This is a genomic window from Collinsella sp. AM33-4BH, assembly GCF_003469205.1.
Lineage (GTDB): Bacteria > Actinomycetota > Coriobacteriia > Coriobacteriales > Coriobacteriaceae > Collinsella.
In genome coordinates this window covers 57672-115342 of sequence record NZ_QSIN01000005.1, presented here as the reverse complement: position 1 = coordinate 115342, position 57671 = coordinate 57672, and the positions used below count along the sequence as shown (strand labels likewise).

38 protein-coding genes and 1 tRNA gene (2 of these 39 cut by a window edge) are annotated in these 57671 nt (G+C 59.5%); 9 read left to right on the top strand and 30 right to left on the bottom strand.

The window, feature by feature from the left end:
* From DW821_RS05300 to DW821_RS05265, 8 genes are all read right to left on the bottom strand, one after another.
* Positions 1-520, bottom strand: partial view of a proton-conducting transporter membrane subunit gene (locus DW821_RS05300; protein WP_118065926.1) — the start only. Its footprint begins 2363 nt before the window's first position; the window shows 520 of its 2883 coding nt (coding positions 1-520); the start codon lies at positions 518-520; the stop codon falls past the left edge of the window.
* A 287-nt stretch (positions 521-807) separates the two neighbouring features.
* Entirely contained in the window at positions 808-1203 is a 396-nt protein-coding gene (locus DW821_RS05295) for a helix-turn-helix domain-containing protein (protein ID WP_089573462.1), read from the bottom strand.
* A 729-nt stretch (positions 1204-1932) separates the two neighbouring features.
* Positions 1933-12819, bottom strand: a complete 10887-nt coding sequence (locus DW821_RS05290; protein ID WP_118065924.1) for a hypothetical protein — start codon at positions 12817-12819, stop codon at positions 1933-1935.
* A 40-nt stretch (positions 12820-12859) separates the two neighbouring features.
* Complete coding sequence (locus DW821_RS05285; protein WP_117637160.1) at positions 12860-13804, bottom strand: hypothetical protein; 945 nt, start codon at positions 13802-13804, stop codon at positions 12860-12862.
* A 14-nt stretch (positions 13805-13818) separates the two neighbouring features.
* A complete protein-coding gene (locus tag DW821_RS05280) occupies positions 13819-14658 on the bottom strand; it encodes a hypothetical protein (RefSeq protein WP_117803498.1) in 840 nt (279 codons plus the stop codon).
* Complete coding sequence (locus DW821_RS05275; protein ID WP_117637158.1) at positions 14659-15708, bottom strand: hypothetical protein; 1050 nt, start codon at positions 15706-15708, stop codon at positions 14659-14661.
* A gap of 361 nt (positions 15709-16069) precedes the next feature.
* Positions 16070-18100, bottom strand: a complete 2031-nt coding sequence (gene bilR / locus DW821_RS05270) for a bilirubin reductase, long form (protein WP_233503129.1) — start codon at positions 18098-18100, stop codon at positions 16070-16072.
* A 689-nt stretch (positions 18101-18789) separates the two neighbouring features.
* Positions 18790-18866 (bottom strand) — tRNA-Met (locus DW821_RS05265).
* A gap of 196 nt (positions 18867-19062) precedes the next feature.
* Here DW821_RS05265 and DW821_RS05260 point away from each other — a divergent pair.
* Positions 19063-19836 (top strand): type III pantothenate kinase, encoded by a 774-nt coding sequence (locus tag DW821_RS05260; protein ID WP_117637156.1) that lies wholly within the window; start codon positions 19063-19065, stop codon positions 19834-19836.
* Between the two features lie 85 nt (positions 19837-19921).
* Here DW821_RS05260 and DW821_RS05255 read toward each other — a convergent pair whose 3' ends face one another.
* The 4 genes from DW821_RS05255 to DW821_RS05240 all read right to left on the bottom strand — a co-directional run bounded on the left by DW821_RS05255 (position 19922) and on the right by DW821_RS05240 (position 24650).
* A complete protein-coding gene (locus tag DW821_RS05255; RefSeq protein WP_118065920.1) occupies positions 19922-21118 on the bottom strand; it encodes an ATP-binding protein in 1197 nt (398 codons plus the stop codon).
* A gap of 251 nt (positions 21119-21369) precedes the next feature.
* On the bottom strand, positions 21370-22071 hold the full coding sequence (locus tag DW821_RS05250; protein WP_055251520.1) for a hypothetical protein: 702 nt from the start codon (positions 22069-22071) through the stop codon (positions 21370-21372).
* Positions 22072-23802 (bottom strand): dihydropteroate synthase, encoded by a 1731-nt coding sequence (folP, locus tag DW821_RS05245; protein WP_118065918.1) that lies wholly within the window; start codon positions 23800-23802, stop codon positions 22072-22074.
* A 95-nt stretch (positions 23803-23897) separates the two neighbouring features.
* Entirely contained in the window at positions 23898-24650 is a 753-nt protein-coding gene (locus tag DW821_RS05240; RefSeq protein ID WP_117806709.1) for an NAD-dependent protein deacylase, read from the bottom strand.
* 114 nt (positions 24651-24764) lie between these two features.
* Between DW821_RS05240 and DW821_RS05235 the strand changes: the two genes are divergently transcribed.
* Positions 24765-25583 (top strand): exodeoxyribonuclease III, encoded by an 819-nt coding sequence (locus DW821_RS05235; protein ID WP_118065916.1) that lies wholly within the window; start codon positions 24765-24767, stop codon positions 25581-25583.
* 535 nt (positions 25584-26118) lie between these two features.
* On the opposite strand, the gene DW821_RS05230 is transcribed toward DW821_RS05235, so the two are convergent.
* Genes DW821_RS05230 through DW821_RS05220 form a run of 3 tightly spaced genes read right to left on the bottom strand, consistent with a single transcriptional unit; the run spans position 26119 to position 29367 of the window.
* Positions 26119-26832 carry a DUF6580 family putative transport protein gene (locus DW821_RS05230; RefSeq protein WP_118065914.1) on the bottom strand — a complete coding sequence of 238 codons (714 nt, stop codon included), beginning with the start codon at positions 26830-26832 and terminating at the stop codon, positions 26119-26121.
* Positions 26833-26836: 4 nt separating this feature from the next.
* A complete protein-coding gene (locus tag DW821_RS05225) occupies positions 26837-28480 on the bottom strand; it encodes an ABC transporter ATP-binding protein (protein WP_118065912.1) in 1644 nt (547 codons plus the stop codon).
* Entirely contained in the window at positions 28480-29367 is an 888-nt protein-coding gene (locus DW821_RS05220) for an energy-coupling factor transporter transmembrane component T (RefSeq protein WP_233503128.1), read from the bottom strand. Before DW821_RS05220 ends, DW821_RS05225 begins: the two co-directional genes overlap by 1 nt.
* A gap of 199 nt (positions 29368-29566) precedes the next feature.
* Between DW821_RS05220 and glmU the strand changes: the two genes are divergently transcribed.
* From glmU to gltA, 6 genes are all read left to right on the top strand, one after another.
* Positions 29567-30979 (top strand): bifunctional UDP-N-acetylglucosamine diphosphorylase/glucosamine-1-phosphate N-acetyltransferase GlmU, encoded by a 1413-nt coding sequence (gene glmU, locus DW821_RS05215; protein ID WP_117637148.1) that lies wholly within the window; start codon positions 29567-29569, stop codon positions 30977-30979.
* Positions 30980-31171: 192 nt separating this feature from the next.
* On the top strand, positions 31172-32158 hold the full coding sequence (locus tag DW821_RS05210; RefSeq protein ID WP_089573682.1) for a ribose-phosphate pyrophosphokinase: 987 nt from the start codon (positions 31172-31174) through the stop codon (positions 32156-32158).
* A gap of 563 nt (positions 32159-32721) precedes the next feature.
* On the top strand, positions 32722-33738 hold the full coding sequence (locus DW821_RS05200) for an endonuclease domain-containing protein (RefSeq protein WP_233545878.1): 1017 nt from the start codon (positions 32722-32724) through the stop codon (positions 33736-33738).
* Positions 33739-34089: 351 nt separating this feature from the next.
* The gene (pth, locus tag DW821_RS05195) at positions 34090-34719 is read left to right on the top strand and encodes an aminoacyl-tRNA hydrolase (RefSeq protein ID WP_197032170.1); all 630 of its coding nucleotides are present in this window, start codon (positions 34090-34092) and stop codon (positions 34717-34719) included.
* A gap of 372 nt (positions 34720-35091) precedes the next feature.
* The gene (locus DW821_RS05190) at positions 35092-35931 is read left to right on the top strand and encodes a sulfide/dihydroorotate dehydrogenase-like FAD/NAD-binding protein (protein ID WP_118065910.1); all 840 of its coding nucleotides are present in this window, start codon (positions 35092-35094) and stop codon (positions 35929-35931) included.
* On the top strand, positions 35922-37331 hold the full coding sequence (gltA, locus tag DW821_RS05185) for an NADPH-dependent glutamate synthase (protein ID WP_089572633.1): 1410 nt from the start codon (positions 35922-35924) through the stop codon (positions 37329-37331). Before DW821_RS05190 ends, gltA begins: the two co-directional genes overlap by 10 nt.
* Positions 37332-37791: 460 nt before the next feature.
* Here the strand turns inward: gltA and DW821_RS05180 are convergent, their stop codons facing one another.
* From DW821_RS05180 to DW821_RS05130, 11 genes are all read right to left on the bottom strand, one after another.
* On the bottom strand, positions 37792-38415 hold the full coding sequence (locus tag DW821_RS05180) for an AAA family ATPase (protein ID WP_055285378.1): 624 nt from the start codon (positions 38413-38415) through the stop codon (positions 37792-37794).
* A 170-nt stretch (positions 38416-38585) separates the two neighbouring features.
* Complete coding sequence (locus DW821_RS05175; protein ID WP_055285379.1) at positions 38586-39224, bottom strand: amino acid ABC transporter permease; 639 nt, start codon at positions 39222-39224, stop codon at positions 38586-38588.
* Positions 39225-39227: 3 nt separating this feature from the next.
* A complete protein-coding gene (locus tag DW821_RS05170) occupies positions 39228-39974 on the bottom strand; it encodes an amino acid ABC transporter permease (RefSeq protein WP_035136546.1) in 747 nt (248 codons plus the stop codon).
* Between the two features lie 25 nt (positions 39975-39999).
* Complete coding sequence (locus tag DW821_RS05165; RefSeq protein WP_082435536.1) at positions 40000-40875, bottom strand: transporter substrate-binding domain-containing protein; 876 nt, start codon at positions 40873-40875, stop codon at positions 40000-40002.
* An 8-nt stretch (positions 40876-40883) separates the two neighbouring features.
* Entirely contained in the window at positions 40884-41615 is a 732-nt protein-coding gene (locus DW821_RS05160) for an amino acid ABC transporter ATP-binding protein (protein WP_022094215.1), read from the bottom strand.
* Between the two features lie 358 nt (positions 41616-41973).
* Positions 41974-42417 (bottom strand): GatB/YqeY domain-containing protein, encoded by a 444-nt coding sequence (locus DW821_RS05155; RefSeq protein WP_006235801.1) that lies wholly within the window; start codon positions 42415-42417, stop codon positions 41974-41976.
* 54 nt (positions 42418-42471) lie between these two features.
* Positions 42472-43692 carry a peptidylprolyl isomerase gene (locus DW821_RS05150; protein WP_117637145.1) on the bottom strand — a complete coding sequence of 407 codons (1221 nt, stop codon included), beginning with the start codon at positions 43690-43692 and terminating at the stop codon, positions 42472-42474.
* A gap of 135 nt (positions 43693-43827) precedes the next feature.
* Complete coding sequence (locus tag DW821_RS05145; protein WP_117564041.1) at positions 43828-44292, bottom strand: PTS sugar transporter subunit IIA; 465 nt, start codon at positions 44290-44292, stop codon at positions 43828-43830.
* A 125-nt stretch (positions 44293-44417) separates the two neighbouring features.
* Entirely contained in the window at positions 44418-45119 is a 702-nt protein-coding gene (purN, locus tag DW821_RS05140) for a phosphoribosylglycinamide formyltransferase (protein ID WP_118065908.1), read from the bottom strand.
* A complete protein-coding gene (gene purM / locus DW821_RS05135) occupies positions 45109-46212 on the bottom strand; it encodes a phosphoribosylformylglycinamidine cyclo-ligase (RefSeq protein WP_118065906.1) in 1104 nt (367 codons plus the stop codon). The genes purN and purM overlap by 11 nt, the downstream gene beginning before the upstream one ends.
* A 155-nt stretch (positions 46213-46367) precedes the next feature.
* The gene (locus DW821_RS05130) at positions 46368-48038 is read right to left on the bottom strand and encodes an amidophosphoribosyltransferase (protein WP_118065904.1); all 1671 of its coding nucleotides are present in this window, start codon (positions 48036-48038) and stop codon (positions 46368-46370) included.
* A gap of 285 nt (positions 48039-48323) precedes the next feature.
* Between DW821_RS05130 and DW821_RS05125 the strand changes: the two genes are divergently transcribed.
* Positions 48324-49553 carry a putative ABC transporter permease gene (locus tag DW821_RS05125; RefSeq protein WP_118065902.1) on the top strand — a complete coding sequence of 410 codons (1230 nt, stop codon included), beginning with the start codon at positions 48324-48326 and terminating at the stop codon, positions 49551-49553.
* 90 nt (positions 49554-49643) lie between these two features.
* Here DW821_RS05125 and DW821_RS05120 read toward each other — a convergent pair whose 3' ends face one another.
* The 4 genes from DW821_RS05120 to DW821_RS05105 all read right to left on the bottom strand — a co-directional run.
* Positions 49644-50060, bottom strand: a complete 417-nt coding sequence (locus tag DW821_RS05120; RefSeq protein ID WP_233508925.1) for a molybdenum cofactor biosynthesis protein MoaE — start codon at positions 50058-50060, stop codon at positions 49644-49646.
* A 55-nt stretch (positions 50061-50115) separates the two neighbouring features.
* Positions 50116-51114 (bottom strand): class B sortase, encoded by a 999-nt coding sequence (locus DW821_RS05115; RefSeq protein ID WP_117640749.1) that lies wholly within the window; start codon positions 51112-51114, stop codon positions 50116-50118.
* 35 nt (positions 51115-51149) lie between these two features.
* Positions 51150-51614, bottom strand: coding sequence for a 5-(carboxyamino)imidazole ribonucleotide mutase (purE, locus tag DW821_RS05110; RefSeq protein ID WP_006235810.1), 465 nt, complete (start codon positions 51612-51614; stop codon positions 51150-51152).
* A gap of 217 nt (positions 51615-51831) precedes the next feature.
* Positions 51832-57671: the 3' portion of a discoidin domain-containing protein gene (locus DW821_RS05105; protein ID WP_158551680.1), read on the bottom strand. Its footprint extends 541 nt past the window's final position; the window shows 5840 of its 6381 coding nt (coding positions 542-6381); its start codon lies off the right edge, out of view; it ends in the stop codon at positions 51832-51834.

Sequence of the window (57671 nt, the reverse complement as noted above, 5' to 3'; positions counted from 1 at the left end):
GACGGTCGGGCGCGGTCTGCCCGCGCAGCGCGGCCTCGTGCTCGTCATGGGCCTGGAAGTCCTTCATGTAGCCCAGGGCATACAAGCAGATTAGACTGCCAACGATGCCGACGGCGAGGACCATGATCACGCTCATGTAGTCCAGGTAGAGTGGCGTTGCCGTGACGGCTTCGGCCGCGGGCAGCGTCATGGCTGCAAAGGCGAGCGAGCCCACCAGCTGGACTATGCCGAGCACCGTGGTGAGCGCGTTCCTATATTTGTACGCGTTGTACAGGATGACAGCGCACAGGATGACGTCGATAACGGAACTGATGATCGAGAGCACATGCGAGGTGCCGGGGGCAACCTCAAAGCTCTGCGGACCCGTGCCAAAAAACATGACGGCGACTACAACTGTCACCGCCATAATAATGCCGGAGCCTATGAGCCCCGCCGCATCGCGGGCGCGGTCACCGCGCGCGAGCAGCATGCCCAGCGCCGGTACCAGCGGAAACAGGGTAAGGAAATACAGTAGCGTCATACCATCACTCCCCCATGCTAAAACGCTGCAATTGTTTAACGTTATAGCTCAATTGAGGAGTAGCGGCGGCGGGTTTTCGGTCAACTGGGGAGTTTTAGGCGTACGGGGTAACGAGCCTGTCCGCTTTGGAGCAGAGAGGCGACGCTCCCCCTATCGCGGCGGCGGGCGCACGGGCCACTGCGCGCGGTTTATTAACCACTTTGGAGGATGTTCCAGTAGGCTCACGACGGTCCAAAAAGTTGGCGCGGCAAGAAAAATGCGCCCCTGTGGGCGCACCATCCCGTTCGCTATTCCGCCTTTTTAACGCGCGGCTTGCGACCGCGCGGCTTATCAACCAGCGCGGACTCACCGCTCTCGCGATACTGGCGGCACCAAGCCTTGACCGAAGACTCGCTGGGAATCTTGTGCTTGATCATGGCCTCGCGAACCGTTAAGCCGTTTTCCAAGCGGTCCTTGACCACGGCGAGCTTAACTTCGTACGAATAGGTGTGATGATGCGAACCGGCGTTGAGAACGGCGTCGGCACCGCCTACGGCATACGCGCGGGCCCACTGACGAGCCGTGGCCTGGGGAATGCCAAGCTCCGCGGCGAGGGCGCGATGACCGACCCCCTCTTGGAGGATCTCGACGGCGCGCTGCCTAACCTCGGGCGCATGCGTGCGAGTCCTAGTTGCTTCCGACATACCTGCCACTTCTTAGCCTTAACCGTTAATCTGCTTTCTTACGTGCAAGTTAGATAGTAGCATTTTACTGTTTGCTCAAAGCAGTTAATTAAAATAGACGCGGCGTTATCTGGGCATTTGCCATTTATTTGCGACAGTTCTTTACATTTAATTTACGCAGCTAGTTAGCTCGCAGCTCATTGAGCGTGTTTTACCAACCAGATTGGTATCTTTTTGTTTCGCTTGGTATGGTCTTCATAATTATTAACCCCTCTAGCCTCTGGGCTAGCATGTCAGTCTTCCGCGTACTTTCCAGCTTTCCACTTAACATTCCAGCTTTCCACTTAACTTTCCAGCTTTCTACCCAGCTTTCCACCTTAAGTGTTAAGTTAAGTGGGAAGTTGGAAAGCCTGGTGGAGGGGTCGGGAGAGCTAAAACACCTTTCTCCAACGGCGGCTGGACAGTTAGTTCAGATACGTATTTTTCTATGCTGATAAAGCTGCGCTATGGTCCCCGGAGAGGGTTCTTTGGCGACTCATTGCACGCAAATCGAGCCCAGATAGCTACCGAATCCTAGTTTTGAGCCCCTTTCTTCCCCAAAACGAGCGCCGGATGCGCCTGCTGCGGTCTGGAATTATACGTATCTGAACTAACTGTCCAGCGGAGTCCAAGACTGGGATCGCGCAGACTAGAAAGGGGGCGGCAACCGGGTGGTTGCCGCCCCCTTTGCGAAGCCAGTTGGCTTCGGAACTAGTGGTCGATGCCGTTGAGGTTCACCCTCGTGAGCGTGTAGGTCACATAGTCGGGCGATTGAGGCTTTGCGCTCGCCACGTCACCCTTGACCAAGCTCGCTGTCATCACCAGACGATAGTTCGCGTAGAACTGCTCACGCTGTTCAACCTGCGTGTTGACCTTAACGGTAAAGGGCAGGCTAAACGTCGTATTACCGTTCTTCGTTTTGAACTTGCCGTTCTCCTTCGAGTCAGTGAAGGTGATCGTGCTACCGGAGGGAGCGACCGCGGCAAGCTTACTCTCCGTCACTGTTACGTAGTTGGAGATATCATCCGTTACGCTCTCATACGTGCCGTCGGTTCCGCGGCGCTGAAGCGCGAGCGTGTACACAACAGAGTCTGCGTTCGCAATTGCCTCGGCGGCGTTGCTGAGTCCACCCAGTTCATACGTGGCACCCAGACCAATCGTGCCATTCGCGATCGGACGCAGGTCGTCCACGTTAATACCAAGCTGCGACTTATCTGGCGCAGAAAGCGTAATGGTCGTATCACCCGTGTCCATGCGATAGTACCCGACGTTACCGCGCTTCGTCTGCGTCAGGCTCGAGGTATTAAGGCCTTCCTTACGCGTCGAAAGCTTGGCGGTATAGGACATCTTGGTACAGGCGTCCTCGCCAGACTGCTTGGACAGGGAGATGACCTTGTTGCAGCCGTCCGGCGTAAGGCGAATCTCTTCCACAGCCGTGCGCACGGTAAAGGATCCGCCCGTTGCACGCTTGCGGATTCTGGCGAGGTCACAATCGAGCTTGAGCTTCAGCGAGTCATCGCCCGTATCCGTCACGGTCTGCGTGAACGCAGGCGTCGAAGAATCACACTTCGCCCAATCTTCGCCATCCCACTTATAGTTCTGATTGTCGATGGCAACATAGAATTTAGCGATCGCCGAGGTTCCGCTCGGGAAACTACTCACCCCCGTCAGGGTATTGTTGGCGCCATACTTGCACAGTGACGTATCGAGCTGATAGAACAAAGAGTCCGAGTCAGCATAGCTCTGACTTGGGTTAAACGTAATCGTGTCGGTAACGTCAAGAGAAAGAACGTAGGCGGCGCCGTCCGTCGACTTCGAAACCGGAGTGCGCGCCTCCGGCTTCCCGTCGTTAACTTCCTGCCCGTAATTGGACAAGATGCTGTATGTCGATGCCGTACCGTTTTGATTATCGTCGCCACCGGTGCGCAAGACGTGATGCAGATTCCAAGATATGCGGCCACCCGAAGAATTCGAGTCAATAGACGAAGCCGTAAAACCGTTGATACTAGCTTGCGTCACGCCGTCGCCCGACTTGGGCACGTTGACAACTAGGTAGACGCTCTCCGATGCACGCTTCTCTCTGCCGGTATCCTTCTCCTTAGGTACCTTTAGCGTATAGCGGCTGTTGCTGGGAACGTCAGCACCCGCAACCTTAAACAGCGTCCACTTGCCATCGAGTTTCGCTTTAGCGGTCGCCTCTGCCTCGTTATCACACACGGTCCATGTGCCGGCGCCATCCTGTGTGGCCGACACATCCAAAATCTCGCTCAGCCATCGCTCCTGATATGGATTGCCCGCAGAATCCTTAAAGCCGTCGTTTCCGCTCAGGGAAACGCTCGTTGCTCCGCCTTCGCCCACCGTATAGTGATACTCTCTGCCACCGGCCCGGCCGTCAACGTTCGCATCGATGAGCGTAAGCTGGGTGCCCTGGGGCAACCTTCCGTCGGCACCATTGAAGAGGATGCTCTTACCGAGCCCCTTCATCGAGCCGCCAGCAGCCATATAGCTGTCCCAGCCAAAGTCGACTTCCTTCCCATTGGCAGAATTGTATGTCCAGGTAAGCAGACCCGTCATCGGCTCGCCAAAGCTCGTAAGCACGTGTGCATCTTTTCCAAGGTTAGCGTAGTCTTTTTCTTTAAATTTGATGCCGTAATCATACGTTGCAGCGAAATCAATCTCGAGCTTGCGCTTAACGACGATCGGCACCTGAACGTTGTAGCTCTGACCCGCCTCGGTAAAGGTAACGGTCAGGAGCGTAAAGCGGCCCTTGCCGTTGTCCCAATCGGAGCTTGGGCTAAACGACATATTGTTCTTGCCGTTGTTCACTACGCGAAGCGTGGGATTGTTCGACGCGTCATCGTCCTTAACGAACACACCATCCTTGAGTTGGAAAACATCTGCTTTGGCCGTCACGTGCGGATTGGTGCCATTCTCGTTATTCAATCTGCAAGCGTCAGAGAAGCCGCCGTTCGTGATGATGTTTAGATAGCTCTTGGCCGTCGTATTATCGGTACCCGAGATCACCAAAACGGGAAAATCCGTTGCAACCTTGCTGTCGCTTGCATCGTTATTCGCATTGAACATGCTCGCCACGGATTTGGCGTTATAGCTCGACGTATTTTGATAGGCGCCATCGTCATTGATGCCGCCGATGTTGGTGTAGGTATAACGGTTGGCAACGCCGGGGCTCGACGGATTCTGGATGGCCGTGGCAAGGCCAACGTTCATGCCGTCGCCGAACAGATAACGGCCGGCCGTGTCAGCATCGGAGGCGCGCACAACAAGGCCACTCGTCGGACTCGTCGTGACGTAGGGCGAAACGGCCACCGTCACATTGCCGTTCGCAGCATCGTTGCCATACAGTGTCGCGCCCTTGGCATCGGAAAGCTTGTCTTCATAGGCAGCAAATGCGATGTATGACTTTTTGTTCACTTTTTTAAGGTCGTCGGTGCCGGAAGAATTGCGCATCAGCTTGAGCGATTCACTCGCACTGTTTGGTCTAATGGCAATTCCTGCGACAAAAACGTTGACGAGATCAGCGGATGAACTATTTCCGAACAAATAGCCCTGGCTAGTTTGCGCCCCAAAGATATTGCGATCCATGAGCACATTTACGAGCCTAAATGAGCCACGGCCATCGCCAGACACGCCACCAGAACAACTTCCCAGCGATGAGTTCCATGCAGCGTTCTTGCTACCGGTAAAGTTATTCTCGCCAATGGTCGAGTTCAAAAGCGTGACAGAGTTCGCCGTGTTACCGATCGAGCCAACAACACCACCAGAATACGAACCATCGACGACCAGTCCAGTGATAGTTGAATTCTTGACCTCGAGGGCACACCCACCTTTCAGATCACCGATTAAACCGGCAGAGCACTCACGAGCACCAAGATAGATGTCTTTTATTACACAGCTATCGAACTTAAATGCACCGCCCGAAGCTGCTTCGCCGACTGCACCAGCAACGTACTTAAGATTATTCGATCCTCTAACACCAAATACCGTTTTATTCTGCACGTCGCCATGGATGCACAGATTGTAGACAGACACGATTCCATTTTCGGACCTTCCGATAAGGCCGCCGGTCCCCTCGGTCGCGCTCGATGCTGCCGGCTGAAGCGTGACATTGCTGATCTCCGCCTTTCCGGCACCCTGCGAAGGCGTTCCAGCGTCATCGGTGTTCACCAGGAAACCACCTCCGGCAAGACCCACGATACCGCCGGTCCTTGCGCTGGCAGCAGTTGACATAATTGTGGAACTCTCGGCAATAGGCATATTCGTTTTTGCCCAAACGCCACCAGCGGAATTTTGGTTCAGCTTGCCGACGAAGCCGCCGACGTTTTGCACGCCAGAAATGTCCATGTTGCTATAAGAGCAATCGTAAAGCTTGACCGGAGAATAGCGCGTGTTCGAATTTGAGGTGTCGTTACGATTCACCAGCAAAGTTGTATCTTTATCAGTCCTGCGGCTACCATAGCCGGATGCGCCGAGCAATCCGCCAACGTTATTGGGGCCATTCACCCTGCAGCTATTCGTGGTAATTCCTGCATATTTGCCGTAATCTGCCAGCGAGCTCGCGTTCGCCGTAGTACCCGCAAGCAGACCGACGCCAACCTGCTCATTACCCGCACCACTGGAGGCGCCGGCTGCATTGATATACGTAAGAGAAATATTGCAGTCATCGAACTTTAGGTTCTGGACGGTATAGCCGCCGTTGCCCGTAGCAGCAGCGCCGTCCGTTGCCGGAGTGCCGATGCTATCCAACACGTTGGTCGAGGTATACGTTACGGTACCAAAGAGAGCGCCCACTCCGGTGAGTTTGTAATTATCATCGGCGTACTCCGTGACCCCATATACCTTGCTGGCCTCTTTGCTACCGACCTTAATTGTTGCACCGTTACCGTTGATGCACGCAACAAGCGGCACGATGCGATCGCGGTCGGCGCCCTTACCGGATGCGCATGCGTTTGAGTAGTAGCGGCCCGAAAGACCCGTGTAACCCGTGCCATAAGTAGTCATGTCGTAGGTTTCACCCGCTTTGAACTGCAAATCCATTCCCGAGACCTGCGCGGCGCAGATGTTACCCGTCTGCCACGTTGCGTATTTCTTTACTAGGTAGGGGGAGTTAACGCCCGAGCCATCGCCTGCGTAGCCAAGCGCGTTACCCTCTAACTGGATACCGGGGCTTTTCATGTCATCGCTTATCGCATTAGCAAAGTCTTCAGCGGCACTCGCCGGCCTTCCAACATGTGTATAGCTCGCGTTGCGAACTTTGCCGTATTGCTTGTTGCCGAATTGGTACACTCCCTTTGCGTTGTTGCCGCCCATGTAGGCACGCGAGCCCGCATACGTTCCATACGCATCGTTCGTGGTATTCGTATTCGCCGAACCGCCGGCCGCACCGCTGCTGATGATGGCCGAGAGTACGAGCAGTCCCTGCGAGTCATTGACGGTTGTGGTTATCGCAGAGCTATTGGCGTCGTCTCCCCTATAGCGGCCCTGCGTCGCATCCGTCTTGATGCACCCCGTCTTCGAAGTATCCAGATTGTTCACCTTGTAGTTACGATCAGTGTTGTCGAGACTCTTATCATCGGTAAGCTCGCTGAACGCATAGCCGTCGATCACGCGGCCAACATATGGGTTGTCGTAGAGAGAAGCGCCAGCGCTATGCCAGTCGTTAAGGGCACCGTCGCCGCGGGAAGAGTTGCGGAAGATGACGCCGCCACCCGCAACAGCACCAACGTAGCCGCCAACGGGCACAAGGTGCGCGCCGCCATTATCGCCTGCTGCCCCAGCAACGCTAAAGCCGCCAGACGCTTTCACCGACACGCCATCGATGATATTGTCACCGCCCATGATGCAACCGATCACGCCGCCAAAAAACGCGCCCGGCACGCCAGAGGCGTCTTTATTCTTATGTGCAATAGAGGCCGCCTTGCCCGAGTATTCAATGTTCAGATTACTCACAACGCTACCGTAGCTATACGGGATCAACCCAGAAAGCGCACCTGTGTCCTTGGAGTTGTGGATCTTGATAGTCGCCTGCGTAGCTGCCTGCGACGAGCCCCTCAGATTACCAACGATAACGCCACGGAACGGGTAATCTTTATTACCCAAGCCCTGAAAAACGGCAGCGTCCAGCTCAAGCGTGTCAGTGCTTTCCCCCTTGTCGTTCTCCGGCTCGATGCTGTAGTAGGCACTCTGGAGATAGCTGTGCATCGTCGTATCGTCAAGCGTGTCATTGGGGTCGATGTCGTTCCCGATCATTCTCACCCATGTTTTGCTCGCCTGCTTGTAGACGTACGTCACTTCATTACTAGCATCCTTGCTGGACGAGCGGCGCTGGCATAGCGTTTCCTGATCGGCCGCAATCGTAACTTCCCAGCCGTCGCTTGGATTCTGAGTATTGATGTACTCAGCAACCGTGTTGAGCTCCGTTGCCTTGGTTATGGTATAGGGATCACCATAGGTGCCGCAGCCTGTCGTAAGCTTGGGCACGCGCTGGTTAACTTTGATTTCATGGTATTGGACTTTGTTTTCGTTGACATTGCCCTTTTTCACATACGGGAGATAACCACCGAATTGCGGAGTATCCGCATTTGCCTCTTTGTTGTCAACGGTGACGAGGCCAGCGCGGGTCCCATAGGTGCTCTCGTTGTAGTACCAGAGTTGCTTACCAGAGTATTCGCCCTTCGAGTCGATCTCGCTGCCGAATGTGACCTTATCGTTTGTCTGGTCATCCTTTATAAAGGTATACACCGCCGAGCCGGTCTTCCCCTCGCCGTAGCCAAAGCTCTCAAGCAAGCTTGCACGGGTAAAGATGGCGTTGTTCGTAGCACTCGGCACGTTGATGGTACCAAACGTCGCCGTAACCTGGTCGGCACTCGAACCCACGCCCAGTCTTCCAAAAAGTGAGGTTGCCACCTTGGTGTTGCGGCCGTATCCCGTAGCCGTGATGTTCTTCGCGCTCAGGTTCACGTACGTCTGCATCTCGTTTATAAGCAGAGGCATATAAGCATCAGCGCCCGTGGCCTCACTAGCGCCATCGACGGTCAAATTGTTGAGCGTAAGGCCATCAATCGAGATTTTTCTAATAGTGGTGGTCGTGCCATTGTTAGACCCATACACGTAGCGACACACCAGCGCGCCCGAAGAGCTTCCACCCGCGGCGGCAATATCATTCTTGCTTCTCCCGTCGTTGACAACGGGCCCAACAGTGCCACCCAAAGTGACGGCATTCACCGTAAGATCGCCATTTGCCACCGTTCGGAAAAGACCGCAGTGCATGTTCTCGTGCTGGGTAGCAGCAGAGTTCAGCTTGTTGCTTTTCTGCTCGGCCTTGATGTCGGAGTAATGGAAGGTGATGGTCGCATTACCAACCGTCACCTTTCCGTTCGGCTGGGTGGGATAGTAACTATAGCCCGTCAAATCAATTTCGACGCTTCTGCCGCTTTCGCCGCCGATGGCCACGGCGTCGTTGAACGCTTGCGGCACAATCATCGAGCGAATTGCGGCTGGAGCATAGCGATAAGCAGACCATAAGAGCAGCTTTTCCGCCGTATCGATTTTGCTAATTTTGGAGCTGCCTTGCCCAAGTGCCGCATAGGCTTTGTCGAGGTTGTAGTAATACCTCGTCCAGGCATTCGTGTTGTGGTTCTTGCCGAAATCGGAACGGTTGCGATAGCTGTTGTCGTTTCCCGGCTCTCCGCTCATGTCGAGCTTGCCGTCATTAACGCCGTCTTTGGTATGAAGCGAAACGACGACATTCCATTCGCCGTCCATGAGTTTGCTGGCGTCTTTATTTCCATAGGCAGGCCTCGTGCTGTTGCCGACCCATTCATCAAACGAAGTAGCATTGTCGTTGCTTTTGATTGCCGTGTTGTTGATTTTCACGCCATTGCCCGCAGCAACACCATTGACCTTATATGCAGTGTCCCAACCCGCCTTGTTCTCCAGATACAAGCCGCTATAAGTTTCCACTCCATATGTTGTGGAATTCTCCGTCCTACCGCCTCGACCGATGAGCAGACCAAGCGTTGTAGCGCTCTCGGCATTGATGGTTGCACCAGAAAGATCGATGGCATAGTTGTTGATAACCCAGTGACCGCTGGCTGCATATACGAGCCCGCCGAGTTCACCTGAGCTGTTTGCTGTTATGGAAGCGTTGTTCGTCTTGAGAGCATACGTGCTGTCGCTGGTGTTTGCGCCATCCCCGATGGTGACAACCGTATTGCCCCAGCTGTAGCCCAAAAGACCGCCAGCGCCGTTCTTCGCGTCACCGTTCTTGCCAACGGTCATGCTGAACGAATTGAACGTAAGTCCTGTGATGTTGACGTTGGTCGTATTCGCCGCGGTGCCCTGAGTGATGCAGCCGATAAGGCCGCCAATCTGGGATTTCTTATTGCTCGCGCTGTCGCCCGCGGTAATCGCATTTTCGCTCGCGGTCGCGTCACCGACCTCGAGACTCGTCACGTTGACGATAGCGACAACGTCCGCCACATAACCGATAGCGCCGCCAATGCGCGTGTTGCCGTTGAGGGTAGCGCCCGTTTTGACGGTCGCTTGCGCCTTCGTGCTGCCACTTATGTTGCTGCTGCCGAAAGTAACGGTTCCACCACCCCTCACGCTACCAGCAATGCCGCCAATGTTGACATCGTTGCCGAACGTATCATCGCAGGTGATTTTCGGCTTGCACGTAACGCCGCTGAGCGTTGTCTTGCCAGTGATAGTTGCCGCAAGCGAGCCAGCGTCGACGCCTAAGCCGTTATCGAACTTCATAACGCCATCGACGGTGAGGTTATTCACCGTCGCGCCACCGCCGATAGCGGCAAAGAGGCCCAGACGGCTGTGCCGGTAAATCTTGCCGTTGCCTTCAGTCGAATCGTTTGCGCCAAGCGCATTGCCGTTGCGCGTACCGTAAGGTTCGCCAATCGCCAAGGTAACGGTATGATGGTTGCCCTCGACAGCCCCTACGAAGGCATTAACTTGCCCGGACCCATCACATGCAAGACCTTCAAGGCCTGTACCTCGCAGGTCAATGTCGGAAGTAATTGAGATAGCATTCCCACTATTACCATACCAGCTCGTAATATTAGCCGTGCCGATGCCGAATACACCGCCAAAGTAGCCGTTCGTTTGGACCGTCATGGCAATGCATGCGAATGTATCCGCATCATTAATGAGGTATGTACCCGACTTCCCGTCACCATTTTGGGACCGTAGCTGATAACCCCAAGAGTAGCCAGCACTGCTGCCAGCATCTGGAGCACCACTCAGATTGCACAACGGCTGATAAAAGGTGCTTTCATCAAGTTTAATAAGATCCTTGCTGAGCTTGCCCTCCTCTCCGGTCAGGCGGATAACCTGGTTATAGGTCAGGTCATCGATCCTCGCCGCAGCAGGACGTTTGTAAAGCCAATAATTATCGTTCGTTGCCTCAGCATCCGAGCCTGAACCTAGAGCAAACACCAATGGGGCGCATCCATCCAAGGATCTAAGAATTTGGCTGGTATTACCGTTGGCCTCGAGCTTGCAATCGGATAAATCGGTAGTCCCACGCAAGCGCAAGACGCCGTTCCATGCCGAACCCACAATTCCGGCACCACATGCGATTGATTCGTTTTTATCAGTTTCAACGCGAACGTCCCCGCAGTCCAGAATTCCAAAACGCGAACGCCCGCCCACGCTATAGCCGCTATCCAAGGCGCCAACAACACCGCCAAACCCGCAGTTCTTTCCATTGGCTTTTGGAGAATGGCACGTGACGTCCGCGCCGTCAACGATTACAACGCCTCCAGTATTGTTGCTCTTTGCCACCCAGCCGACCAGGCCTCCTGCCAGTCGCGGCGCGACGCTGCATGTAGTATCAACCGAACAGCGGTTGCCCGCGGCACCCGTCTTTATATGAAGGGTGTTGTTCGACTTCTCTGTGTTGGTCACATCCTGAACTCTACCGACCAGACCGCCATAGATGGAGCTGGAGCCCGTCACCAGTTTGCTAGTATACGAGCCACCTGATATTGCGACATCGCCGTTCGTTGTGTCCAGGAGACCGAACACGCCGCCCGCGCCCGTGTCCCCACTTTGGCCAAGATTCACGCCCTCGCCCGTATCGATTTGGTCGTTGTTGGCAAACTCGACCGGGCCGGCAAAACTAACGTCGCCGATGAAGCCGCCGGAACTTTTGCTGTTCGCATCGCCGACGTTGGCGGGACAGGTGAACTTCTTGTTGTCCGCGCCCAGCGCGAGCCTGGTCGCCTTACCGATGAAGCCGCCACTGGCGGTGGTGCCCTTGACGGTGAGCATGTGCAGGTCGAGAGCCTCCGTGACGTTGACTGTGGCGCCTGTGTTCGAACCGACGAGACCTGCGACACCACCGGCGGAACCGCTTGCAGACTGAACGGTAGCAGCGGGAACATTAAGGGTGCCGACGTTCAAAGTCGCGCCATCCTCGACCGTGCCTACGAGCAGACCGGCATTACCGGAGCTCGTCTCGACGACACCGCCCGCGGCAAGGCTAGCGGGAAACTTAACAGACCCCACCGTAAAGGTTCCGCTCTTGACTGTATTCGCTAAAAGACCGATGTTTCCCGCTGCATTTACGTTGAGCTTCTCGAGAGAACCGGCAGGGCCATAGGTGACCTCTGTAGTAAGGTCACCCATCGCCTCACCCAAAAGGGGCGCCGTCAGAGCGGAAGTCGTATCCGTCCCGCCGGTACCTACGGGATCTGCGATGTTGACCACAGCGTTGAGCGTCTTGCCCCCACCGCTGACCTTCGTAGCGACCATCGGCGCGCTATAGGTAGTTGCGCCTATCCACTTTATCTTGACCGTATTGTTTTGGTCAGTCAGTTTGAAGTTATTGAAAACCGTCCGGTTAGACGTAAGCTCAACAGGGCTATCAACGCCATTCAACGACCTATAGATTTTGCCTTCAAACGGATGCTCATCACTGCCAAGGCCCTGGAAAGACATGCCGTTCTTAGCCGACTCGGTGAGCTTCGCATCGCCCGTGATGATAACCTTGATCTGCGCATCATAGTAAAGCGAAGCGTCGGCGTTAGACAGGACGGCGAACGCCTCCGACGACTTGACATCAAGGCTTCGGATTCCGCTCCTGTCGTCTTTGCGTACGATGTTTTCCGCGCCGTTCGCCTCGAGCAGCTCGACAAGCTCATCGAGATTTGTAATCGTCGCACCCGCCTGGTCCTCAGCGTCCTCCGAAGTCGCATCATCGGCATCTTGCTCGGCGTCGTCAGCGGCGGCATCGTCAGCGGCATCGTCGCCTTCCGTCTGGTCGCCCGTGGAATCGGAACCCGTAGCGTTATCGGTGGTATCGCCTGCTGCAGCGTCATCCTTCGCCGCGTCATCCCCAGCACTGTCGCTTTCGGCGCCGGTATCACTCGACCCAGACCCGGTCGTGACATCGCTCTTGGTCTCGCCGCTCTCGGCTGCGTCCGATGCCTCCGCAGCCGCGGTGGCAATCTCGCTCGAGATGTTCTGCCAGCCTGCCGCCACGGCGGCGACCGTGGGCGAACATGCCTGGAGCACCATGACCACCGTCATGAACTCTGCGAGTATGCGCTTTGCCGTTCTCATCGATTCCGTACCTCTTATCCTAAAAACTCTGCTTCCAGAGTTATTGAGTCTCCGTCGTGCCCGTCAGGGTAGTTCCGCTCACCCTAATGCCCAGGTCACCCCAGTCACCGGGCGTCTTGCCGTCCGCTCGGTAAAAGTTGACGATCATCGAGCCAGGCTCCATGGTGAACGTAACCGTGTGATTTGTTTTATCCGCCGTCACACCATGGTTGGTCTCGAAGAACGGATCGATCTCCACGTTCTCCCCCCACGTGAGCGTGACGTTTGCCGGTGCGCCCGTAACCGTCACACGGTAGTTGTACGCAGCGTAATCAGCAAACTTGCCAGCCTCATCAACCAGCGCGCCCTCAACCGCAGCGGTTTTGACCTCGGCCTTCTTTGACGGCACGACTTTCGCCGCCAGACAGGTGAGCTCGGTGCCGGGGCTCTCCTTCGAAACAACCATGGCCTTAATCACAAAGTAGGCATGTCCCAACTTGTCCTCAGGAAAGGTCACGGTGTAATCGTTCTTGGTAGGCTGATTCTCCGGAAGCTTGACGTTTCCGGCGGGTTGGGGCGCATAGCTCCACGTGGCACCATCGAGCCCATACCCCTCGACCGTCAAGGTATACGTCACGTTTTTATCGTTGCAGAAGTTGCTGTTGCTCAGCAAATAGTTATAGATGCTAAAGGTGAAGCTGCACTGCTTGTTGTTGGGATATACCGTAACGGAGCGCTGGGCGCGGTCGAGCTCGTCGTTGCCAGGCGCACTCATATAGCCCGTGAGCAGGTCGCTCGCAAACAGGCTCTGCGCGGTGCCCGTTGCGGCGACGGACTTTAGAAATCCGTTGGCGGTGTAGGCGGAATAGGTAAAGTAACCACCCGTCACGAGCGCCACGGCGCAAGCAAGTGCGATTGCTGCCACAACCAGCTTATTCTTGGCTAGGCTCTTGCTTTTTGCCAGCTGCTCGCGCTCGGCATCCTGCTGCTTCTCTCGCTTCTCCATGTGCGCCCCCTCTCCTACTTACCGCTCGTGTTGCGCGCGATCAGGTAGATCACATCGGTCTCTTTGGCGCTCTCGTCCCACGAAAGCTTGATGATAAAGTTGAGCGTGTCATTGTCAGTCGAGCCGTCGAGCGTCTTAGCGTTGAGTTCGCTCTTGCCGAATTTCTTGTATCGGTAGAGCGGGCGCGCGTTGCGCTGGACGTTTTGATAGTCCTTGAACGTAGGGTCGCTTGCGCCCTCGCCCGGCACGGCTGCCAGACCGTCGTTCTCCTTGTTGATATATTCGAAGCTCGTAAGCAGGTTCTCTCCGGTTGCTTTCCAGCTATAAGATTTGCCGTCTGCGGTACCGCTCACGTCGGGCGTCTGGAGCGCAGACGTGTTCTCGGCTCTGTACAGCTCAATAGTGAGACCTGTAATGTTGGTCGTATTCGCGAGTTGCAGCTCAAAACCGTCACCGCCCGTTTGCACGCAAAACGCGCGCTTGAGCGTCACCGTGTTGCCAGTCTTGGTATCGCCGTATTCGGGGTTGTAGCTCAGGTCGATCTGCTCTGTTGCCGTAGCGTTGGGGCCCAGCACTTTGAGCTCTGCCGGCTCCTTGATCTTGCCGACGGTGGAGCCGCGATTGGCATCGACGAACCATCCGAGCGTCAATCCCAGCAACACGAGAAGCACGGTAAGCAAGCCCATGATGGCAAGGGATTCGCGACGGTGGCCGCTCACCCAAGCCTTGATACGCTCGATGCGGCCAGCCGGACGCGCTTCGCCGTGCGAGCCGAACCCGTTGCCGCCGGGGTTTGCCGCTCCTTCGTTGTGTTTGATATCGCCCTGCTCGCGGGCATTAAGCTGCTCGTCCATTTATTTATCCGCCTCCTTGGCGGTAAAGCGCACGCGAATGTACTTGACGTTCTTGCCGATAATCTCGTCGGCGTTGTTGTAATAATTGGCGCAGGTTTCCACATCCGCAGAGGACATGCCGGCTCCGACAGGCGGAACCGCGCTAGGCGCCTGACCTGGCACGCTCGTGCTATCGGCGCGGAAATAGCACGCGTGGTTATTGTTGATGTCGCCGACGAGGGTCGTGTATCCCCCCTCGTCGCCTGTGTTAGCGAAAAGGTTGCCACCGTAGCCGGCGTTGCCCGTGCGAACATAGCTCTTGAACTGCTCCGGCCAAATCCAGTAGAGGGTTTTGGTGACGGTTTCGGTCGTATTGTTTGAGCCCTCAGCACGAAAGCTCTTCGCCGGAATGGTAAAGCTCTGTGTGATGACGGTGACGCTCGCTCCGTCCTGGGTCACCGTGGTTGTCGTGGGAACCAGCGGATTGGAGTAAAAGCCAGAGGTGTCTTTGCCCTGGAAAACCAAGATATGGCCGCGCACCAGATTTTTAAGCGAGTTGATGATCTCTTCATTTTTCGATGCGTCCGTAGCAGTGCCGTCCGTGCCCGCAACGCTCGTCTGGACAGAAATCTCCCAGGTCATCTCCACCGTAATATCGTGCAGGTCGTTGCAGAGCGGCTTGACGTTGAGCTGAAGCTGGCCCGCCGACCCCGGAGAAAGACTGCCATCGGCACTCATGTTATTGAGGTTGAAAAGATTGTTCACGGCAAGGCTTGTACTGTCCGACGCGTAGTTGTCCTGGGCGTCGTACTTACCTGCCGTGCCGCCCTGCGTTCCCGAGAGCACAAACCGTGGGCCCTTCGCCCCGATCGTACTCCCCGTGGCACTCACTCGGTTATTCGCGGCAAACCAGGCCAGGCATGCAAAGATGGCAACGATGGCGGCCAGCACAAACAGACCGCTCACCAGGAAATCCTTCCAGAAATCCTTGAGGGTCCGCACATGCTCGTCGGCAGCTTGGCGGTACTCGGCCGCCGTCTTGTGCTGCTGGAGCTCGCTATGTCGGTCCATGCCACTCATCGTTTGCGTTTGCCCTGCTAGCGGGCGTGCCATCCTTTCCGCTCGGTCGCGTTTATCCGTTGTTCGCAGGTAGAGAATTCAGGCAGAATACAACACCGTACGATAAGGTAAAAGAATAGCATTGACCTGCGGCTTGCTCCACAACGCAAGCCTTAATGATGTCTTAAAGATTACGAACAGCAGCCACGCCCATATGCCAAGGACTTGGTGCAAACTAATCTGCCCCCTGCACCAAAACCGGGGTGGGGCCCGCTGTTCTTGCAGGCCCCACCCCGGTTGATGGTCTATGTGCGCAGGGACGCAGTCGGGCGGGGCGGATCCGTGCTACCGCCCCGCCTGGCCGCGAAGTTAACTACAGCTCGTTGGCCGCGTGATACGCCGTGCGAATGGCGCTCGCGATGTCGGCGGTGCGCTCGCCCGAGCAGTCGCCCACGCAGGTCACGGGCACCGTTACGCCGTCCAGGTCAAACGCGTTGGCCTTGGAGCCCACGGCCATCACCACGTAATCGCAGGCGATCCTCACCGGCTCCTCAGTGCCGTCCTCGGTGGTGTGAATGGCCTCCACGCCCTCGTCGGTAATGGCGGTCAGGCGGGTCTTCACGTGCTGCTCCACGTTGTGCTCGGCAAAGTCGCTCATGATCAGCGGCAGAATGGTCTCGGACTCGCCCGCGGCAATCTTGTCGAGCATCTCGACAATCGCCACCTCGCAGCCGTGCTGCAGCAGGTACTCGGCAGTCTCTGTGCCCACCAGGCCGCCGCCGATGACGGCGACGCGGCCCGTAAGCTCCACCTTGCCGGCCAGCACGTCCCAGCTCGAGACGACCTTGTCCGAGTCGGCACCCGGAACGGGGATGACCACGTCGTGCGCACCCACGGCCACAATCGCGGCGTCGGCGGCGTTGAGGTCCGCGGGGCTAGCGGCGTGGTTGAGCTCAACCTTCACGCCCAGGCCGGGCAGAATCTTCTCGTAATACTCAACCGAGCGCATGATCTCGTCCTTGCGCGGAGGCGCGGCCGCCAGCACAATCTGGCCGCCCAAGTGATCGCTCGCCTCGTAGATGGTCACATCGTAGCCGCGCTTGGCCGCCACGCGCGCGGCCTCCAGGCCGGCGATACCGCCGCCCACCACGGCGATCTTCTTGTCGCCTTCGCCCGGCTTGATGGCGATGGTCGCCTCGTCGCCGTTCTCGGCATTGAGCACGCACGAGATGTACTTGCGGTTTTGAATCGCATCGACGCAGCCCTTGTTGCAGTTGAGGCACTCGCGGATGGGCTCACCCGTGGCAGCCTTCAGCGCAATGTCGGGGTCGCACATGAGCGAGCGGCCATAGGCGATGATGTCGGCCGCGCCGTCTTCCAGAATCTTCTCGCCGGCCTCGACCGAGACCACGCGGCCGACGGTTGCCACCGGCACGGAGACCAGGGCCTTGACGCGCTCGGCCACGGGCAGCGTCCAGTTGTAGGGCATGGCGCCCATGGGCGGAATGGTGTCGCCCATGTTGCCGGTGTGGTTGGCCTGCGCGACCTGGATCATATCGATGCCCGCGCCCTCGAGCAGCTTGGCGAACTCGCAGGCCTCGTCGGGCTGCAGGCCGCCCTTGCCGCGCGGCGTGCCGTCGGGGTTCTCCATAATCACGGGGAGCTTGTACTCCACCATCAGCTGCGGCGCGGCCTCCTTAATGGCAGCGACGACCTCGAGCGCGTAGCGGACGCGGTTCTCGAACGAGCCGCCGTACTCGTCGGTGCGCTGGTTGAGGATGGCCGAGCACAGCGAACCCACCAGGCGGTCGCCGTGGACCTCGATGGCATCGATCCCGGCCTGCTGCGCGCGAGCGGCCGAGGCAGCGATGGCTTCCTTGATCTGGGTGAGCTGCTCTACGCTCGCCTCGTTCACAAAGTGCTGCATGTCGTGGTGCAGCTTGGCGTAGGCCTGCTTGCGGATCTCGTTGGACTCGGCCATCTTGGCGGCAAAGGTCTCCTCGTCGCCGGCGGCCTTTGCCTCCTGCGCAGCTTTCGCAGCGGCCATGGAGCCCATGACCATGCGGCCGACGCCGGGGACGTCGTACTCGGGGTGGAACAGCTGCAGCGCGACCTTGGCGCCGTGCTTGTGGACGGCGTCGGCCAGGGCCTTAAACGTGGGGATCTGAGCGTCGGTCGCCAGCTTGGGCGTGGGGCTTGCGGTCATAACGGGAGCGACGTCGCCGATGACGATGTAGCTCACGCCGCCACGGGCCAGGCGCTCGTAAAAAGCCAGGCTGCGCTCGCCGATGGAACCGTCGCGCTCCTCGTAGCCGGTGGTCAGCGGCGGGAACATAATGCGGTTCTTGAGCTCAAGGGGGCCAACCGTAATGGGCTGGAGCAGCTTGGATGCAGGTGCGGTCATGGACATTCCTCTCTTGTAGGCGCGGCGGCGATGGTGCCGCGTAGTTGTCTAGAGGATATGGCATGGGAGCACAGTGGCGCAACGGAAATCGGCAGACAGCAGGTAGCGGCAGGTGGATGGGGCGGGGCCGGCTGCCGGTTTGTCTCGATCTGTAACAGTAAGACCCTATTTTGCCGAGCAACTGTTACAGATCGAGACAAACCGAAACCGTCCCGGCGGAAAATCTCAATCTGTAACATCTACAGGCCAAAAACGACCCTAGATGTTACAGATCGAGACATTCCTCTCGACCCATCCTCAACAATCTAGATCTGTAACATCTGGACCCACTTTTGCCCCTTTACTGTTACAGATCGAGACAAACCAATCTAGCCTGCCGAAAGATCTAGATCTGTAACGGTTACTCGGCAAAATGGGCCCCAGATGTTACAAATCAAGACAAACGGGACCCGCCTGCAAGAAAATCTCAATCTGTAACAACAACTCGGCAAAATCCGTCCCTCATGTTACAGATTTAGACAAACCGTCCAGGCGGGGACTCAACATCTCAATCTGTAACACCTAGCCGCCCAAATCGGGTCTAGATGTTACAGATCGAGATTTTGTTTGAGAGGCCGAGAATTGGACCGAAAATACGGTCCCGGAATAACAAAAAAGCTCGCCGGCTAGGCCGACGAGCTGCAATTTCTTGGTCGCGGGGGCAGGATTTGAACCTACGACCTCCGGGTTATGAGCCCGGCGAGCTACCAGACTGCTCCACCCCGCAATGTCTGGGCGCCTCATGTGCGCAAGAAAGAATCTTACGCGGGAGTTCGGTAAACGGCAAGGAAAATCTCGTAGAGCATAATTCCTTCATATTTAAATTCCTCAGCCCATATCACCGTCAACGAATCGCAGTCGAGCGCCGTCGGCGACGCGTATACAATGGTGCGCGTCCTTTTACGCCGACACCTGGAGTAGACATGCTGCTCGCTATCGATATGGGAAACACGCAGACGGCCATGGGCCTGTTTGACGGAGACGAGCTGGTGCAGTCATGGCGCATGCCCACCGACCGCTCCTATACCGCCGACGAGATCCACGTGCGCCTGATGGGCTTCTTTAAGATGTACGACCTCTCGCTCAACGCGGTCGATGCGATTGCCTTTGCCGGCGTGGTGCCGCAGCTCTCGCGCGAGTGGCACGCCGTGGCCGACCGCATCGCGGCAGACGCCATCGTCATTGGGCCACAGACGGCCGCGGTGACCAAGCTGCGGGCGGCGCGTCCCCAGGCCGTTGGTGCCGACCGCATCGCCAACGCCGTCGCTGCCGAGACCTTCTACGGCGCCCCGGCGATCGTGGTGGACTTTGGCACCGCAACCAATATCGACGTCATCGACGAGGACGGCTATTACATTGGCGGAGCGATTGCGCCGGGCATCCGCATTTCGATGGACGCGCTCGCCGCCCGAGCCGCCAAGCTCGCCAGCGTTCCGCTTGAGGCACCCGAGCACGTCATCGGCCGCGATACCGAGGAGTGCATCAAAGTCGGCGCCGTAACGGGCGCCGCAGCCATGGCCGAGGGCCTGGTCGCCCGCATGAAGCGCGAGCTGGGGCGCGAGGACGCCACCGTTATCGCCACAGGCGGTCTCGCCAGCATTGTCGCCGATTCGACCGATGCCTTCGACGTGGTCGACGGGCAACTCACCATCAAGGGCATCTGCGAAATCTACCGCCGCATGCAGGAGCTGGGATAGAGTAAACGCCAGGTCGCAGCAACCAGCCTCCAATCCTATTCCTCAAAATCGAAAATTTTTCAGTTTTGAGGAATAGGATTTTTTGCTAAGCCTCGCCGCACAACCACCTCGCCAGGTCCACGATCTGCACCCCATCGCGATCCGTGGCCTCGTGATGTGTGCGGGCAAGAATCATCTTGGGATACGCATCGCCAATGCTCAGCAGTGGCGAAATCTCGCGTTCAAACGTCTTATCCGAGCTGATGTCGTCGCTCACCTGAATGTAGAGCTTCTCGCTTCGCTTGATTGCTACAAAGTCTATTTCCTTTTTATAGAGCACACCGACGTATACCTCGTATCCGCGGCGCAGCAGCTCGATGGCCGCCATGTTCTCGTATACGCGTCCCCAATCCATATCACGTGTACCAAGCAGTGCGTATTTGAACGCGTGGTCTGCCAGGTAATACTTCTCGCCGCTCTTAAGGTATTTTTTGCCGCGAATGTCGTACCGACGAACTTTATAGAAGGCAAACGCATCGCACAGGTACCCCATGTACGTGCCGACCGTCTTGTTCGTAATCTTTAGCCCATCCGCATTCAAAACATCTGTAATGTTGCGTGCCGACGTTATGTTGGAGACGTTGTCCATCATGTAATCGGCAATGCGCAGCAGTGCCGATTCGTTTCTCACGTTATGCCGCTGCACGATATCCCTCACGATGAGCGTTTTGAAGACATTGGAGAGATATTGGTAGCGCTGCTCCTGCAGTAGATAAGGGTAAGAGCCGGACATACCGCCGGTTCTCGCGTACTCATCGAAGTCGCGATCGACCTCGCCCTCGTCACTATAAAAGCGATACTCCTCAAACGAGAATGGGAAAACCTCGATCTCGAACGTGCGCCCCGTAAAGAGCGTCGACAGATCGCTCGACAGCAAAAAGGCGTTCGATCCGGTGATGAAGATGTCGTACTGCTCGGATGCATGGAGGCTGTTGATCGCGCGTTCAAAGCCGTCGCACATCTGAACCTCGTCGATAAGCAGGAAGTTTTGCTTGTCGGACACTCGATGCTCTTTCACATAGGCGAGCAGGGCATGATATTCGAGCAGGCCCTCGAACTCGTCGAGGTTGTAATTGATATGGATGACATTCGAATTGGACAGATTTGCCTCCACGTAATCGCGGAGGGCCTCGAGCAATTTTGACTTACCGCTACGGCGAATGCCCGTTATGACCTTGATGTCCGGTACGCCAATAAGGCTCGTCAACGTGTCCATATATGACGTTCTATTGATGAGTTTCATTGGTGCCTCCCTGCGGTCTTCTATCGCTATTCCTCAAAAACGAAAATTATTCAGTTTTGAGGAATAGACTCTGCAACGAATATACCTCGTTAAAGGCCGAGCTGGCTTAATTCTATTCCTCAAAATCGAAAGATTTTCAGTTTTGAGGAATAGGGTGCTGACAACCCATTCCCCAGACAACAAGACCCTCCCCAGCACAGGCCGAAGAGGGCTTCGTTGTCATCGCTATCTTTGAGCGCGGGCACCTCGCGTTACAGTCCGCGAATCCGTACGGCCTCGGGCGGAAACTCCTGCTCGCCGGCATCGGTCTTGATGGTCGCGCGGCCCCAGATGTCCAGGCCCGCAAACACACCGACCGCAAGCGGCAAGCCGTTGGGCGACACCGCCGCGACCTGACGACCCAACAGTGGCACCATGTCAAAGTACTCGCCCAGCACCGGAGCCAGCGGGCCGGCAGCGCCCTGTGGTGTGTTGGCGGCAACCGCCCAGGTGTCCACGCGGACCAGCACGGCGGCGGCCAATGCCTCGATCAGCGCCTCATCTGCCATATCCACACCAAGCTCACCCAGCGCCGCACGCTCAATATCAACCGTCACCGCGGCAAACATGCCCGCAGCACCGGCACCGCCGTTCACGGCAACACGCGCGAGTGACGTCTCAAACGCAGGCGCACCGCACACGATGTCACTCGGCCACTGGATACCCACCTTACCGGCAAGGCCCAGGCCCGGCGTCGACGTCGTGCCCACGAGCGCGTCCATCATGCCCATCGCGGCCACAAACGGAAGACCGTGAAAGGCGTGCATGTTCACGTCGGGGCGAACGACCAGCGAAAACGTCAGCGAAGCATCGCCCGCGCTCCACGCGCACCAGCCCGCGGACACGCCCTCGCGGCCCGCGTCACGCGCCGCGTCGAGCTCGGTGCCGGCGGCAACAGCATTCATCTCGATCATCTACATGCGCCCCAATTCGCCCACGATATGGCCCACGCGGTCCTCGGGCTCCTTGACCTCGACGCCGTTGTAGCGGAAGAACCGCGCCGGATCGTGCATCAGATCCTCGAGCGGCACCAGCACAAAGTCGCGCTCGCCGATCAGCGGATGCGGCAGGCGCAGCTTTTTGCCCCCGTGGGTCTCGCCGTCCATCCACAGCAGATCCAGGTCGATGGTGCGCGGGCCGTTGGCCTTGGCCTTTTTGGAGCGGTCGCGCCCCAGCTCGGCCTCGATCTTCATGAGCTCGTCGAGCAGCACCAGCGGCGCCAGCTCGGTCTTAATCTCGATGACGGCGTTGGCAAACGCGTCCTGGCGCATCTCGTAGGCCGGCTCGCTCTCGTAGATCTTGGAGGAGTTGGACACGCAGGTGAGTGGAATCTCGGCGATCATGTCGCGTGCGGCGCGGATGTTGTCACAGCGATGCCCCAGGTTGGAGCCCACGGCCACAAACGCGCGGCGCGGCTGCGGCTTGGCAACCGCCCAGTAGCCGTTCAGGAACTGCGCAAAACCCGCGGCGTCGTGCACGCGCACGATGTTGGCACCGGCCTGGATGGCGCCCAGGCACACGCCAAACGTAGCGGCATCGCGCTCGGCGGCCTCGGTCACGCCCGAGACGGCGCCCACAAAGCGCTTGCGCGATACGGCGCACATGAGCGGATAGCCCAGCGACGCCATCTTGGCAGTCTCGCGCTGGATGACGATGCCCTCGTTGGCCGTCTTGCCAAAGCCCGGACCGGGATCGATGCAGATGCGGTCGCGCGACACGCCGGCGTGGATGAGCGCGCGGGCCTGGTCGGACAGAAAGCCCATGACGCGGCGCATGATGGGCGCCGAATCGGGCAGGGTGAAGCGGCGGAGCTGCGAGGTGGGCACGTGGGCTTCCTCGCGGCGGGCGCTGCGGCGCATCATGGCGGCCAGGCGGTCATTAGGCTCCGATGCGGCCTCGGTGGCCTCGGGCGCGGGCGCGACGGTCTCGGCAGCAGCAGCCTGCTCGGCGGCCGGCGTCTCCTGCTCGCTTGCAGGCTCGGTCGCGGGCTCAGGTTCGCCAAACGGCAACGAGGGCTGCACCACGCCACCCGGAAGCTTGGCCTCCGGCTTAGGCTCGCCCAGCAACTTGCCGCGACGGCGGCGAGCCGGCTTCTCGGCCTCACGCGCGGCCTCGGCAGCCGCCTCGCGCGCCTTCTCGGCAACAAACGCCGCCGCCGAGGTATCGAGCTGCACCGTTGCGTGCGTGCGGGTAGGCGCGGCGACCTCGCCGGCATGCATCACGATGACACCGCAGGTGCTCGTCTTAACAAACTCGACCATCTTGGGGTCGGTGAAGCCGGTCACGTCGTTGACGATCGAGGCGCCGCAGCGCACGGCCGCCTTAGCAACCGCCACGTGGCGCGTGTCGATCGAGACGATGGCGCCCTCTTTGGCCAGCGCGCGCACCACGGGCAGCACGCGGCGAGCCTCCTCGTCGGGATTGACCGGGGTAAATCCGGGGCGCGTGGACTCGCCGCCCACGTCGATGATGTCGGCGCCGGCGTCGAGCATCGCCAGGCCGTACTCGATGGCGGCATCCGGGTCGAAGTGCTCCCCGCCGTCGCTAAACGAATCGGGCGTCACGTTGAGGACGCCCATGATGCGCGGACGGTCAAAGCTGAGCTCATACTTTCCGCACCGCCATGTCTTGCTGTCGTTCGCCATGAACATCCTCCTAAAATGCCCACGCCGCCGAGCTTGGGGAGCTGGCGGCGGGGTCGCTTTGCACTCAGTCTTTCTATTGTATCCGCGCACACGGGCTAGAACGCAAACGCGGCCGCGATGTCGCAAGAAATCAGCAGGTCGGCATTTGCATCCTGATCGGTAGGCGCCAAATTGCAAATGGCCAGCGTATCGCCAGTAAAGTAACGCGTAAGGCCTGCCGCCGGATACACCACGAGCGAGGTCCCGCCCACAATGAGGGCATCGGCCGCGGCGATGGCGGCAACGGCACCGGTCAACACACGCTCGTCGAGCGGCTCTTCGTAGAGCACCACATCGGGCTTGATGCGACCACCGCACGCGGGGCACACGGGCACGCCCGCGGCGTCCTCGTGCTCGCGCGAGCAAATCCACTCGGCGCTATAGACCGCGCCGCACGACTGGCAAATGTTGCGATGGACCGATCCGTGCAACTCAAACACGCGCTGCGAGCCCGCCATCTGATGCAAGCCGTCGATGTTTTGCGTCACCACGGCATCGAGCTTGCCAGCTCGCTCCAGCTCGGCCAGCTTGGTGTGGCAGCGGTTGGGCTTAGCGTTAAGCGCGATCATCTTGGTTCGGTAAAAGTCGAAGAACTCCGCCGGATGTGTCTCGTAAAAGCTATGCGAGAGCATAGTCTCGGGCGGATAGGCAAACTGCTGATGATACAGGCCGTCCACGCTGCGGAAATCGGGAATGCCGCTTGCCGTGGAAACACCAGCGCCGCCAAAGAACACCACACGCCCGTGGGTATTGAACAGCTCCGCCAGCGCGGTGGAGGCCTGCTTGGGATCTGTTATCGCTTGCGTCATGTTTGTCCTCCGTCCATGTTGGTCGGGGCGGCTGCGATTGCGCCGTCGCCCACGGAGCCCACCCCGCCCCTGTTGCGCTAATCTTAAGCCTGCCAACCCCGTCGAAAGGACACCATGCCTCAGACTTACACTTTCGCCTCGTGGAACGTCAACGGCCTGCGCGCCGTGCTCAAAAAGGACCCGAGCTTTATCCAGATCGCGCAAGAACTCGACGTCGATATCCTGGCGCTGCAAGAGACCAAGCTGCAAGAAGGCCAGGTCGATATTGACCTGCCCGGCTATCACCAAACCTGGAGCTACGCCGAGCGTAAAGGCTATTCGGGCACTGCGGTCTTTAGCCGCCAGGAACCGCTGCGCGTGCTGCACGCCGACGCGCTGCTACCCTACGCCGGCGAGGGTGAGGCGGCCGAGCTCGTCGCCCAAGCCGTAACCGAGGGCCGCGTCTGCGCGCTCGAGTTCGACAAGTTTTGGTTTGTCGACGTCTATACGCCCAACGCCCAAAATGAACTCGCCCGCATCGACGTGCGCATGGCGTGGGACGATGCCTACCGCGGCTTTTTGAACGCGCTTGAGCACGAGTGCGGCAAGCCCGTCGTGACCTGCGGCGACTTTAACGTGGCGCACGAGGAGATCGACCTTAAGAACCCCAAGTCCAACCGCGGCAACGCAGGCTTTTCGGACGAAGAGCGCGGCAAGTTTACCGAGCTGCTCGACGCCGGTTTTACCGATACCTGGCGCGCGGCAAACCCCGACGTCGAGGGCGTCTACAGCTGGTGGAGCTATCGCTTTAATGCCCGCAAGAACAACGCCGGCTGGCGCATCGACTACTTCCTGGTAAGCGACGCAATCGCCGACAACGTACGCGACACCGGCATCCGCGGCGACATCTTTGGCAGTGACCACTGCCCCGTCACCCTCACCCTAGAGCTCTAGCCCCAACTAATCCCCTGGGGACGGAGGAAAAGGGATCATTTTCACCTCGCGAGGGCATCCACGCGGCCCGCTTGTCACGAAACTGGCCCATCTACTACGTTTAAGCCACCACCCTCAACCACAGCGAACAACGCAAAAAGAAAACCGCAGGTAGAAAGCCTGCGGTTTTTCATAAAACGCGGTTGTGTTTGGGGGTGTCGGGCCAAACATAGTAGATAGGCCGATTCCGTGGCGGGCGGGTTCAGCTGATTCCCTGGGAACGTCTGGAGGCGAAAGAAAACGGATCAATTTGGCTCTCTGAGGGCCACGATGCCCGTCGTATCAGCCGGCTATTTCAAAACTATGCCGGTTTACGGGGCTGAATCGCGAACCCCCAACCATACGCAATTCCGAAATAATAAAACCGCAGGTAAACGGCTTGCTCTATTTCAAAAATAGCCGGCATGGTCTGCTTGTGCCAATCTGGCCCCGTAAACCGGCATAGTTTTAAAATGGCACTTCGGCAGTATTGATTCCCGCCCCGGCGCAACCAGCCCTACAGTCCGCACTTCACGACGACTCGGTTGATGCGGCGACACCAAGGCTTGTACAGGGCGACCAAAAACACGCAGGTCGCAAGGCCGTGCGTGATATCGAACGGCACCGCCGTGGCAAGACGCGCCATGGCACCCGCCCACGTGAGCGGTTGAACAAAACCGATAATGTCGTAGGCGTTGATCACAACGCCGTACAGCAAACCCGAAGCAAAGCCGTAGGTCAGCAGCGCCGGCATACGCACGGTGCCATCGGCGCGATCAAAAGCGCCGGCATGCGCCAGCGCACCGCCAACGTATCCCACGAGCCCCCAGGCATACATCTGCCACGGCGTCCACATGCCCTGTCCAAAAAAGAAATTGCTGCTCAGCGCCGCCAGCGCGCCAACCATAAAACCATTGCGGCGGCCAAGCGTCGCCCCCGCGATAATGGCGATGGCACTCACGGGTTTAAAGTCGGGAATGGGGCCAAACAAGATGCGCCCCGCCGCGGCCAACGCCGCCAGAACCAGCGTTGGCATAATCTGGCGCAGGCCCGGTCGCGACGCCTCGTAGCCTGCAAAGAACAGCGCAAGCACCAGCGCCACCACGACAAGCATGGCGAGTGCCGCCTGCTCAACGCCCGCCAGCAACGCCGCAGCCATCACGGCTGGCACCGCCAGCAGCAGCGGGATCTCCAGTTTTGCGAGCAGGCGCGCGACGCGATAATCCGTCATCCCATCACGCCCTATAAAACACGTTGTCGGCAAAGAAGTCGGTCGGCGGCTCCATGCAGGCGATCTCGCCATCAAACATCATGGAAATGTCATCGGCAACCTGCTCGGCAAAGTCTAGGTCGTGCGTCGCCATGACGACGGTGCCGCCAGCCTGCGCATGGTCGCGCAGGGCGCGGGCGATGATGCGGCGGCTGGCCAGGTCCAAACCCTTGGTGGGCTCATCGAGCAATAGCAGTTCGGGGCCGATCAACAGCAGCTTTGCCAACGCAAGCAGCTGACGCTGTCCGCCCGAAAGGTCATAGGGGTGGCGCTCCCCCAAGTCCGCGAGCCCCAGACTCGCCGCGCGCTCCCGCGCCATAGCCTCGTCGTACCCGCAGGCCGAAGCCCATTCCATCAGCTCGTCGCGCACCGTCTCGGCAACCAGCAGGGCCTTGGGGTTCTGCGGCAGCAGCGCAGCCGAGGCCGCCCCGCGCACCATACGACCACGTTGCAGCTTGGCAGTCTTGGCCAGCACCGAAAGCATCGTCGACTTACCGCATCCGTTGCCGCCCACGATCGCATGCACCGCACCGGCCGAAAACGCCACGTCGAGCCCGCGCAGCACCCAACCGCCCGCGCGATCGTAGCGAAACCAGCTCCCTGCCAGGGTGGTAGCCGACCCGCCGTACATTTTTTGGAGTATTCTGCTCCCATCCGTGCGCGGGAAGGCTTCCGAGCCGTTCTCGAGCGACGTTTGCGCCACAAATTCGGACGATTTGTCCAATTTCGAACTTTTTTTCGCGCTCGATACGTCCCCGGGCGGCTCCAGAGAGCCCAAATTGTCCTCACGCCTGCTGAATACTCCGTTTTTTGCACATCGGACGGCACCCCACCCCAACATGTCGTCGGAAAACAGCGATTCTCGGCGTCCCAAAGAAGCCATATCCGCCACCTCGCGCACGCGACCGTCCTCAATCCGGTACGCACACGTCGCGTATTCGAGCATCGGGCGCGGCTGGTGCGTTGCCACAACAACCGTGCAACCCAACTCGCGGTTCACGCGAAACAGCGCGTGCAGAAAATTTTTCTCGGCAACAGGATCGAGCTGGGACGTGGGCTCGTCGAGCAGCAGCACGCGCGGGCGCAAGGCCAGCACGGCCGCCAACGACAGCAGCTGCTTGCGTCCGCCCGAAAGCGCATCGGTATCGCGGTGAAGCCAATCTTCCAGTCCAAAGAAATAGCTGGTCTCAGCTACGCGACGGCGCATCTCGTCGCGCGACACACCCAGATTCTCTAGGCCAAACGCCATCTCGTGCCACACGGTTTCGCACACGATCTGGTTCTCGGGATCCTGGAACACATAACCCACGCGCTCCGCCGATGCCCGCACGTCCATGTCGGCGACGGGCTCGCCCAGCACGCGCAGCTCGCCGGAGCGCGTACCCGCCGGAGCGATCTCGGGCTTGAGCAGCGACAGCAGCGTCGATTTGCCCGACCCGGTACCGCCAACAAGCAGCGCAAACGCACCTTGGGAAACACGCCAATCAAGTCCCTCGAGCACCGGTGCCTCGGCCCCGGGATAGGCAAAACTAAGGCCTCGCACCTCAATCGCCGGCGCGGCCGAGCCATATGCCACACCCGCCGCCGAGCTCCTATCAAACCGAGCCATCAGCCAAACCTCTTCTCATCAATCGCATGAAACGCGCAAGGCAGCACCATCCAGGCAGCGTACACGACATAGCCCGGCCACGGCGCCGGCACCGAGAGCTGCGGATAAAACGAATACTGCGTCGTCGCGGTCCACGCCACTGCCACCGCGGCAGCACCAAACAGTGCGAGCCCGGCCAGCGCGGCAACGTCGCTGCGCCCCAGTCGATACCGCGCATACGTCGTACGACGCGTCGCGGCACCCCACCCGCGCGAGCGCATCGCGTCCGCACGCTCCAGCGAATCTTCCATGCCCCAGCCCATCAACACGCTCGACGCCCGCAGGCGCGAGCGCACGGGGTCGGCCGGCGCGCGGCCCGGCACGTCAATCGCATCTTGCACCGCCAGTACCGTGCGGCCGCGGCGCAAAAACTGCGGGATAAGCCGCATGCACATCGAGATCATGAGCGCAATCACCGGTGCGGCATTGCCCAGCAGCGCGAGCACCTTGTCGTATTCGAGCATCGACGCCGCGGCCTCAAACCACAGCACGCTCGCCACAAACAGCCCGCCCATGCACAGGCCGTATACCATGCTCTCCAGATACACCGCGCGCATGCCAATACGGAACAGCTCCGTCGAGCCCGAGGCGCTAAACAGCGGATTGAGCACCGCGACGATCAAAATCACCGGCAGCTGCCAGCGGAGCGCGCCCAGCGTGCGGGCAGCCCCACGCGCCGCAAATCCATACGCCAGCCCGCCCGCAAGTGACAGCGCAATCAGTACCGGCTGCATCGAGAACATAGTGAGCCCCAGCGTCAGCACTATATAGAGTGCCGGCACAGCCGGATGCGACATCGAGAATGCCGCGACGGGCTCGCCGCCAAACTCCTCTCGTATGTTGTCCACGGGCACCCCCGTCCCCTCGCTCAAACAACAGCTCCGCAGCACCGCCAACGCCGCACGCAAGCAGTGCAAACGCCACGCCGGCGGCGCAAGCCTCAACCGCCGCAAACCAATCGTTACGCGCTCGTCATATGCCTGCGGTATCATATTGCGCCGTGTATCGTTTCCAAACACACGTCTCTATAACGTAACAGGAGATCACATGGACGCAACCGCAATTATCCTCGCTGCCGGCGAGGGCACCCGCATGAAGTCGAACCACTGCAAGGTTTCGCACAAGATCCTGGGTAAGCCCATGGTCCAGTGGATCGTCGACGCTACCATCAAGGCCGGCTGCAGCCGCGTCGTGGTTGTCATCGGCAGCCACGCCGACGAGATGCGCGCCCTCATCGACGGCGCCTACGCCAACAGCGCCACCAAGGTCGAGTGCGTCGAGCAGACCGAGCGTCTGGGCACCGGTCACGCCGTGAAGGTCGCACTCGAGGCCTGTGGCATCACGCAAGGCCCCGTCGTGGTGCTCAACGGCGACCTGCCGCTCATCACCGCCGACACCGTCGCCAAGTTCGCGCAAACCGTCGCCACCGGCGAGCTCGCCTGCACCGTCATGACCATGACCCCGCCCGATCCTTTCGGCTACGGCCGCATCAAGCTGGGCGCCGATGGTCAGATCGAGCGCATCATCGAGCAGAAGGACTGCACGCCCGAGCAGGCCGCCACGCTGCTGGAGTGCAACGCCGGCTGCTACGCCTTTGACGGCGCGCAGCTCGCCGCCCACATTAACGAGATCGGCAACGACAACGCGCAGTCCGAGTACTATCTGCCCGACATGCTCGAGATCCTCAAGGGCCACGGCCAGGCTGTCTCCATCTTCCACTGCGACGACTACCGCGACGGCCTGGGCGTCAACAGCCGCATCCAGCTCGCACAGCTCACCGCCATCGCGCGCGACCGCATCAACGAGCACTGGATGGCCGAGGGCGTTACCTTCATCGACCCCACGCAGGCCTGGATCGGCCCCGATGCCGTTATCGGCCGCGATACCGTCGTGTGGCCGCAGACGCACCTGATCGGCCACGTCACCGTGGGCGAGGAGTGCCAGCTCGGCCCCAACAGCCGCCTCACCGACACCACCGTCGGCAGCGGCTGCGTCATCGACGAGACCATCGCCATCGAGGCCGTCATCGAGAACGGCGTCGACTGCGGCCCGCGCGCCTACCTGCGCCCGGGCACCCACATGCTCGACGGATCCAAGGCCGGCACGCACGTGGAGATCAAGAAGTCCACGATCGGCGAGGGCTCAAAGGTGCCGCACCTGTCCTACATCGGCGACACCACCATGGGCTCCGGCGTCAACGTGGGCGCGGGCTCCATCACCTGCAACTACGATGGCGTGCACAAGCACAAGACCGTCATCGGCAAGGACGCCTTCATTGGCTCCGACACCATGATGGTCGCGCCCGCCCAGATCGGCGACGGCGCGCTCGTGGCCGCTGGCTCCGTCATCACCGAGCCGGTCCCGGCAGACGCGCTCGGTCTGGGCCGCGCCCGTCAGGTAAATATTGAGGGCTGGGCCGCCGATTACCGCCGCCGCCTGCACGAGGACGACGAGGTATAACGTTTTACCAAGCACAAAAGGAGCTGCTCCATGGGGGCGGCTCCTTTTTCTATCGTGACCTGCGCAACCGGATGAGTGGTCGGTTCGTGTCCGTTGGCGGTAAAGACGTTATCAGGACCCGATAAACCCCGCCGCGCGGTTACAATGCAACAAGGCATCTATATGGCATTCGATGTATAAAGGAGAAGGGTAATGCCGATTAATGATCCCGAGAAGTCGGAGAATATGCGCAAGTCCATCCGCGTGTATTCCGGTTCCTCCAACCGTCCCCTCGCTCAGAAGATTGCTGAGTACCTTGGGGTCGAGCTTTCGGGCCTTACGCTAAAGCAGTTCGCCAATGGTGAGATTTACGCCCGCTACGACGAGACCGTCCGCGGCGCCGACGTCTTCCTGATTCAGTCCGTGGCCGGCGGCAACGTCAACGACATGCTCATGGAGCTGCTCATCGCCACCGACGCTGCCAAGCGCGCATCCGCCCGCTCCATCACCGCCGTTATCACCCACTACGGCTATGCCCGCCAGGACCGCAAGGCCGGCCCGCGCGAGCCCATCACCGCCCGCCTCGTCGCCAACCTGCTCGAGCGCGCCGGCGTCAACCGCATCATCACCCTCGACCTGCACCAAGGCCAGATCCAGGGCTTCTTCGATATCCCGGTTAACCACCTGTCCGCACTGCCGCTGTTTGGCCAGTACTACAACGACATGCACTTCGACACCGACAACCTGGTTGTCGTCTCCCCCGACGTGGGTCGCGCCAAGGCCGCCAAGAAGCTGTCCGACATGCTCGGCTGCGACCTGGCCATCGCCCACAAGGGCCGTCCGCGCCACAACGCCGCCGAGGTCATGGGCATCATCGGTGACATCAAGGGCAAGACCTGCATCATCAACGACGACATGATCGACACCGCTGGCACCCTGTGCGCCAACGTCAAGGAGCTCAAGGCTATGGGCGCCGGCGACATCTACGTCTGCGCCACCCACGGCATCTTCTCCGGTCCTGCCATCGAGCGTCTGAACGACGCCCCCATCGTCGAGTGCGTCGTCACCGACGCCATTCCCGTCGAGGTCGGCGGCAAGATCAAGACCATCTCGGTCGCCGAGGAGTTCGCCCAGGCCATTTCCGCCGTTTACCACGAGGAGCCCGTCTCCACGCTCGTCGGCGGCGACTTCGCGCTGTAGTCTGCCGCGCATCGCATCATCTTTGATGCTTTTAAAGGGTCGGAAGCTCGCTTCCGACCCTTTTTCTATCCCTCGCCAACCTTCCCTGGACAATTAGTTCAGATACGTATTTTTTTAAAGCCCCAAAGGGCCGTTCGGAGCCTTCTGAGCTCCCCGGCGGATGCCATGCCGCCCAAAGCTCATCGTTTTCGAGTACAACCTCCGCATATTTACCCTCAAATCGCCCTCAAAGGCCCTTAGAAACACCTCGAACGCCCGCCGCCTTATACGTATCTGAACTAACTGTCCAGTAGCCATCGTCAACCTTCTCGGCAGAGCTCAATTTCCTGCAATCCCCTCAACCGATTCCACCGATTTCCTAACACCCGGCCGTTCATGGCGCCCAGCACCCCGCTGAGCGAAAAGAACGGTATGGCGGTCGCATTCTGCCGCCAACTTAGTACGTTATAGCTATGACGACCGTGATTTCACATTTCTCCGCCCTCCGCGCAATTCGTCGCGCACGACGGGCGTACTCTGCCCTACCCTGGAGCTCCATTGATAGTGAACAGCAAGCACAGGCCTTGGCTAGCTGCATTCCCAATAATGACGCGATAGACTTTGGCGCACTTTCGATACTCGACGCCTGGAATGAAGATGATTCCGAGCTGCTCGATCTTCTCGTTTCAAACGAAGGCAACCGACGCCCCGACAAGCGACTTCTTCAGCATATTCTCTCCGCTCCGCTTCCTGAAGGTGCAATTATGCACGTCGAGGCCGACATCTACGCAACGTCTCCTGCCATGACAGCCATGCTTTGTTCTAAAAATGAATCAGTCGCCAAAACCTTGATGCTTCTCATGGAACTGGTCGGAACTTACTCCCTTCCTCCCGGGGCAACATACCCCATTGCCCATGACGACATCTGGCCCAAGGGCGATGGCTACGAAGCGACGGGCGATCTTGATTGCCTGGGCAACCAGTCAGCGGCCGAACAACAGAACGAAACCCGCTATGAACAGGCGCACTACAAATGCAAGCCCGCCACGACCATCGAAGAGCTCGAGGCGGTCGCACGGTTCGCCAAAAGTAGCTCATACGCCTCGTTTCGCACGGCAGTCAAACTCGCCCGGGCTGGATCCGCATCCCCAGCCGAATCCCTAATGTTTGCCGTTCTCGGAGCGCCCATGCGCTTTGGCGGATTCGGATGTTGCAGCCTGCCCATGGGAGGCCTGCAACTCAACCATCGAATCGACTTCGATACTCTTGCGGTCAACATGTCCTCGGGCATCCCCTATGCCATCTGCGACCTATATTGCCCGGCAGCCGGAGTCGACAACGAATACAACGGAATTGGGCATGAGCTTCAAAACGCTCGCATCCACGATGGCAATCGAAATAATGGCCTCAAGGCCATGGGCATCCACGTCCTGGTTATCAATCGCGACCAAATGAAAGACCTTGTTGCACTCGAAGCCTTCGCCCAAACGATGCATCGACTCGCAGGAGTCCGATTCCGGTACCGTATCAAGGGCTATCGCAAGCGACAGGCCGCTTGGCTCAACGCTCTGCGGGCCGGAACCGGCCTCGCGCCGGTCTAAACGGCGAATCACCCGTGCGCCGTCGAGCAGGGCTGGGCAGTTAGTTCAAATACGTATAAATGGACGCATTGAATTAGACTGTTTTGCAGCTATCTCTATACCATTCGCCCTATTTGAAGGCAGGGTAGACTTCAAAACAGCGCCATATGGACTAACTAAAGCTCCAAAACAACGTATCGGCATTGAATTGAGTAATTCGAGTCCTCAGAACTTATACGTATCTGAACTAACTGTCCACCTCGGATTTCGACGGCCGTCCAAACGCCCCCAAACGCCCTCAATTACCCCCCATTTGACAGCGGCAACAGGGTCGCTCACCATAGCAGGCGACAAATCAACGAAAGGATGAACATGGCAGCTGCACAGCCGCTTAAGATTCGCATGGTTGCCGGGCTTGGCAACCCGGGCGAGGAATATGCCGAGACCCGCCACAACGCCGGCTTTAAGGCGATTGACGAGCTGGCCCGTCAGGCCGGCGTCACGTACTGGAAAAACCAGGCCGGCGCCGAGGTCGCACTCATCAACATCAACGATCCCGAGGAAGAGGGTGGCAAGCGCCAGATCGTGCTGGTCAAGCCGCAGTCGTATATGAATACCTCGGGTGGCCCCATCTCCAAGCTCTGCCGCGAGTACAAGATCAAGGCCGAGGAGCTGCTCGTCATCCACGACGAGCTCGACATCCCCGCCGGTGACGTGCGCGTCAAGGTGGGCGGTGGCCACGCCGGCCACAACGGCCTGCGCTCCATCATCGACAAGATGGGCAGCCGCGACTTTAGCCGTATCCGCACCGGCATCGGCAACCCTCCCGGCAAGATGGCCGTGGCAGACTATGTGCTCAAGCAGCTGCGCGCCCGCGAGGCCGAGGCCTTCCAGGACACCTGCGCCCGCGCCGCCGACGCCGCCGGTCTGGCCATCGTGCACGGCGTAATCTACGCCCGCGACCACGTCAACGGCGCCGCCTCCGCCAACGGCAAGCACTAAAACCTACCGTTTAGGGATGTTTATTTTGGCAGGTTTTATCTGCGGAAACGCCCCGGTGGCCGCATCGCAATAAACCCCGCGCCGCCATACACGCATAACACCCCAAAGGGGGCCGGCCTCATCACAACCCGAGGCCGGCCCCCTTTGCCGTTTTGCCTGATAAAACCGACCAAAATAAACCTATCCCTATTTGGTAGGTCGAAGTGGATAAACCCTTTTCCCAACCGCCGAAGACACACGTAAACAGCATGTCCATGAGGGTATAATTTGCACCGTATGTCTGCACAACGCCTGTGCGCGTACGGTTTTACTCGGGCTACCGTCCATTTCCGTGGAGGCACGGTTCGGCGGCCCTAACAAGAGAGGGGTTCTATGTATAAGATCCTGGAGAAGACGCAGTTCTCGGAGAAGGTGTTCAAGTTCCGCATCGAGGCGCCCGCAATCGCCAAACATGCGCACGCTGGACAGTTCCTCATGGTTCGCGCCAACGAGACGGGCGAGCGTGTCCCGTTTACCCTGGCCGGCTGGAACGGTGACGAGGGCTGGGTCGAGTTCATCTTCATGGTGATCGGCAAGACCACCGAGATGCTTTCCACCTACGAGGCCGGCAAGTCGCTGCGCGACGTCGTGGGCCCGCTGGGCGTTCCCACCGAGATGGCCGAGGGCCCCTGCGCCGTCATTGGCGGCGGCGTCGGCCTGGCAATTGCCTTCCCGGTCGCCAAGCACCTGGTCGAGACCGGTCACGAGGTGCACGCCATCATGGGCGCCCGCACCAAGGACCTCCTGCTCATGGAGGACCAGTTCCGCGAGCTCCTCGACGAGGACCACATCCACATCACCACCGACGACGGCTCCTACGGCGAGCAGGGCGTTGTCACCGCTCCGCTGGAGCGCCTGCTGCAGGACAAGGCCGTGAGCCAGGTCTTCTGCGTCGGCCCCGTTCCGATGATGAAGTTCTCGACCCTCACCGCCCAGAAGTACGACACCCCCATCACCGCGTCGCTCAACCCCATCATGGTTGACGGAACCGGCATGTGCGGCTGCTGCCGCGTCGAGGTGGGCGGCGTGACCAAGTTCGCTTGCGTCGACGGCCCCGACTTCGATGCCACCCTGGTCGACTGGGATGACCTTCGTGCCCGCCAGGCCGCTTACCGTTCCGAAGAGGGCGAGTCCCTCAAGGCCTATGAGGAAAAGAGCTGCGCATGCCACTAGTTAACGGTCGTTTCGTTGCCGATATGAAGTCGCCCCGCACCCCCGATAACGAGGAGCCGGCTGCCGAGCGCGCCTGCGACTTCCGCCCCGTCGACAAGGGCTTCACCGAGGAGATGGCGCTGGCCGAGGCCGAGCGCTGCCTCAACTGCAAGAAGCCGTTCTGTGTTGAGGGCTGCCCCGTCAACATCAACATTCCCCGCTTTATCGAGCAGATCCGCGCGAAGGACTTCGGCGGCGCTCTCGATACCATTCGCGAGGACTCCATGCTTCCCGCCATCTGCGGCCGCGTCTGCCCGCAGGAGAACCAGTGCGAGGGCAAGTGCATCCGTGGCAAGAAGTCCGAGCCCGTGGCCATCGGCCAGCTCGAGCGCTTCTTGGGCGACCGCCCCGAGCTCGCCTCCACGCCCAAGATGGCCCCCAAGAACGGCAAGAAGGTCGCTGTCGTCGGCTCCGGCCCGTCCGGCATCACCTGCGCCGGCGAGCTCGCCCGTAACGGTTTTGACGTTACCGTCTTCGAGGCATTCTTCACCGGCGGCGGCGTGCTGGTCTACGGCATCCCCGAGTTCCGTCTGCCCAAGGCAGTCGTCAAGCGCGAGATTGACGGCCTGGAGGACATGGGCGTCAAGTTTGAGTACAACTCCGTCGTGGGCAATATGGCCACGGCCGAGGAGCTGTTCGAGCAGGGCTTCGACGCCATCTACGTGGCGACCGGCGCAGGCCTGCCCAAGTTCCTCAACGTCCCCGGCGAGAACCTGCCCAACGTCTTCTTCGCTAACGAGTACCTCACCCGCGTGAACCTGATGAAGGCCAACAAGTTCCCCGAGTACGACACCCCCACCAAGCACGGCAAGAACGTCGTCGTCTTTGGTGGCGGCAACGTGGCTATGGACGCCGTCCGTACCGCCAAGCGCCTGGGCGCCGAGCACGCCATCATCGCCTACCGTCGTACCGAGGACGAGATGCCCTGCCGTCGCGCCGAGCTGCACCATGCTAAGGCCGAGGGCGTCGAGGTTCTGCCGCTCGTCTCCCCGCTCGAGTTTGTCGCTGGCGAGGACGGCTCCGTGTGCGCCGTCAAGGTCCAGAAGATGGAGCTCGGCGAGCCCGACGAGTCCGGCCGTCGTCGCCCGGTGCCCATCGAGGGCGCCATCGAGGAGATCCCCTGCGACGTCGCTATTTCGGCTATCGGCACCAACGCCAACCCCTTCGCTGCCAAGATCGGCGGCAAGATGGAGCTCAACAAGTGGGGCTACATCGTTGCCGACGAGGAGACCGGCCAGACCACCGATCCCCGCATCTGGGCCGGCGGCGACATCGTCACCGGTGCCGCTACGGTCATTCTGGCGATGGGCGCCGGCAAGAAGGCCGCCGCTTCCATCACCAAGAGCCTGCTGGGCGAGTAATCACCCACAGCGCTAGCCATCAAACGGCAAAGTCCCCGTCGAGCACACGCCCGGCGGGGACTTTTTCTATGCCAGACCCCAGATCACCACAAAGGAGACAGGCACCTTTGTGGTGGTTTTGGACTTGCCTGATCGTTTTGTCTCAATCTGTAACAGTTGGAGTCCGTTGAGCCCTGCAGTTGTTACAGATCGAGATATTGTGCCGGCCGCCCACGCCGCATCTCAATCTGTAACAGTTAGAGACCAAATATGCCGCCTGGTGTTACAGATCAAGACGTTGGGCTGACGGCCGAACGGTTCATCTAAATCTGTAACAGTTAGAGCCATTTTCGCTGGCTTGGTGTTACAGATCGAGACTATGCAAAAGCCGAGGATAGGCACTGCCGCCAAGGCCTTCCCCTCGGCCTAAAACAAAAACCACCACAAAGGTGCCTGTCCCCTTTGTGGTGGTTTTGGTCGGTTAGTCTTCGAGCTGCGCTACTTTGTAGCGGTAGGCAGCGGCGATAACGTCTTTGCAGCCCTCGCGGCCCAGCTTGGCGCGGTTGACGACGATGTCCTTACCGCTCGTCATCTTCCACTTTCCGGCACTGTAGCGCTTATAGAACGCCTCGCGCGCCTTCTGCTGCTGCTTGACCAGCTTGGCGCCCTTCTTTTTATTAAGGCCACGCTTCTTGCGCACAATCTCGACGCGGTCCTCAAAAGGAGCGGTCACCAACACGGCAATGTGGTTGGGGTTGTTACGCAGCAGGTAATCGGACAGGCGGCCTTCGATAATGCAGCTCTCGGTCTCGCCCAGGTCCAAAATCACCTGGCTCATCTTCTGGAACAACTTGTCCGAGTACGAACGCGCGTCGTAGCGGTCGGGCAGGAACGCCATGTTCTCCACGGCCAGACGCTCGTCGTAGGCGGCCATCTTGTCGAGCGACTCGCCCGCGCGCAGCGACGCACGTACCAGCAGCTCGTTATCGTACAGCGGAATCCCCAACTCGTCGGCAAGCATGCGGCCAATCTCGTGGCCCTCGGCGCCAAAGTCGCGCGCGATGGTAATGACCACAGGATTCTTCTTGTTCTCCAGATCGCTCATCGCGATTCCTTTCTAACAAATGAGAAAAGGCAATTCCTGATTCCCATTTTGTCACTTACGACCGTCCTGGTTTCCCAAGTGCGGCAGATTGCCCCGAAAGAGGAGCGCCGCGTACTAAATGTACGCAAGCGACGATTGAGGGGCAAGGTGCCGTGCTTGGGGAAGCAGGACTATGCGGCCACGATGCGGCGTTGATATGCCCTCACCAGCAGCGAGATACCAAAGTTGAGCACGAAGTACATCGCAAACACCAGGCCGTAGAGCATAAGCACCTGCGACAGGTCGATCGCGTGGGCCATCACGACGTTTGCCGTGTACATGAGCTCGGCCACGTTAATGCCCGAAAGATACGAGCTGTCCTTGATGACGGTCGTGCACTGGCTAAACAGCGCCGGAATGATCGTCTTAAATGTCTGCGGCAGAATGATGTAGCGCATGGTGGCAAAGAAGCCAAAGCCCTGGCTCTGCGCTGCCTCAAACTGGCCGCGCGGAATCGAGTTGAGGCCGCCGCGCACAATCTCGGCCATAACAGCGCTGGTAAACAGCGTAAAGGCGATGGTCGAAATCACAATGTCCAAACCCTGCACCGTAAAGTAGATAAACAGGATCCACAGCAGGTTCGGCGTGCAACGGAACAGCTCGATGTAGGCACTCACCAAAATACGAAACGGGCGGGGCGCATAGCTTTTAACGAGCGCCAGCACCGTGCCAAAGATGAGCGAGAAAAAAATCGACAGCGCCGAGATCTCGATCGTCTTAACAAAGCCGCCCCAAATGTAGAGCAGGTTGGTCGCGTTGAAGATTTCCATGCGCTAGGCCTCCTCTACGTTGTCGAGCCCCAGCTCGGCGAGGCTCACGCCGCGCGGACGCTCCTTGGAGCGGCGCTCGAGCCACTGCACCAGCATGGCGAGCGGAAAGCAGATGATGAAGTACATAAGGCAGCAGACGATGTATCCCTGCAGGTAACCGTACAGGCTCACAAAGTTGTCTGAACGGTACATAAGGTCGCCGCCGGCCACAAGCGCCAGCACCGACGTGTTCTTGACTAGGTTGAGTGCCTGGTTACACAGCGGCGGCAGAATGATCTTGAATGTCTGGGGCAGCACGATGTACCAGTACGCCTGCGCACGGGTGAAGCCCTGGCTCTGCGCCGCCTCCATCTGACCGCGCGGAACCGCCTCGATACCGGTGCGGATAACCTCCGAGATGTAGGCCGCGTGATACAGGCCCACGCCCAAGAAGCCCAGCACGAACGGCGCGATGCGCACCGGCTGGTCGGCACCGGTTATGGCCTGCAAAAACTGCGGACCAGCCATGTACATAAAGAGCACCTGCACGGGCAACGGGGTGTTCTGGTAAAACTCCACGTACACGCGGCTTATGGCGCGCAGCACGCGCGAACGGGTGGTAGAGAACACACCCAGCAGCGTGCCCAGCACCAGCGACAGCAGCAGACCGGCAACGACCACCTGTAGCGTCACGCCAAAGCCCTCCCAGAAGGGCCCCATGTTTTGAAATGTCGTCGACCAACGGTCGGCGTCAAATAATCCTTCGAGCATTTGATTCCTTCCTTGGACGATGCGCCTATACAAGACCCCAGGTCTTGACCTCTTGGTCGAGCCAGCCGTCGGCCAGACGATCGCAAATCACCTGATCGACCACGGCCGAAAGGTCGCAGCCCTTCTTGGTCGCCACGCCGTAGCCCTGCTCGCCAAACTTGACCTCGGGCTGCAACAGCTCAACGGTCTCGTTCATGTAACCGGCCAGCGTGGAGCGGTCCATGGCAAAGACGTCGATATTGCCGGCGTCGAGCGAACTCTTGATGATGGGATAGCCACTAAAAGCCCTAAACTCGGGCTTACAGCTAAAGCCGTTGTCCTTGATCATCTGCTCGATCAGGCCCTGCGTGGTGGCACCCTGGCTCACGCCGATGACCTTGCCGTCCAGGTCCTCAATCGAGGTAAAGCCCGAACGCTTCTTGACCATGAGTCCCACGTAGTCGGTGCGGTACGGCGTCGAGAAATCCCAGCTCTTCTTGCGCTCGTCGGTGATGGTGTAGGTCGCCGCGACCACGTCGAGTTGGCCGTTATCGATCAGCGGGCCGCGTGTCTTGGGCGTTACGTCGGTAAACTCGACAAGCTCCTGGGCACGGGCTTCCTTGTAGCTCACGCCAAAGACAGCGGCGGCGATCTGGTAGCACAAATCGACTTCCATGCCCTCAAAGCGGCCTTTGGCGGTGTCGTAATAGCCGTAGCCGGGAACATCTTTCTTGACACCGGCATTCAGATGGCCGCGCGACTTGATGGCCGCAAGCTTGGATCCCTTGTCGGAACCCTCGCCGCTGGTGGAGTTGCCGCAACCGGTGAGCGCGGTCCCCGTCAGCGCGAGCATGCCGGCGCCCGCCAGCTGCAAAAAGTGACGGCGCGACACGGCCGCCCTCGTCATATCCGTCATGTCCATCACCGCGCCTAGTGCAGAATCTTGGACAGGAACTCGCGGCAGCGCGGGTTCTCGGGGTTATCGAAGAAGTGCTCGGGCGTGCCCTCCTCCAGGATGCGGCCGTCCTCCATAAAGATGACGCGGTCGGCCACCTGGCGCGCAAAGCCCATCTCATGCGTCACGCAGATCATGGTGATGTCCTCCTGCGCAAGCTCAATCATAACGTCCAGAACCTCCTGGACCATCTCGGGGTCGAGCGCCGAGGTCGGCTCGTCAAACAGGATGATGGGCTGCTTGGTACACAGGGCACGGGCGATGGCGATGCGCTGCTGCTGACCACCCGAGAGATTCTGCGGATACTCGCCGGCCTTATGCGCCATGCCGACGCGCTTGAGTGCGGCGATGGCGATCTCGGTCGCCTCCTCCTTGCTCTTCTTTTGCAGCTTGATGGGCGCGAGCGTCAGATTGCCGAGCACCGTCATGTTGGGATACAGGTTGAACTGCTGAAACACCATGGAGCTGTACTTGCGAGCCATCTCCAGGTGATTCTTTTTGGTGAGCGGCGTACCGTCGATGACGACCTCGCCCGACGTAGGCTCCTCCAGATAATCGACGCAACGGATGAGCGTCGACTTACCCGAACCAGAAGGCCCGATCATTACGAGCTTCTCGCCGCGCTTGACGGTGAGGTTGATATCTTTGAGCACATGCAGGTCGCCAAAGTACTTGTTGAGATGCTTGATCTCGATCATGTCTGCCATGAATGTCCCTTCCCTGCGTTTACACGAGTTGAACTATTGTACGGAAAGAACCACGTTTCCGCAGCCCACGCTACATCCCCGTAAAGAACCCGCAACCTTCCGCCCACTCATTGGGCACAGACTTAAATGAGTACCCCCCGTGGGTACTCATTTAAGTCTGTGCCCAATGAGCACCGAAAATAATACAACCGCCCTTGTTGAGCATAAGTCAGCGAAAACCCGTACACGCGAGCAAGGTGACGTGAAATGAAAGGGCGCAGACCTTATGGTCGCGCCCTTGAAATTGAACGTCAGATTGCCGTGTGTACGGGTTTGCAGCGTCGAGCCGTTACGCGGTTTGGTAAAACCGCGTAACAAATTACGCGAGTTTGGCTCCAACGATCTTTGCTGCTGCCGGCTTATCAAAGTTGCCGCCAGTGGCCTTACCCAGAGCGCCCATGACCTGGCCCATCTGCTTCTTGGACGTGGCGCCCAGCTCGGCGATGACCTGCTCGATCAGGGCCTCGAGCTCCTCGCCCGAAACCTGCGCGGGCAGAAGGCTCTCCAGAATCTTGACCTGCTCGGTCAGGTTGTCGGTACGCTCTTGGTCGGTGCCGGCCTTGATGGACATCTCCAGCGTCTCGCTCGTCTGCTTAATCAGACGCTTGATCATGCTGTTGACGTCTTCCTCGGTCACATCGCGGCGCTCGTTAACCTCGATATTCTTCACCTCGGCCTTGACCTGGCGAATGATGGACAGGCGAACCTTGTCCTTAGCCTTCATGGCCGCGATCATTTCCTTCTGCAGCTCTTCGTTGGTCATCTGCAAATCCTCTCTAATAGCGTGGGCGGCACTCGCGCGAGCACCGCCCCATGATTACTCAGTCGTCGACGAATCGTCGGTCGAACTCTTGGTAACGCCCTTCAGACTCACGTTATAGGGTACGTCCTTGGGCATGGGGTTGACGGTGATGTCGGCATCCTTCTTGTACTGCTCCAGCCACTCGCTGTACGCAGTGCTGGCCGCTTGCGTCTTCACCACGTTGGAGACGTACTTTTTGATGGCCTTGGGCACCTGGTTGATGTCATCAACCTGATTATCGACATGGAAGTAGTCGGTGCACTTGATGATGTGGTAGCCATAGGTCGACTCGATGACTTCGCTCACGTCGCCCTTGTTGAGCCCCTCGAGCGCCGTCTGGTAGCTGTCGACAAAGGTGGTGAGCTTATCCCAGCCCACATCGCCCTTCTTCTCCTTGGAACCGGTGTCCTCGGAGTACTGCTCAACGGCGTCCTCAAAGCTCAGCTCACCGGAGTTGATCTTGTCCAGGCACTCCTGCGCCTTGGCCTTGGCGGCAGCCTTGTTCTCGTCGGAAGCGTCGGAATCAACCTTGATCAGGATGTTCGACGAGCGGCGGGCGTCGTTGTAGCTGGACAGGTTTTCGTTGATGTAATCGACGATCTCGCTGTCCTTGGGCTTGCTCGTGGGCGCGACGGCATCCTTGAGTTTCTGCTGCGCCAGACTCTCCTTGAGCGAATCCTTGTAGGTATCCTCGGTATAGCCGTAGGTCTTGAGGGTCTTCTTAAAGGCCTTGGCACCGCCCGCGCTCTTGCATGCGTCCTTCCAAGCCTTCTCGACCTCCTCGTCCGACACCGTCACGCCGTTCTCCTTCTGTGCCTGTTGAAGCAGAATCTGCTGCGTGTAGGAGTCGATGAGTTGCTTGCGGTACTTCTTGGGCGTGAGGTCGTTGTCGACCAGGTACTGCGCCCAGTCCTTGTCATTGGTGTAGCCGTAGGACGTGCGCATGCTCATGATCTGCTTGGTCACGGTGTCCTCGGTGAGGTTGGTGCCGTTGATAGTGGCAGCTACACCGCCGGTAAGCTTGTAGCCCGAGGTATCCTCTGCCTGCGACATCAGGCCGGAGCACGCCATGGCCGAGACGGAAAGCAGCATTGCCAGCACGCCGATGACCACCAGAACGATCTTGACGGTCTTGGACACGCGGGTCTTGCGCTGCTTCTTGCGAGAGCTGGAGGCGGCGCGAGCCTGCTGCTCGGGCGTCGGCTCGGGTGCGGGGTTCTTTTTCTTATTTGCCATAGTTGGCCTTTCGCATAACGAATCGAACAAACGCCATTGTGTCACAACGCAGCCCCCGCGGCACGCTTGGTGCATTGGGGACAGGTTAATCTGCACCATTTTGGTGCAAAGGGGACAGCTCTGGCAGCCGGCACCTTAGAAGTGGCGGCGGATGGCGTCGACCATGCCCTGGGACGTGGTCTGGCCGAGCACGTCGGCTGCGGCATCGGCGTCCATAAAGATGTTCATGAGCGCCTGCAGGGCCTCGACCTGGCCGCCCGGCTCGGCGATGCCCAGATTGATGACGATCTGCGCCGGCACCGGAGCGCCCATGCCAGCCATAGCGTTAAATGTCACGGGCGCGGCGGGCTTCACCACCGCGATATAGGGCTTGGCCACAAACCCCGGATCGGTATGCGGAATGGCAATGTTTGCCGCCGGCATGGCAAGACCCGTGGGATAGGCATCCTCGCGCGTGCGAACGGCGTCGAACCAACCGTCGGCAATGTAGCCACGCGGTACAAGCTCGCCCTCAAGCCGCGCGAACACCTCATCCGGCGTCGCACACTCCCAATCAAAAAACACCAGCTCAGGCGCAAACAGCGCTTCGTTATCCGCCATGCGCTCACCTCTCTCACCTAGTCATTCAAGAACGTCCCCGATGACTACCCAAAACAAAAGGTGGCCACACGCGCCTTGGCGCCAATGACCACCCTAACCACTCAACTAAATTGCACTGTGCACCGCTAGCCGCGGGGCGCATCAATTGCTACCTTGCCGCTCTCCAGCACGTGGACGCGACCGTCGGCGAGCATTTGTACGACCTCGGGATACAGCACATGCTCGATCGCATGGATGTGCTCCTCGAGCGTGTCGACGTCCCAGCCCTCCTCAACAGCCAGCGCACGCTGGGCGATGATGGGGCCGTTGTCGTAGATCTCGTTGGCAAAGTGCACGGTCACGCCGGTCACCTTGACACCGCGAGCAAACGCATCGTCAATCGCATGGGCACCGGTAAAGCTCGGCAGCAGCGCCGGATGCAGGTTGACCACGCGATTGGGGAACGCCGCCAGCAGCGGCGTGTGCACCATGCGCATATAGCCGGCCATCACCACGTACTCGCAGCCGCGCTCGAGCAGCTCATGCGCGATGATCTCGTCAGCCGCAATGGGGTCGGCATAGATATCCTTGGACAGCGTGAGTGTCTGGATGCCCGCACGCTCGGCGCGCTGCAAGCCTTTGGCCGAAGGACGGCTCGACACTACAAGCTCAATCGAGGCGTTGAGCTTGCCGGCGGCGATAAGGTCGATCAGCGCCTGCAGGTTGGTGCCCGAACCGCTGATAAGCACGCCGATCTTGAGCGGCTCGGCCGTATCGGTGCCGGTCGGACGGGTGTAGGGCACAAAGCCCAGGCCCTCGGCAGCAGCCATCTGCTCGCTAGCGCTCATCGGAGTACACGACCTTACCGGAGCCCTCGACGCACTCGCCCACGCGGAACGGCTTCTCGCCCGACGCGACCAGGGCATCGGTTACCGCGGCCTCGTCCTCGGGGGCGACAATCAGGCACAGGCCGACGCCCATGTTGAAGGTCTTGCATGCCTCGTTGGGCGCAAGCTCGGCCTGACGCGACACGTAAGTAATGACGGGCGGAACGTCCCAGCCCATCTCGGCACCGTTGCGGGTGACCACGGCATCGACGTCGTCGGCGAGTGCGCGGTTGAGGTTCTCGGTAATGCCGCCACCAGTGATGTGAGCAATGGCGTGCACCGAAGCGCCGCCACGCAGCAGCTCCAGAATCGGCTTGACGTAGATGCGCGTAGGGGCCAGCAGAGCATCGGCCAGCGAAGCACCGTCGAGCTCCTCGAGCGGACGGCTCAGTTCCTCGGCCTTAGCGGCGGCCTCGGGCGTGCCCGGCTTGATGCCGTCAACGCCGATGACCTTGCGCACGAGCGAGTAGCCGTTGGAGTGCACACCGGTGGAGGGCAGGCCCAGAATCACATCGCCGGGGCGAACGTTCGCGGGGTCGAGCATCTTGGGACGATCGACAACACCCACGGTAAAGCCGGCGAGGTCGTAGTCGGCCGGAGCCATGACGCCGGGGTGCTCGGCCATCTCGCCGCCCACGAGCGCGCAGCCCGCGAGCTTGCAGCCGTCGGCCACACCCTTGATGATCTTTGCCATGTGCTCGGCCTCAATGTGACCGATGGCAACGTAATCCAGGAAGAACAGCGGCTCGGCGCCCGAAGCCAAAATGTCGTTGACGCACATGGCGACCAGGTCCTGGCCCACCGTCTCGTGACGGTCCATGATCTGGGCGAGCACGAGCTTGGTGCCCACGCCGTCGGTGCCGCTAATCAGGATCGGGTCTTCCATATCCTTAAGCGCGGCGGCCGAGAACAGGCCGCCAAAGCCACCGATGCCGCCGATGACCTCGGGGCGGTTGGTGTCCTTGACCATCTGCTTAATAGCGTCGACGGCGCGGCCGCCCTCGGCGGTATCGACGCCGGCGTCCTCGTACGTCACATGCTTGCTGTCGCTCATCTGAGTCTTCCTCTCCCACTACCGTCTGACGAGCAGGCGCCAAACGGTGCTCATAGTTGCGCCATTTCGGCGCGCGCCATAACAGCACGCGCCGTCATATCAACAAAACAGCAGGTAAAACCTACCAAAATAAACCTGTCCCTACATGGCAGGTTTTAGGCCTCGCCGTGCTCCTCTTCCCAGCTGCGGTCGACATATTTCTCGACCACGGCGTCGTCGTCAAAGTACAGCGGCTTGTCCAGGTTGCGGGGCTTAAAGCCCTCCATGAACTTGTCACGGCCAAAGCTCTCGGGAATCGCCACGGGATAGCGGCCGGTAAAGCACGCGTCGCAGTAGCCGCCCTTGGGCATGACCTTCAGCAGGCCCTCGACCGAAAGGAAGGCCAGCGAATCGGCGCCAATGTACTCGCAGATCTCATCGACCGTCTTGTTGGCGCTGATGAGCTGCGACTGCACGTCGGTATCGATACCGTAGAAGCACGGCCAGATGACCTCGGGCGAGTTGATGCGAATGTGAATCTCCTTGGCGCCGGCGTTGCGCAGCATCTTTACGAGCTGCACCATGGTGGTGCCGCGCACAATGGAGTCGTCGATGACGACCAGGCGCTTGCCCTCGATGTTGTCGCGCAGCGGGTTGAGTTTCATACGCACGCCCATGGCACGCAGCTCCTGCGTAGGCTCGATAAACGTACGGCCCACGTAGCGGTTCTTGATAAGGCCCTCACCAAAGGGAATACCGCTCTCGTGCGAATAGCCCTCCGCGGGCGGCAGGCCGGAGTCGGGCACGCCGATGACCAGGTCGGCCTCGACGGGCTCCTCATGTGCCAGCTGACGACCCATGTCATAACGGCAGGCGTAGACGCTCTTGCCGTTCATGATGGAATCGGGGCGAGCGAAGTAGACCTGCTCAAAGATGCAGTTAGCAGGCTCCTCGGCGGCAGGCACGCCCTGCTCGGACACAAGGCCCTCGGCGCTGATGCGCAAAATCTCGCCGGGACGGACGTCACGGACGTACTCGGCACCCACGATGTCGAGTGCGCAGGTCTCGGAAGCAACGACCCAGCCGCCGGCGCGCGTGACACGGACGGCGGAGTCGACCGTCGCGGCGCCGTCCTGCGACGGCAGCTGCGAAACGGATGCGGCATCGGCCTGGTCCAGGCCCTCGTCCACCAGCTTGCCCAACACCAGTGGGCGAATGCCGTGCGGATCGCGGAAGGCGTAGAGCGCCTGCTCGTTGATGAGCGTCATGGCATAACCGCCGCGCACAAGCTCCATGGTCTTGCGAATGCCCTCGCGCAGGTGGCCCGTACGCTGGGTAAAGTAGCCGATGAGCTTGGTCGCAACCTCGGAATCCGAGTTGGAGAGGAACGGCACGCCCAGCTCGATCAGCTGGCGGCGCAGCTCGTCGGTGTTGACGAGGGTGCCGTTGTGCGCGAGCGCGATAATGACGCTATTGATGGTAGAGAGGTGCGGCTGAGAGGCTTCCCAGCTCTTGGCGCCGGCGGTGCCGTAGCGCACATGACCCACGGCCAGCTGACCGGAGAGCGTCGACAAGTCGGCATTGGAGAACACGCGGTCGAGCAGGCCCAGATCCTTGCGGACCATAACCGTACCGCCGTCACCAACAGCGATTCCCGCCGATTCTTGGCCACGGTGCTGCAGTGCACGCAGGCCAAAGTACGTCAGTCGAGCCACGTCGCGATCGGGCGCCCAGACACCAAAAACGCCGCATTCCTCATGCAGCTGGTCGGAGTCCGGATCATACGTCGACATGGCGTTCACCTGTCCCGCGGCACGCTCGGCCGCGCGGATGGTTTCTTGAGACATGGCATCCCCTCAGAGCCTCGTATTTTGGCGTTACCCGCCTTATTATACGCACGGCGCGACGCGCTCCCCAGCGCATGAGCAGCGCTTTTTAAAAGCCCACCGAGCTAATAATCCGTTTTGTGGCCAAACATTTTATTGGTCTGTCCAGCGCAAGCGCCCGCGCCCCCAGATGGCCGCCGCGTCCACCGTTGAGGGTTGCATTGTTGCAATTGGGACGTTCGTCCTGTCTTTTGGCAGGTCGGCGGCGTATCCTTGTAATCTAGGACAAAGCGAGAAAGGTTCTGTATGGATCGAAACGGACTCGACCCCAGCGTCCCCAGCGCCACGGAGGTCAAGAAGATTCCCCTCATCATTAAGGTGTACGCCGTCCTGTGCATCCTGTCCGGCGTGGGCACACTCCCGTCGGTCGCCGCCTTTATGTGGCAGGTCATCACCGCGCTCATCAACGGCAACGCCGCTGCCAAGCTCGGCGACAACACGCTCGTCGCGGTTGGACTCATCGTCGCCGGCATCATGCTCTCTGCGGCAAGTGCCGTCATCCTGATCATCTTTGGCCTGGACCTTATCAAAAACCAGCGCCGCAACGCCGCCCGCCTGTCCTACATCCTTATTGCATTCACCGTCGTCGAGCTTTTGGTCGACGTGATGCTCCAGGGCATCGGGCCCTTCCTGCTGCGTCCCGCGATCCAGCTCGGCATCCTCGTTGCACTTTCGGCAACCGTCGACCCCACGCTGCGCCAGGAGCGCGAACTGCAGCGCCGCCTGCAGGAGATGCTCGACCGTGACGCCGCGGCGGAGGGCATGCTCGGCCGCGATGAAACCGGCGAGGGCTACATCAAGCTCAACTACTTCAACCTGTTCTGGGTATTCTTCGTCTGCTGCGTGCTCGGCCTGATCGCCGAGGACATCTGGCATATGACAGTCGACGACCCGGGCGTCTACCAGAACCGCGCCGGCATGCTGTTTGGTCCCTTCAGCCCCATCTATGGCTTTGGCGCCGTACTCATGACCATGGTGCTCAACCGCTTCTATAAAAAGAACCCCATCATCATTTTCCTGGTAAGCGCTGTGCTCGGCGCGAGCTTTGAGGTGTTCGTGGGCTGGTTTATGCAGACCTCATTTGGCGTGGTCTCGTGGAGCTACTCGCACATGAAGCTGTTCGGCATGCCCGACCCACTCGCCGTCCTTACGGGCGGACGCACCTGCACGGGCTTTGCCTGCCTGTGGGGCCTGGGTGGCCTTATCTGGATCAAGCTGCTGTTGCCGAGGCTGCTCAAGCTCATCAACATGATTCCGTGGAAGAGTCGCTACTCGGCTACCGTCATCTTTACCGTCATTATGCTGGTCGACGGCGTCATGACGCTGCAGTCGCTCGACTACTGGTACCAGCGCGTCAACGGCACGGAGCCGGATATTCCCGTCGCGCAGTTCTACGGCAAGTATTTCGATAACGACTACATGGAGAACCGCTTCCAGAGCATGACCATGAGTCCCAAGGATGCGACGCGCGTGTAGCGCCCACCGCGCCCAAAACACAAAATGCCCGCCGGTATCACACGTACCGGCGGGCATTTTTATAAACGAGCCTTCTATCGACGCAAGCCTCTACGCCTCGCGCTCGACCTCGCTCACACACTCATTTTTGATGGTACCGACGAGCGCCTGCAGCGCATCGACCACATGCGGGCGAATGTCCCCGCCAATGAGCACGAGCATGATGTCGTCGCCCACGGCGAGCTCGCCACTCGCCAACCACACGCGCACGTAACCGATACCCGGCATCGCGTGCGTTGCCTCGATAGCGGCCTGCACCTTTTCGGCATCGAAGCCAAACGCCATGCCGCCCACCTTATGTCCAGGCGCCACACCATCGGTCTCGACCCCACGCACCTCGGCCTTGGGCGTCGCGCGCACCACGCCGTTGTGTGTCAGGTACATCCCACAATCAGCCGCCGAAACATCGGCCTTGGCTTCGCGCAGCCAAGCATCAACCGAAGGCATCGATTTGCCATTCTCAAACATCATTTCTCCTTTTGATTTCCAGGGCAGTCTTTTTGGGACGGGGCTCCCGGACACTTTATTCCTCGACCGGCGTGAGCACCATGACGGCGCGTGTGTTGCTCAGCGACAGCGAGCGACAGGTCACAAGCGTTACGACCTTGGTTGCCGAAGCGGCACGGTCGGTGGCATCGCTCGCCACGGCAGAGGCACCGTCGAGCATCTCGGACAGGTAATTCTTCAGTCCGTCATCGCCCTCAAAGTTGGGCGTGCGCGCCTTGGCATACGTGTCCTCGACCACCTTGGTCGCCAGCGGGCGCAACTTATACGTCGCATCGCACGTGATGTAGTACACGTATTCCATGCTGTCGAACGTCGCCTGATCGGTCGTACGCGAAATCACGTTGAACATCGAACCGTCGTTCATGTGATGGCCGTAAATCGTGGTCTGCTGATCCACCATGCCCGGCGCGGTGTCGTCGCTATCCAAGAAGATGGCTCCCGAGGCATTGGCCGTACCGTCGAACAGCGTGTTGAGGTACTTGGAGTTGTTGTTGGTCTGCACCACGGGGTAGTTGATGTTGGTGCCGGGCGCGTAAATCCAACCCACAACCTCGGGATTTGTCTGGGCGAGCGCGTTGAAGTCGATAATCGGCACGCCGCTGGCGTCCTTGTCGCTCACATATTGCTTTTCGATTTTTTGATACGACTCGCTCGCCTGCTTGTAGCCAATCTGGGCATTAATAAAGATGGCGGCCGCAGCAACGATCAGGCCAATGCCAATGATGATGAGCAGAATGGGAATGACGGAGCGGCGCTTTTTGCGCAGCGGCTCGGTATAGCTCGATGGCGCGGTATGCGCCGAAGAGCGAGGTGACTTCTTGGCCGTACTGTATGACGAAGGGCGATAAGCAGCAGGCGTATCCTGACGGCGATGGGACGTCGGCGTTACGGAACGCGGCGCGCGCGGCTGCTGAGGAGAGGATGTCCGACCCTGCTGTGCCGCATGGGCAGCACCCGGCTTCGACGGATCGGGAATCTGAGAAGCCTTGAATCGTTTTCCCTGATAATCGGACATGGCTCTCCTTATACTGCGGTGAAACGGCGGAACGCCTAGGCGTCGGCCATCTCCTGCTTCATTTTCTCGATAACCTTGCGGTACTCGGGGTCGCAAGCACCCAGAATCTGCGTGGCATAGATGGCGGCGTTCTTGGCACCGTTGATGGCAACGCAGGCCACGGGCACGCCCGAAGGCATCTGCACCATCGACAGCAGCGAATCCATACCGCCCAGGTCACTCGTCTTCATAGGCACGCCGATAACCGGCAGCGGCGTAAAGGCAGCCACGACACCACCCAGGTGAGCGGCCTTGCCGGCGGCGGCGATAATCACTTTGATACCGCGATCGGCGGCAGTCGAAGCCCACTCGTGGACCTTCGCCGGCGTGCGGTGCGCGCTCGCGATCACGAGCTCATAGGGCACACCCAGTGCCTCGAGCTCGGCGGTGCAGCCTTCCATAACGCCCAGATCGGACTTGGAACCCATGATGATCCCGACAACCGGCTTTTGATCTGCCATAAACAAAGACCTCCTGTTGAGAGCGGTGACGCGGCGAATCCGCGACCCTTAACTGCAAATAATTCAAGTATAGCCGCCGATGCTGATGTGTTCGGCGGGAGACGGAACGCTTTGCGAGATTAAGGCCGAAGGGTCGGAGCTTTCCGCCTACATTCAAAAAGCGTGCCCACCGTCCTTGGGTGGGACGGCGGGCACGCTTGCTTAGCTGTTGCTGGGGCTACTTAGCCTTGCTGCGACGATGGAAGAAAGCGCCGATCGCGGCGATGATGGCGCCAAGACCACCGACGGTCGCGACGGTCGCCGCCGTCTGGTCTCCGGTATTGGGAATCGCCGAACCGTTCTTCTTGCTGCCCTGGGCCTTGTCGCCTGCGGGCTTGCCCGCCTGGTTGCCGCCGTTCGAGCCATTGCCGGAACCCTGGTTGCCCGAGCCGCCCTGATTGCCGGAATCGGCATCCTTGAGGCTCTCAATAGCCAGCTTGAGCTGGTCATAGGCCGCCTGGAGCTGGGTGTCGGAAGCATTCTCAGCACCCAAGACGTCCTCGGCGTAGGTAATGGCATCCGTCAGGGCCTTGACAGACTCGGCCGTCTTGCCCCTAGTGTCAGTCTCCTTCGCCTGCTTGACCAGGGCCTTGAGCTGCTTCTTAGTCGGTTTCTCGACCGGGGCCACCGGGGTCTTCTCGAGCGCGCCGCGGGCGCTCTCGAGCGCCCTGAGCGCCTGGTCGACCTCGTCCTGCGTGGCTTTCTCGTCGCTCAAGATGGCGCGGGCGCTCGCCAGGGCGTTCTCGAGCGCCGTCCAGGAGGCCTCGGTGTAGTCACCGGCCTTGAGGTCGCCGGCAGCAACCTCGGCATCAACCTTTTCGATCGCGGTAGCGAGATCATCCTTCGCCACCGGATCGGGGACGGCCGTACCGTAGAACTTGAGCTCCGCCATGCTGCAGTAGGCATCAACGTTGCCACCGCCGGCGTGAATCACCTTGACGGTCACGTAGCGACCGCGCGCGGCGCCAAAGCTCATCTGTTTCCAGTCGCCACGGTCGGTGAGCACGCGACCGTCATTGTCGAAGGCGAACGTACCCATCGACGCGGCGGTGCCCATCTCATAACCGTCGGCAGTGTCGGAGACCAGTATCTCGGCCTCGAAGATATCGCCGTTAGTGCCGCCGTCCTGGCGCGGCAGGAATGTAACGTCGGTGAGATCGTAGTCGCGGCCCAGGTCGACACTCAGATACTGGGGCATACCGGTCCCATGGGCCCAGTCGCTGTGCCAAAGCGTCCGCTCGTCGCCGTCGAGAGCGTTGACGGCGTTGCTGCCCTCGTAGTCGGCCTCACTCGAGAAGCCGGCCACCTTGACGTTCTTGCGGTTCTCGGGCGTGTTGATAAGAATCTTCTCATCGACAGGGCGCATCTTGAGGCCGTCGATTGCCTTCTCGATCTTGGCTGTGGCGTCTGCGACATCCTTCTTGCTATAGCTGCCTTGGCCGCCGTCGAGGAGCTTCTGAGCCGCCTCGACCGCAGCGGTGAGAGCTGCATAGGAATCCTTAGTGTAGACGGATTCGCTGTAGCCCGCGGCCTCGGAAAGCGCTGCCACGAGCGCAGAGGTATCGACACCAGCCTTGACTTCGACCTCATAGGATGCGGTCTTGGAGGGGTCGAGTACCGACGCCACCGTGATCTTTGCCTTGCCGGCCTTGTTGGCACGCAGGTAGTAGCTCACGCTATCGCCAGCCTGAACAGCGGAGACGCTTACCACAGAGGGGTCGGAGCTCTCGACCGTCACATAGGGGTAGCCGGCGCTCTCAGGCGTGGCCTTGGCGTCGACGAGCGTAACGTCGCCTTCAAAGAACTCGGTCTGGTTCTTGCCTAGCTCGACACCCTCGATGGCCTCGACACCCTGCGTGTAGTTGAAGTTGACCTCACGCAGTGTGAGCATCTGGTCACCCGATGCCTCAAGCGGCGTGACCTCGACCTTGGTCGCCTTCTTGCCCTTGTTCTCGGCAGAGAGGCCAAAAGCGTAGCGAGCCCGGAAGGAATCGTACTCCCCGCCCGCGAACTCTTGGGTCGAGCCATCCTCGAACGTCACGACAGCCTTGATCTTCTGCACGGTTCCGTTGCCACCGTTGCGGTTAACGACCTCGACACTATCGAGTTTCGAAGGCGTCTTAAATGCGAATGTCATCGTGGTGGGAAGCTTCACGTAACTCGGAAGCTTACCCTCGCTGTCCCAGTTGCCGCTCCAGTTCCATAGGAACTCAAAGCCGTTGTCGCCCTCGTTATTATCGAACAGCGCGTTATAGCTCTTCTGCTGGATAAGTTTCTCGACGTTGGTCCCGTCGTCGGTCGTGAGCTCATCGTTGGTCATCGTGATGTTGAAGGCATCCTGACCGTACTCGGCGACCGTTGGCTGAGGAACATCCGGCATCGTCACCGTGCCGTCGCTCGCAAACTCAAGTGCGTCGCATGCCGGACCGATGAGCCAAGATGTCGAGGGCAGTTCGACCTTGCCGGCGGTCTTGGCCTTGAGCTTGAAACTCGCCACCGCGCCGGTACCGTTGTAGAGCTTGCCATCGCCGCGGTTGGCAAAGGCGAGATTGATAGTCTGCGTTCTGTCCGCGAACTGGACCTTCTCGCGAGACAGGTTCTCCATGCCGGCAGTCGAGCCGTCCTGCGCGATGCTCTCGGACACAAACTCGAACTGGTCGCTCTTGAAGTTGACGAGAGCGCCCAGGGCGTTGACGTTCTTGGCGTCGGCCGCATAGACATCAACGGTGATCTCATCACCGGCCTCGACCTCGGTCTTGCTCGGAATCACCGCGAGCGAACCTGCGACCTTGCCCTTTTGTTTAGTGCCGCCGTCAAGACCCGCCATGGTGAACGAGTAATCGTAGACGTCGTAAACGCCGTTATCGTTGAGGTCGGCGAAGTGGTCGCGGATCTGCGAACCGAACGTCGGGGTATCGGGCTCGCGGTTCTCGAGGCCCAGATAGTTCTTCATGTTGGAGTAGTCTCCGTCGGAGATCGTGGCCTTGTTGAGGTTGGAGCCCACGGCGAAGCCATCCGTGCCGTCGGTCTTGTAGATGGCAATCTCGGACGCGGAGAAGAAATTGCCGACCGAGGCGAGCGGTGTCATGCGCACGTAACGGGCGGCCACGGTGCCGTCAAACGCTACCGTCTTACAATCAGCGGAACGTGCCCAATCGACCTCCTGGCTCGTCCAGTGGACGCCATCGAGACTCGTCTCAACACGCATCTTGGTCACAGTGCCGTTGCCGGCGTCATCGCGCGGATAGTACTCGAGCTTATCGAGCTTGTAAGCGCGTCCATAGTCAACGGTAAGCGCCTTGCCCAGATCGTTGCCACCGGAGTGGAAACCGCCGTCGCCCGACTGGAACTCATGGTCGAAGGCAAGCTCGGCCTTATGGCTGCCGTAAAGTGAGCCCTCCCAGGTGATTTCCTCGGCGTCGGGGACGTTCCGCCACGGATCGAGTGCGGAGTTCGCCTCGAGCACATCGCTCCAGGCGGAGTAACCCTCGGCGTTGCGCGAACGAATCTGGTAGGTGTGCTTGCTATTGTAGGCGAGGTCGGTGTGCGTGAACTCGGCCGCATCACCCACGGCAAACACAGTGCCGTCGACCTTAAGGTCGTAGGAGGTAGCACCATCGACCTTTCCCCAGGTGAGCTTTATGCTCGTTGGGGTCGTGACGTCCTCGGGGGCAGCAAGGTTCGTGGGTGCGGAGAGGTTCTCGTTGAGGCGATCGGCTGTGAGCGTGGCGTCGGCATTCACGAAACCGCCCAGCTCAAGCGTCTGCGCCGCTGCAGCAACATCGGTCTTCGCGAACTTGACGTAGACCTTGGGGTTCGTGGTGATCTTGGTGTTGTTAAAGCTCTCGCCCTGCTCGGCCTCGGTGCCGTCCGCATCGCTGCCGTAGTGGTTGAGGTTGGGGGTCTCGCTGTAGAAGTAGACCGCCTGGCCGGCCTCGGGGGTCGCGGCGTCAAAGGTCTCCTGCGAGTCGACCTCAACCACGTTGAGTGCGGATCCGCCGTTCTTGGCGACAACGCTCGTGGGCTTGGCGGACACATTGGCCACGAAGGTCGTGGTGCGGTTGGAGTCGTAGCCGTTGTAGCCGCCCTTCGAGGCCTCGGCGGTAAAGGTCGCGGTGCCGCCTGCGGCCTTGGAGCTGTAGACGGTGCTCACATGCTCACCGTAGGAGATATTGTCGATCGTGCCGTAGGAATCGTCCTCAGTCGTGTTGTTTTCGATGGAGGAGCCGTCGTCCTCGTACTGCGTAAAGGTGCCGTCGCCCTCGGTGGCGAAGAACTCGACGATACGCTGACTGCGGTCGGTACCCTTGGTGTTGGTGTCGCTCACTGCCTCGGGGTTGTTGTTCTCGGCGTACATCGGCACGATAGCGTTGGCCTTCACAAACAGCGGCAGCTTCCAAAGCGGAGCCTCGTAGTTGTTGAGAACCTGGCCGCCGCGATACTGCTTACCCGAGAAGTAATCGATCCAGATGGTGGGATTCTCGTCGGTGCCGTAGTTGGGGAGGTAAATCCCATTGCGAATGTCGTTGCCGTTCTCGTCTGCCTGGGTATCCTGATACACCGGTGCCACTAGGAAGTTCTCACCGAACATATACTGGTACTGCGTCGAAGTGCTTGCGGCGTACTCGGAGTTGTCGGAAAGCAGCATGGCGCGGATCATGGGCAGGCCGGCATCGCCGTTACCCGTGTCGATGTTGGCCGCCGAGGCCGCGCTCGTGTAGATATAGGGCATGAGCTGCGCCTTGAGCTTGAGGTAGAAGCGCGAGATGCCTGTGTAGGGATCGCCGTGCGTCATGGGCGATTTACGGTAGGTGCCCCAACCGTCCATGTCAAGCATAGAGGGCGTGAACGTCTTCCACTGGTAGTCACGCGCAGAGATGATGGGGTCGCCGCCAAAGATGCCATCCATGTCGGAGCCGATGTTGGGGTTGCCCGAAAGACTCTGACCGATATACGTGGGGATATGGAAGCGAATGTACTCCCAGTTACCGCCATACTGGTCGCCGGTCCAAATGCCACCAAAGCGCTGCGTGCCGGCCCAACCATCGAGCGTGATGATGTTGGGGCGCTTGTTAGCGCCGGTCGTCACCGTGTCATAAGCTGTCTTGATGCCATTAAGACCAAAGGAGTAGCCAGATCCAACCCAGGCAACGTCGGTCTTAAGGGTAGAGATGCCTCCCGTCTTGACCTCGGCGTCGAAGTCGCGAAGCAGGTGCCACGGGGTCTCGGAGTTGCTGTCGGGCTCAAGGTTGGACTGGGTCCACAAGCCCGTGCTCACACCCTTGGAGTTGGCATACTCGGTGAACTTCTTAAGGTTGTCGACATTGGCACGCACAGCGTTAAGACGGTCGGCCGAGCTCGTTCCGTCGGAGTTGACGCCGCCGGTCTTGTAGTAACCGTTCTGGCCATAGCCGGCGCCGTAGCCGTCGTTCGGCAGGAACCAACCGAGCGGCATGTCGTTGTCCTCGTAGTCATCGATAACCTGCCGAGCAGAGAACTGGCGGTCGAAATCGGTCGCTTTCATGTTCTCGGTATCAACCGAAGGGCCCTCACCGTTGAGCGTCTCGGCCGCAAGTGTGCCGTCGAGCTTGTAGCCCGTCGACATGCCAGACTCGTACTTAACGTCGCCCTTCTCGCTCGAGGACTTGCTGCCCTTGGTCTCCCACTTCTTTTGACCCGAGGTCGTTGACCAGCCATCACGGTTATAGGCATTAAGATGACCAAGGTAGAACCCGTACTCGGGCAGCAGTACCGGGTTACCGGTCACCTTGTAGTAGTCCTGCAGCATCTCGGTTGCCACGTTCGAAGCGCCCTCGTTGGTCGCCACGAAGTAGTAGGCATCAAACTCATTCTCGCTGTGCAAAGTCGTGACCGTCGATGAGTCCGTGGAACCGAAGTCGTAGGAACCCTCTGCAAACGTGTTTCGGAGTACGCCGTAGCCGTCACTCGTCCAATAAAACGGGTTGGGCGAGGCAACGCCGCCATCAGTCCAGTTGTTCGTGTTGGAGATGGCGATGG

What these genes read in the sequence shown, in the direction of transcription:
- purM (WP_118065906.1), bottom strand. Translation starts at nt 46,212, where the DNA reads ATGAGCGACAGCAAGCATGTGACGTACGAGGACGCCGGCGTCGATACC.
- DW821_RS05290 (WP_118065924.1), bottom strand. Translation starts at nt 12,819, where the DNA reads ATGAGAACGGCAAAGCGCATACTCGCAGAGTTCATGACGGTGGTCATG.
- DW821_RS05165 (WP_082435536.1), bottom strand. Translation starts at nt 40,875, where the DNA reads ATGGACATGACGGATATGACGAGGGCGGCCGTGTCGCGCCGTCACTTT.
- DW821_RS05115 (WP_117640749.1), bottom strand. Translation starts at nt 51,114, where the DNA reads ATGTCCGATTATCAGGGAAAACGATTCAAGGCTTCTCAGATTCCCGAT.
- folP (WP_118065918.1), bottom strand. Translation starts at nt 23,802, where the DNA reads ATGGCGAACGACAGCAAGACATGGCGGTGCGGAAAGTATGAGCTCAGC.
- DW821_RS05175 (WP_055285379.1), bottom strand. Translation starts at nt 39,224, where the DNA reads ATGGAAATCTTCAACGCGACCAACCTGCTCTACATTTGGGGCGGCTTT.
- DW821_RS05125 (WP_118065902.1), top strand. Translation starts at nt 48,324, where the DNA reads ATGGATCGAAACGGACTCGACCCCAGCGTCCCCAGCGCCACGGAGGTC.
- purE (WP_006235810.1), bottom strand. Translation starts at nt 51,614, where the DNA reads ATGGCAGATCAAAAGCCGGTTGTCGGGATCATCATGGGTTCCAAGTCC.
- DW821_RS05130 (WP_118065904.1), bottom strand. Translation starts at nt 48,038, where the DNA reads ATGTCTCAAGAAACCATCCGCGCGGCCGAGCGTGCCGCGGGACAGGTG.
- glmU (WP_117637148.1), top strand. Translation starts at nt 29,567, where the DNA reads ATGGACGCAACCGCAATTATCCTCGCTGCCGGCGAGGGCACCCGCATG.
- DW821_RS05190 (WP_118065910.1), top strand. Translation starts at nt 35,092, where the DNA reads ATGTATAAGATCCTGGAGAAGACGCAGTTCTCGGAGAAGGTGTTCAAG.
- DW821_RS05260 (WP_117637156.1), top strand. Translation starts at nt 19,063, where the DNA reads ATGCTGCTCGCTATCGATATGGGAAACACGCAGACGGCCATGGGCCTG.
- DW821_RS05155 (WP_006235801.1), bottom strand. Translation starts at nt 42,417, where the DNA reads ATGACCAACGAAGAGCTGCAGAAGGAAATGATCGCGGCCATGAAGGCT.
- DW821_RS05145 (WP_117564041.1), bottom strand. Translation starts at nt 44,292, where the DNA reads ATGGCGGATAACGAAGCGCTGTTTGCGCCTGAGCTGGTGTTTTTTGAT.
- DW821_RS05210 (WP_089573682.1), top strand. Translation starts at nt 31,172, where the DNA reads ATGCCGATTAATGATCCCGAGAAGTCGGAGAATATGCGCAAGTCCATC.
- DW821_RS05230 (WP_118065914.1), bottom strand. Translation starts at nt 26,832, where the DNA reads ATGACGGATTATCGCGTCGCGCGCCTGCTCGCAAAACTGGAGATCCCG.
- DW821_RS05240 (WP_117806709.1), bottom strand. Translation starts at nt 24,650, where the DNA reads ATGACGCAAGCGATAACAGATCCCAAGCAGGCCTCCACCGCGCTGGCG.
- purN (WP_118065908.1), bottom strand. Translation starts at nt 45,119, where the DNA reads ATGAGCGCTAGCGAGCAGATGGCTGCTGCCGAGGGCCTGGGCTTTGTG.
- DW821_RS05160 (WP_022094215.1), bottom strand. Translation starts at nt 41,615, where the DNA reads ATGGCAGACATGATCGAGATCAAGCATCTCAACAAGTACTTTGGCGAC.
- DW821_RS05280 (WP_117803498.1), bottom strand. Translation starts at nt 14,658, where the DNA reads ATGGACGAGCAGCTTAATGCCCGCGAGCAGGGCGATATCAAACACAAC.
- DW821_RS05285 (WP_117637160.1), bottom strand. Translation starts at nt 13,804, where the DNA reads ATGGAGAAGCGAGAGAAGCAGCAGGATGCCGAGCGCGAGCAGCTGGCA.
- DW821_RS05235 (WP_118065916.1), top strand. Translation starts at nt 24,765, where the DNA reads ATGCCTCAGACTTACACTTTCGCCTCGTGGAACGTCAACGGCCTGCGC.
- gltA (WP_089572633.1), top strand. Translation starts at nt 35,922, where the DNA reads ATGCCACTAGTTAACGGTCGTTTCGTTGCCGATATGAAGTCGCCCCGC.
- DW821_RS05225 (WP_118065912.1), bottom strand. Translation starts at nt 28,480, where the DNA reads ATGGCTCGGTTTGATAGGAGCTCGGCGGCGGGTGTGGCATATGGCTCG.
- DW821_RS05275 (WP_117637158.1), bottom strand. Translation starts at nt 15,708, where the DNA reads ATGGACCGACATAGCGAGCTCCAGCAGCACAAGACGGCGGCCGAGTAC.
- DW821_RS05250 (WP_055251520.1), bottom strand. Translation starts at nt 22,071, where the DNA reads ATGATCGAGATGAATGCTGTTGCCGCCGGCACCGAGCTCGACGCGGCG.
- DW821_RS05150 (WP_117637145.1), bottom strand. Translation starts at nt 43,692, where the DNA reads ATGGCAAATAAGAAAAAGAACCCCGCACCCGAGCCGACGCCCGAGCAG.
- DW821_RS05180 (WP_055285378.1), bottom strand. Translation starts at nt 38,415, where the DNA reads ATGAGCGATCTGGAGAACAAGAAGAATCCTGTGGTCATTACCATCGCG.
- DW821_RS05295 (WP_089573462.1), bottom strand. Translation starts at nt 1,203, where the DNA reads ATGTCGGAAGCAACTAGGACTCGCACGCATGCGCCCGAGGTTAGGCAG.
- DW821_RS05255 (WP_118065920.1), bottom strand. Translation starts at nt 21,118, where the DNA reads ATGAAACTCATCAATAGAACGTCATATATGGACACGTTGACGAGCCTT.
- bilR (WP_233503129.1), bottom strand. Translation starts at nt 18,100, where the DNA reads ATGACCGCACCTGCATCCAAGCTGCTCCAGCCCATTACGGTTGGCCCC.
- DW821_RS05120 (WP_233508925.1), bottom strand. Translation starts at nt 50,060, where the DNA reads ATGTTTGAGAATGGCAAATCGATGCCTTCGGTTGATGCTTGGCTGCGC.
- DW821_RS05170 (WP_035136546.1), bottom strand. Translation starts at nt 39,974, where the DNA reads ATGCTCGAAGGATTATTTGACGCCGACCGTTGGTCGACGACATTTCAA.
- pth (WP_197032170.1), top strand. Translation starts at nt 34,090, where the DNA reads ATGGCAGCTGCACAGCCGCTTAAGATTCGCATGGTTGCCGGGCTTGGC.